Origin of the sequence: Nonomuraea sp. PA05, from assembly GCF_008086045.1 — a bacterium.
GTDB lineage: Bacteria > Actinomycetota > Actinomycetes > Streptosporangiales > Streptosporangiaceae > Nonomuraea > Nonomuraea monospora.
In genome coordinates, this window is the sequence record NZ_VSEY01000001.1 from 383344 (window position 1) to 439935 (window position 56592).

Sequence of the window (56592 nt, forward strand, 5' to 3'; positions counted from 1 at the left end):
TCCCGCAGGGGCAGGGCGTCATCGAGCTCGCCCGCCGCGGTGTCCGCCTGGTGGCCTCCACTCAGCCGGGCATGCGGTCGTCGCCGGAGTTCCTGTTCCAGCAGATCGTCAACGAGGTGTCGGCGCTCGCGCTCACCGGCGCGATCTCCCGCCACCAGGCCCAGGCCCGCGCCCTGGACAAGGTGGCCAGGAGAGGGATCACCGGGTTCACCGACACGTCCGGCCGCGTCTGGTCCGTGACCGCGTACGCGGAGGCGGCGGTGCGGGCCGCGATGGCGCAGGCCGCGACGGACGGCCACCTGGCCACTCTCGCCGAGAACGGGATCGACCTCGTCATCGTGTCCCGGCTGTCGTACACGTGCGACCGGTGCGCCCGCTGGGAGGGCAAGATCCTGTCCCAGGAGGGGCCGATCGGCTTCCGCCAGGTCGAGTCGGCCGTCTCCGACGACATGGTGGACGTGCTGGTTGAGGGCACCGTCGCGCAGGCCCGCGCCGCCGGCCTGCTCCATCCCGGCTGCGGCCACACGCTCGGTGCCTACCTGCCTGGCGCGACGCGTCCGCCCCGCCCGGCCCCGCATCGCGGCACCTACCAGGGGGCGCAGAAGATGCGCCGCCTGGAGTCGGAGCTGCGTAGCGCGAAGCGGCAGGCGGGGGTCGCGCTGGACGCCGGGCAGCGGCGCAAGGCCGACGCGCGGGCCGCCCGCCTCACCCAGCAGATCCGGGAGCATGCCAGAGCGTCCGGCATCCCGTCCCGCGCCGACCGGCAGCGCCAGGACACGCTGCCGCGCGACCTCGACCGGCTGCCGGACGAGGACCTGGCCGCGCTGCTGGGCCGATGGGGGAACGACGAGGCGGCGGTCGCCCGCATCACCGGCGTGCTGGAGCGGCGCGACACCGAACGCGACCAGCAACGCGAGGAGCGGGTGCGGGAGGCGGTCGCCGAGCTGCCGCCGGAGTTCGTGAACGCCTCCGACGATCAGGTGCTGGACCTGGTGCGGCAGTTCTCGGAGGCGGGCGACACCGTGGCGCTGGAGCGGCTGCTGGCCGAACTCGACGCCCGCGAGGAGAACCCGACGTGGTCGTGGCGGGCCGACGACACCGCAGAGGACCGCGCCGTCACCGACCTCATCGACGACGGCATCGACCCGATGGACGCCTACGCGCAGGTGTACGGCCTCGATCCCGAGGTGATGCGAAGGCAGGAGTCCCGCCAGGTCGCCGAGCAGATGCGGCGGCCGGGGGAGACCCTCGACCAGGTGGCACGACGGCTGTACGACGAATGGCTGGAGATCCAGTTCGTCGCGGCCGAACGGTACACGCGCGGCATCCTCGTCAACGCCGCCGGGCGCGCAGCCGGGATAGACGGCCGGACGCTGCTGTCCGGGCCGCAGGCACGAGCCGACCGGTACGCCTCCGACGAGCTGCGCGCGTGGTGGGAGCAGCACCCGCGCATGACGCTCGTGGAGTTCCGGGCGCAGATGCTGGGCCGCGCCTCTGACCGCAGAGCCGCCCAGCGAGCGAGGGAGCAGCGCCGATGAGCCTCACCGACCTCGACCGGCGCGCGGCCATCACGACCGCGCGGTGGGCCGCGCAGCGGTCGCGGCCGGTCACGGAATGCCCGTACGACGCCGCCGGTGACGCCCGCTCCCGGGCGCTCGCCGTGCTGTGGCTGCGCATCTACCGCAGGTACCGGCCACCGGCCTGACGCCGGAGCTGATCACCTGCCCTGTCTTGTCGGGGCCCGCCTGGCGCGGGCCCGTTCTCATGTCCGGCTCCGGGAGGGCCAGCACCGATGTCCGATCACAAGCTGCCGACGACGCCTGGCGCGATCATCGGCTACCGCAAATCCGGTCGGCCCATCCGTCTCATCGCGGGAGGCAACGGCGAAGGCGACGGCACCGGCAGCGGGGGAGCCGGAAGCGGATCCCCGAGCGGAAGCGAAGGCCAGCCACAGGAAGACGGCGCCCAGCAGGGCGGCGGCACGACCGCGGCCGGGGTCACGCAGCCGGACAGGTCCTCATGGATTAACCCGGACGAGCCGATCGACCCGGACGCCATCAAAGTGGACCAGCTCCCGTCGTGGGGGCAGAAGCTGTTCCGCGACCTGCGCAAGGAAGCGGCCGACTACCGGTCCAAGCTGGCCGACGCGACCAAGGCCGCAGACGACGCCGCCAAGGCGAAGGGCCCGTCCCCGGAGGAGATCACCGCGCAGGTGCAGGCCGACTTCGCGGCGCAGATCGGCAAGGCGCTGGGGCTGGTCACTGACGAGCAGGACACCAAGCTCACCCCCGAGCAGGTGATCGAACAGCTCACCGGTGAGCGGGACACCACCGCGAAGGAGCGCGACGAGGAGAAGGGGCGGCACCGCCGCGCCCTGGTCGAGCTGGCCGTGCACCGCGCCGGCTCGAAGATGGGCGCCGACCCTGACGCCCTCCTCGACAGCCGGTCCTTCGTGAAGAAGATCCGCGACCTGGACCCTGACGCCGAGGACTTCGTGACGGCGCTAGGCGACATCATCCAGCTCGCGCTCGATGACAACCCCAAGTACAAGGCGGGCTCCCTGGCGGGGCCGCCCCCGAGGAGCGGAGGGGAGTTCGCCGGCGGGCCTGGCGGGCGTCCCAGCGGCTCCGAGCCCACCATCGACGACTTCCGCAAGCGCCGCGCGGCGGCCAAGCAGAAGCCGTCCTAGCCCTGCTTGTTGGCGGTCCTGCCAACCGGCTCGCATGTTCAGGAGTAAGGCCCGATGCCGAACACGTTTCTCACGCCGTCGATCATCGCCCGGCAGGCGCTGGCGAACCTCTACGAAACCACGGTCATGAGCCAGCTCGTGCACCGTGACTATGAGGAGGAGTTCGTCAACCGGATCGGCGACACGATCACGATCCGCAAGCCCGCGATCTTCGAGGCGACCCAGTTCAACCGCACCACGGGCATCGTCATCCAGAACGCGACGGAGGGATCGATCCCGATCACCCTCGACAAGTTCGTTGACGTCAGCTTCGCGGTGACGTCCGAGGAGTTGACCTTGGACATCATCGACTTCAACGCCCAGCTCCTCGCCCCCGCGGTCGAGGCGATCGCGCAGCGGATCGACCGCGACATCCTGACCCTGCGCAGCGACATCGTCCAGCGCACCGGGGTCGCCGGCTCCACGGTGACCGGCGTGACCGGCACCAACGAGTGGGCCTGGGACAACCCGCGCGTCGTCATCGACGCGCGCCGGGTGCTCAACCAGAGGAACGTGCCGCCGACCGATCGGAACGTGGTGGTGGGGCCGGAGATCGAGGCGCAGTGGCTCGGCGACCCGCTGTTCCACCAGGCCGACACGAGAGGCGACACGGAGGGTCTCCGCGAGGCCAACCTCGGCAGGCGCATCTTCGGTCACGACGGCTACCAGACGCAGAACATCAAGGGCCCGACCGGCACGCCGGCGTCCGGTCAGCCGAACACGGAGATCGGCGTCGCGTTTCATAAGACGGCGTTCGCCCTCGTGACCAGGCCCTTGGTTCTGCCGCAGGGCGCGGCCAACGCTCACGTCGAGAGCTACAAGGGGTTCGCGCTCAGGGTGGTCATGGGCTACGACCAGACCAAAAAGCAGGACGTCGTGAGCATCGACACGCTCTATGACGTCAAGACGTTGGACCCGAACAGGGCCGTGTTGATCCACGGAGTTGCGGCCTGATGTGGCGCTACACCAACGCCAACACCGGCCAGGTCGTGGACGTGCCAGAGCGGGACGCGTGCCTGGACATGCTGCCGAACTGGACGGCCACCCGCGACCCCGCCGAACCCGCCGTCGCGGGCGCGGGGTCGCCTCTACCGCCGTCGCTGGTCGATGTCGTCGCGGCGGCCACACAGGGCATTCGCCCGCCGGAGGGCGCCAAGAAGGACGCGTGGATCGCCTACGCCGTGGCGCGCGGCATGGCCGAGGCCGACGCCCGCGCGCTGCGCAAGGACGCGCTCATCGAGGAGTTCGGCGAGAACTCCGACGACGACGAGGAGGGGAGCAGCGATGGCCAGGACTGACCTGCCGATCACGCCCATGCCGCGCGCCGGGCTCAGCCTGGCAGGGGCGCTGCCCACGGCGGCCATCGCGGACGGCCACATGTTCGGCCAGTCCGCCAAGCGATTCGTCCGCGTGAAGAACTCCGGCGGCACCCCGCGCACGGTGACCGCGGTCATCCCCGGCGAGCTGGAGGGCCAGCCGCTCCCCGACGTGCCGTACACGATCCCGGCCACCACCGGGGACGTGCTGATCCCGCCGCTCGGCGACGTATTCCGGCAGAGCGACGGCAAGGTGCACCTCAACTACGACGACCCGGCCGGGCTGACCATCGCCGTGTACGAGCTGCCCTGAGGAGGCCGTCGTGGTGGTGTACGCGACCGCGGCCGACTACGCGACCTACACCGGGCAGCCGGCCTCAGCCGGGATCGACGCGGTGCTGGCGCGGGCGTCGGAGCGAATCGACGAACTGCTCGTGGCGGCGCTCTACGACACCGACCCGGTCACGCAGATGCCGACCGACCCTGCAGAGGCCGAGGCGATCACGCGGGCGACGTGCGCGCAGGCCGCGTGGTCGCTCGCGGTCGGCGACCCGTACGGCGTGGCGTCGGCGTACTCAGAGGTGAAGATCGGCTCTGTCAACCTGAAGGCGACCAACGGCGGCGGCGCTGGACCGGCGCGCCATGCTCCGGACGCAGCCAGCATCCTGCGGACCGCAGGACTGCTGCCGGGCTACGTGATCGATCAAGGCGCGTGGTAGTGGTGCTGATTCCTGAGTGGATGTTCAGGCACACCGCGACCATTGAGCCGTTCGAGGGCGACGGCGCCTATGGCCCGATCTACGGCGACCCGGTCACAGAGAAGTGCCTCGTGGACGACGAGCGGCGACTGGTCCGCAACGCCGAAGGGTCGGAGGTCGTGTCCGATATGACGATCTTCCTGCGGGCCGGCGCGTACTACCCGGCGGGGAGCCGGGTCACGGTCGGCGGGCGGACAACCACGGTCATCGCCTCCAAGAACCGCGACGGCGGCGGACTCCCGACACCGGATCACACAGAGGTGGTGTGCCGATGAGCGAGCGCGTGATCGAGGTGGACGTGCGGCTGGACCTGCACGTCACCCCCGAGCAACTGGCCGGTGAGATAGGACGTGCGGCAGCCAAGGGCCTGTACCTGGCATGCGAGCACGTCTTGACGACCGCGTCCCCGCGTGTGCCATATCAGTCCGGCGACCTGGAGCGCTCTGGTGACCCCACGAGCCGGCCCGGATCGATCGCCGTAGACAACGGCAAGCTGGAGGGGATGATCGGCTACGACACCCCGTACGCGGTGGCGCAGCACGAGGAGTTGGACTGGGACCATCCGCTCAGGGGCGAACCCAAGTGGTTGGAGCTCACGCTCTACGAGGAGATGGCCACGGTCAGGCGCATCGTCGCTACACAGATTCGGCGGGCGCTGCGTTCATGACGACGCCCCTGCCTGGTCAGTTCTCCCGTGCTCTGCTGAACGGGCTGGCCGAGTTGCTCGCTGCTCGGGGTGTGGGCGTCTGGTCGCCCATCGGCAAGTACCTGGCGGACCAGCTCGCGCTCACGATCGGCGGCCTGCCCTCCACCCCGGACACGGCGATCTCACTGGCGGTGTACGGCACCGCCGGTGACGACCTGGAGGGCGGGGATTCGATCGTCCTCGTGCAATTCCGGATGCGGGCCAAGGGCGACCCGCGTGACGTTGGTGACTACGCTGATGCGGTCTTCTCGGTGCTGCACGGCCTGACCGAGACGCGGCTACCGTCCGGAGTGCTGGTGCTGCTCGCTCGGCGGACGGTGGTGGCGCCGCCGTCGCGTGACTCCTCCGGCCGGTGGGAGCGCGCCGACTCCTACGAGCTGATGGTGCACTGGCCCACCGTCCAGCGGGACGACGAATAGCCCCCGCTCTCTTCCTCCACCTTTTCGCACGAACGGAGTAACGATCATGGCTCTGGTGAGCATGCTCGCCAAGCACTGGCGCATGGACGTCAACACCGCCGGGCCGGGCGCGGCCACCCCCGCGTGGGTGATCGTGCGGGGGCTGTCCAAGTTCGAGAAGTCCACTGACGACAACGTCGAGGACGACGGCGACTTCGACGACGAGACGGGCTACGGCTCCGACGTGGTGACCGAGAGGAAGTGGAAGATCGAGGCCGAGGGGCGCAGGAAGCGGCAGAACACGCAGGTGTTCACCCCCGACGCCGGGCAGGAGTACATCCGCCAGGCGGCCCGCAAGGTCGGCCTGGGCGCGTTCATCGAGGTCCGCTGGTACCGGCGCGACGGTTCCGACGAGGCGTACCAGGGGCTGTGCCAGGTCAATGAGTTCAAGATGGGCGGCGAAAAGACCGACCTCGAACCGTTCTCCTTTACCCTGCTCGGCTCCGGCGAGGACGTCGAGATCGACAACCCGCTGGCGGCATGATGGCCCAGTTCCGGAACCTGGACGAGTTCTTCAATCCCACCCTGCCGCTGCCCATCGGCGCCAAGACGTACGTCGTTCCGCCGCCGGACGCCGAGGTGGGCCTGCTGGTGCAGCGGCTCATGCATGCCGGGATCGCCGCCGAGGCCGGACACGAGGTGGACTCCGAAGGGCTGAGCGCCCTCGCCGAGTCCGTGATCACCAACGAAAGCAAGGACACCGACCTCTACCAGCGGCTGCTCGGCCCGGTCTGGGACGAGATGTTCTCTGACGGGCTGGACTGGCCGGTCATCCAGCACGTCGGGGAGACGGTGCTCATCTGGGTCGCGGCAGGGGTGGACGCCGCCGTCAAGCACTGGGACGCCGGCGCGGGGGAAGCGGCGGCCCCGAATCGGAGGACTCGCCGGGCGGCGGCGGCGCAGGCCCGATCGACCCGATCACGGGGCTCGCGGAGTGGTACGACCCGGACGACGGGCTCGGACTGACCGGCGGGCCCGCCGTGTCCTGGGTGGACCTGCTGACGCGGTGGGAGCTGATCGAAGCCGACCTCCACTCCGAGTACGGGATCGACCTCGACCGGTCCGCCATGCTGCGCGGCCGGTCGTGGCGATGGCTCCGCACCCGGATCGCCGGGCTCCTCGTGTGTGACTCGCGCCTCGCCCGCGCGCTCGACCCTGGCGACGAGCGGCCCGGCCGCCGCCGCTAACCACTCCCTCTCTTCTCTCGTTGGCGGTACCGCCAGCGAGCCACCGCCACGACCTGCTGTCGATCGTGAAGGGCGGTGGCCGTCGTGAACGTCGGCGAACTGTTCGCCAGGCTGCGGCTCCGCGACCACCTCACCAACGCGCTCGGCCGCGCCCTCAACTTCTTCAAGTCGAAGGCGAAGGAGTTCGCCTCCCACGCCGGATCCATCGCGTCCGGCAGCGCCCAGATGGGCACGCGGCTCGCCGCCCTGTCGGTGGCCGGAGCGTCGGCCGCCGCCGGTCTGGCGTCGGCCGCGCAGGGCGGCGTCGCCCTGGTCGCCGCGCTCGCCCCGGCCATCGGGATCGTCGCGGCGCTGCCGGGGGCCATCGCGCTCTCCCGCGCCGCGATGATCACACTCCAGGTCGCGCTGTCCGGCGTGCAGGAGGCCTTCAAGGCCGCGCTCGCCGACGACCCGGCCAAGTTCGCCAAGGCGCTGGAAGGCCTGTCACCGGCGGCCCGCGCCGCCGCGATGGAGCTGCGGCTGGCCAAGCCCGCCATCGACGCCTTGCGCTCGTCGGTGCAGGATGCGTTCTTCGCGCCGCTCGCCGGCCACATCACCGCCGTGGCGTCGGCTCTGTCGGGGCCGCTCACGTCCGGCATGTCCGGGGCGGCCTCCCAGATGGGGCTGGCGGCGGTGGAGGCGGCCCGGTTCGCCGCTTCCGCGCAGACGTCGGCCGCCGTCACGTCGATCTTCGGTGCGCTGCGGTCGGCGGTCGCCGCGATCCAGCCCGCGATCGTGCCGCTGCTGGCCGGTTTCCGGGATCTGGCCGTCGTCGGCGCGGGCTTCTCGGCCGGGCTCGTTCCCGGCATCGCCGCGGCGGCGGCCCGGTTCGGCCAGTTCCTGTCGAACGCTGCCGCCTCCGGGCAGGCGCTCGCGTGGATGCAGGGCGCCGTCGCCGTGTTCCGGCAGCTCGCCAGCATCGCCGGAGACGTGATCGGGATCTTGCGCGGGGTCTTCTCCGCGATGCAGACCGGCGGCACCGGAGCGCTCGGCGTGGTCGGGCAGCTTCTCGGCCAGGTGAACGCGTTCGTCAACAGCGCGCAGGGCCAGCAGATCCTCGTCACGATCTTCCAGTCGCTGTCGCAGGTCGGAGGGGCCCTCTTCCCGATCTTCACCGCGCTGGCCGGGTCACTGGCGCTGGTGGCGCCGCACGTCGCGGCCATCGCGGTCGCCCTGGGGCCGGGGCTGGCCGCCGCCGTGGGTGCGCTCGGGCCTGCGCTGGCGGCGCTCGGTCCTGGGCTGACCGTGGTGGCGCAGATGCTCTCGGCGGCCTTCGCCAATCCGCTCCTTCAGGCGGGGCTGCTTGCGCTCGGTCAAGGGATCTCGGCTGTGCTGACGGCGGCGGCTCCGCTGCTGCCGGTGATCGGGCAGCTCGCCGGGATCTTGGGCCAGATCCTGGGCGCCGCGCTGGCCAATCTGTCGGCCGTACTCGGGCCCGTGATTTCTGCCCTTTCGTCCAGTTTGCAGCCTATTCTTCCGGTTTTGTCTCAGGCGGTCACCGAGCTGGCGGCGGCCACGGCCCCGCTCGCGGCGGCTTACGGGCAGCTCCTGGCCCAAGCCCTGAAAATGATCTTGCCGCCGTTGCTGCAGCTCGCCCAGAGCTTGCTGCCGCCGATCCTCGACCTGGTCAAGGCCATGATCCCGCTGGTGACGTCGTGGGTCGGCGAACTGTCCAAGATCCTCGGCGTCATTCAGCCGATCATCCCACCACTGGTGCAGATCGGGACGGCGCTACTGCCCGTCTGGATCAAGATCATCACCGCCGTGGTCAAGCTGCTGCAAGGCGACTTCCGGGGCGCCCTCCAATCGATCATGTCGGCCATCAAGGGCTTCGGCGACACGATCACGAACGCCGGAAAAGCCCTCATGGAAGGGCTCTGGAACGGCATCGTCGCCGCCGGAAACCAGATCAAATCCCGCATCGTCGGCTTCCTCCGCTCCATCCTCCCGCAGCCCGTCCTCGACTTCCTCGGCATCGCCAGCCCCAGCAAGCTGTTCGCCTGGATGGGCCGCCAGGTCCCCGCCGGGCTCGCGCTCGGCATCACCCGCGGCGGCGGCCTCGTCCGCGCCGCCGTCCAGCGCATGGCCGGGATCGTCGCCGGCGCGGGCATCCCCGACGTGCCCATGCCCGGCCTCGCCGTCCCCGGCGGCGGCGCGGCGGGAGGGCTCGGCGGCACGGCACGGACGGTGATCCACCAGACGAACTACTACCCGCAGGCCGAACCGACCTCGACGTCCGTCAACCGCGGGCTCCAGCTCGCGGGCGCACTGGGGGTGATCTGACCGTGCCGCAGTACCACCTGGACGGCGTGCCGCTCGACCATCCCGGCGGCTGCTGGCGGCTGAAGAAGGGCACCCAGCGGCGTCCGCTCCCTGGCGCACGTGCGGTGCGGGTCACCGTGCCCGGCCGCGCGGGGGAGCTGCCGATCACGGGCCTGGACCACGAGCTCACCTCGTTCAGCCTGGTGTTCTCGGTGACCGGCGCGACCCCGGCCGGGGCGGACGGCGGCTTCGCCCAGCTCGAAACCAACCTCGAAGCCCTCAGCGCGTTGCTAGGGGTGCGGCACCGGCTCATGAGCCTCCGCTACACCGCGGGCGGCATCGTCCGCGTCGCCGACGTGACCATCGTCGCTGCGAGCGAACCGGAGCTGTGGGTCGGCGCCGCCCGCGCCCGCCTCACGGCGGTCGTCGAGGTGCCGTCCGTCTACTGGCGCGACGAGACCACGACCACATGGGCCGGGAATGCCGACGCCGACGACCAGCCCATCACCACCCTGGCCGGCTCGACCGCGCCCATCGTGGACTCGGTCATCCGGGTCACGGGCCCCATCTCGTCGATCACCGTGACCGACGTGGCCACCCAAGGGAAGCTCGGCCTGCTCACGCCGGGCTCGAACAGTCTGGCGGCGGGGGAGCGGCTGCTGCTCGATTGCGCCGCCATGCGCGCCGCGCTCGTCACGACCGACACCTGGGACCTCGCGGCCGGGAGCGATCGGACCGGGGTTGTCTCCGTGTTCGGGCCAGGAAGCGCGTCGCGCTGGCTGCACCTCACCCCAGCCGTGGCACTCGGTGACCCGTTCTCCCGGGCGGTACTCATCTCGTGCTCCGGCTCCGGCGTCACCGCCGCGTCCCGGCTGGAGCTTCGGGCGCGGCGGTCATTTCTCTAATGGAGTGAAGATGCTCTGTAACGCGGTGGGATAAATCTAATAACTAGAAGTAGCCTCTTCCCCCGGCGATCACGTACCGTAACCGGATGTGAGCAAAAGGTAGCGCAGGGCAGGGCGACATGGTAGTCTTTCGCACACTCCTGGCGGAATGAGCCGCACAAAGTAATGCTCGACTTCCCGCACCTCGTCAAAGGTTCAGCTAACCTAGGCGACACCGGGAATTTCGCCGGGAAACACAAAGACCCCGATCCCAAGCGCCTGCAGACGTCGGATCGGGGCCTTGCGCGAGGCTCAGCTGGGTGCCACCGCGAGGTGGTAGCTAGCTGAGTCCTCCGTATTTGAGCGACCAGTCGAGAAGGATCAGCAACAGCTGCAAGAGCAACAGCAGCTTCTCCTCGTCGTTGTCATCTGGCCCCTCGTGAAGGGGGAACACGGCAGAGATCTCTCTTTCCCGGACCGGCTTGGTGCCTTGTGGGTGACCGCGGTCCGTGTCGGTCGGCCCCTAGGGAGTCGCCGACCGGCTCAGTGAGACTTGCATGCCCTCCATGTCAATGAATCGTAGTGGGCGCGGGAGTTCGCGAGGCAAATTTCAGCATCACATCCAAAAGTTTTTTTGCGCACTTGCGCCCGATTTGAGCTACTCGGTACCGATTTTTTCGAGAGATCCGAACGCGATTTCTTTTCATTTCAATGCGCTGTCGCGTCAAATATAGATAATGGGACGGGGGACCTGTGTGTATGATCTCCGCCTCGTCGCTTACACCCCCAACGGGGCACGCCTGGGCATCCTTCCGCATCCTCTGTTCATCCAGGTCGCCTGGCCTCTCAACGACGTCCCCTCGCTGAAGTTCGCGTACAGCACCCACGCGGTCGGCGCGCACCTCCTCGCTCAGCCGTGCGAGATCGGCGTGCAGTGGTCAGCGGACGGCGCGATCTGGATCGAGAACGGCGACGGCCGCTTCATCCTGGCCCGCCGCGAAGGCGACCAGCTCGACCGCTCCGGCCTCTGGCGGTTCGACTGCCCCTCCTACCTGTGGGTGCTGCGCAAGGCAGTCACGTACGCGCACGCCTCCATCGCCCCGGTCAACGGCCAGCGCGTCTACGGCTCCCCGACGCCGAACGCGACGGCCGGGTTCATCATGAACTCGCTGCTGACAGAGGCGCAGGCGCGCGGCGCCCTGGCCGGATTCGCCTGGACGTTCACCGGCAGCCTCGACACCGCGGGCCTGACCTGGAACCAGACCTTCGGCCTGGGCATCCCGCTCGGCACCGACGTGCTCGCCGTGCTGCTGACGCTGGTGGAGGCGGGCCTGATCGACATCCGCATGACCGGTCCCCGCACCCTGTCCGCGTGGCGGCCGGGCACCGCCGTCTTCCGCGACCTCACCACCATCCCCACGCCCGTCGAGCTTGCCGCCGGCCGCGACGTCCGCACAGCCCCTGACGTCGGCACCCTGGAAGACCTGGCCAGTGCCGCGTACGTCGTCGGCGACAGCAGCTTCCGCACCGAGCGCGTCAACATCGGCACGCCGCTGCCGTGGGGCCGGTGGGAGGTCGGCGTCCGCCAGGTCGGCGTGACCGAGGCGACCGCGGCCACGCTGGTGGGCGACTCCCTGCTCGTGCGCGGCGCGGTCGAGCGGGTCCAGCGCACCCGCGAGCTGTCCTTCGCCCACGGCGCACGCTGGCTACCGCTGCGGGACTACCTGCCTGGCGACCGCATCTGGGCCCCCGGCAACGCAGGGCAGCGGGTCGCGCTGCGCGTCCGGCAGATCACCCTCACCCGCACCGACCGAGGCGTGGTGTCCGGGAACCTCGTCCTCGATGACCGGCTCGCCGACCAGGAGATCCGGTTACGCCGCCGCATCGCAGGCATGTCGATCAGACCATAGCCCCAGGGTGATCAGACGAAGAACGTAGTTTCATCGACTAGAGCTACCTTTCTTATTTCGTCCTCCGTGACTCCAACTACTTCGCCCAGGTACGCGCCGCGCAGGTCCGCCTCGGTCAGGTTCGCACCGCTCAAGTTGGCGCCGATCAGGTCCGCGCCGCGCAGGTCCGCACCGCTCAGGTTCGTGACGCGTAGGGTCGCTTCGGTGAATTTCGCGCGGGTTAGGTTCGTGCCGGTCAGGTTCGCGAGAGTCAGGTTCGTGCCGATCAGGTCCGCGAGGTTCAGGTCCGCGCCGCGCAGGTCCACACTGCTCAGATCCGCACGGGTCAGGTCAGATGCGCTCAGACCCGCGTGGTGCAGGTCCGCGCCGGTCAGGACCGCATCGGTCAGGACCGCATCGGTCAGGACCGCATCGATCAGAGTCGCCTCGATCAGAGTCGCGTGGTGCAGGGCCGCGCCGGTCAGGTCCGCGCCGGTCAGGTCCGCGAGGTTCAGAGTCGCATCGCGCAGGTTCGCACCGCGTAGAGCAGCCCCAGGAGTCCGGATCTCGGCAAGATTAGGCCTACGTACAGCTCGGGTACCGTCTCGACGGCTGATGACGGTCAACGCCGCCTGGACATCAGTGGCTGGCTTGTCAGGGAGATCCTTCGCTTTGACGCTGGGTTTCGGATCGTGCTCGCGAACAAACGCGGTCAGCACGTCGTAAACGGTCCCATGATCGCGCGGGGAGTCTTGCGCGAGCCGCTCCAACGCGTACAGGCCCCCGAGACGGACGTCCAGCGTAGTGGAGCCGAGTTGTTCGACCGCCTTGGTGTACCGATCGGTAATCAGCCCCTGTTCCGCTGTCCGCTGAGCCTGCCGGGAAGCGTCTAGGGACTGCGCCGTGTACCACAGGCCCTGTGCTGTGAAGACGACACCGCCGATGACGACCAAGCCGGTGGCAGCCTGAATCAGGGTGTGGCGGGCTGCGTTGACAGCTTCGACGCGTTCGGTGGCGGTCATCTGCTGACGCTCGGTCGGCGTCAGCGGGTGGCGTTCGCCGGCCAGGCGGCGTGCGGCGGGTCCGACGAGTACGGCGATGGCGAGGACGGAGATTCCGGCTAGTGCGGTACCGGCCAGGGTCCAGCGTCCCCACTCTGGGATGGTCGCGATGGCCGCGGCGACGGAGGCTCCGGCGATTCCCAGCAGAAGCGGAGCCAGCCACAGTAAGCGCCGGAGCCGTCGTCGAGCAGGTATCTCGGCCGGAACGGAGGCTGGCAGAGGCTCGGCTTCAGCTCTGGCCATCCGACGTGCCTTCGCTGTGGTCGCTGCTGCAATGACCTGCCGGGCGGGCGGCCGCAAGTGTCTAGCTGACATGGCCTCATTGCACCCGTGCTTCGCGTGGTGGGTGCTTCGAGTGCTGCAACCGTTACCGCAGGCGGACGATCGTGACGCCCTTTCTGGAGGATTCGTGCAGGTCATCACGCGCGGACTGCCGGAGCCGTATGCGCTGCGCCTGGCCGCCTACGTGCCCAACGGCGGCAGGCTCGGGACGCTGCCGCACCACCTCGGGTTCGAGGCCGGGCTCCCACTCAACGACGTACCGTCCTTGAAGATGACGTACTCGGCGGCCGGCGCGGGCTCCGGGTGGCTGGCGCAGCCGGTGGAGCTCGCCGTGGAGGTGTCGGTCGGCGGCAGCCCCTGGCTTGAGCCGAACGACGCCCGCTTCCTGCGGATCAAGCGCGGCAGCAACGCCACCGACGCCACCGGTGCCCGCACCTACGACTGCCCCGGCTACAGCTGGATGTTGCGCAAGCTCGTCCTGTACGCCGGGCTGGTGATGGCGGACGGCAAACGCCCGTTCAGCGCGGTCAGCGCGGGGGCGATCCTGCGGACCTTCATCGACGAGGGCCAGGCGCGCGGTGCGCTGCCCGGCCTCGCGGTCAGCTTCTCCACCACGCACGACTCCGCCGGTCAGCCGTGGAACAAGACGCTGACGCTCCAGATCGAGCCCGGCACCGACCTGCTCACCCTCCTGCTCAACCTGTCCGAGCAGGGTGTGTGTGACTGGACCATGGCCGGCCGGACGCTGCGCGTCTACAACGAGGGCACCGTCCTGGCTGAGGACCTGGCCAGCGGCCCCGCCCCCGTCGATCTGCGGCTCGGCCGCGACATCGACGACGCCCCCGCCACGGCGACTCTCGAGGATCTGGCGACCGCGATCCTCGTGCGTGGCGACGCCGGGCTGACCGTCGAGCGGACCAACCCGTCCGCGCCCGCACCGTGGGGACGCTGGGAGGCGCCGCAGTCGCAGGGCGGCGTCACCGACCAGGGCACGGCCATCCTCCTCGGGGACAACGCCTTGCAGCGCGCCGGGCGCGAGCGCACCCAGCTCACCCGCGGCATCCGCGTCGGCGCGGCGCGATGGCTGCCGCTGGCGCACTACCGGCCGGGAGACGTAGTGCTCGCGCCGGGGGAGACCGGCGCGATGGAGCCGCTCCGAGTCCGGCAGATCACCGTGTCCTGCGCGGCGGACGGCGCGCTCAGCGGCAACCTCGTGCTCAACGACCGGTTCATCGAACGTGAGATCCGGCTCGCCCGTCAGGCGGCCGGGATCCTCGCCGGTGGCGTCTCATCCGGCGGCACCGGAGGGGAGCCCGCGCCGGAGCTGCCGGGCGGGCGGGTTGCCGCGCCGCCGCAGGGGCTGGTCGTGACTCCGGCCGCGTACGTGGACGAGTACGGGTTCGCGCGCGGTCAGGTGACCGCGACTTGGTCGCCGGTCACCGCCGACACCGCCGGGGTGGTCATTGACCCGGACCGGTACGAGCTGTACGCCCGCGTCAACGAGGCAGGTCAGGTGTGGCGGCTCATCGCCTCCTCGGACGACACCACGGCGACGTACTCGCCGCTGGTCGTGGACGAGACGTACGGGTTCAAGGTGCGCGCGGTCGCGCAGGGTACGCCGGGGGAGTTCTCGGCGGTGTTCGTGGTGCTCATCCCCGACGACGTGACCCCGCCGCCGGTCCCCTCGATGCCGGTCCTGTCCACCAGGTTGGGCGTGATCGAGGTGGCCTGGGACGGCCTGTCTTTCACGGGCGCGGCGATGCCGTCCGATTTCGAGCTCGTGCGCGTGCATATGGCCGCCGACGAGGCCGGCCCGTACGAGGTGGTGGATCACCTGCGCGCGGCCGGGCAGGGGCTGGTCGCCGACCAGCCGTATAATGAGCTGCGCTGGTTCCGGCTGACGGCGCTCGATCGGCGCGGCAACGAGTCCGCTCCTTCGGCCGCCGCCTCGATTGCCACGCAGCCGCTGGTCAACGGCGACCTGATCGGGAAGATTCTCGACGGGGCGAACATCATCGACGGCACCGTGAACGCGGCCGACGCGCTCATCGCCAACACCATCACCGGCGAGCTGATCCAGGCACTCGCGATTGAGACCCCGCATCTGAAGGCCAACGCGGTCACGCTCGACAAGCTGGCGGCCGGATCGGTGGACGCGGCCAAGCTCACGGCCACGGCGATCGACGGCAAGACCATCACGGGGGCGTTCATCCGCACCGCCGCCACGGGCCGGCGGCTGGAGTTCGCGCCACCCGGGAGCACCTACCCGGAGATCAGGTTCATCCCGGCAGGGGCCGGTACCAACTTCACCCGCTTGAGGACGCGGGACGACCGGTTCGCAGGCGAGGCCACGTTCGAGGTCACCTCCGGCACCAACAGCTCCGTCACCGCCGCCAGCCAGACGACCATCGCGGCCGGGTACATGCAGATGCAGGTTCGTGACGCGTCGCTCACCGGCGACAACGGCGGGTTGATGGAGGTGGCCGAGTCGTACGCCAGCTACGGCTACATGCACAACGCGTCCGACGAGCAGTACTTCTGGTTCGACTCCAGCGGCCGGACCCGCCACGTCGGCAAGTGGTGGGACTTCACGAACCTCGGCTCCACCGCGGGCATCCTCGCTGGCTCCATCGTGTTCGCCTCGGCCGGGTCCGGCGCCAACATCCGCTTCCTGTCGTACGGGACGGAGATGAACGGCAACATGGGGCCGGTCTGCGTGCTGCGGCGAGGTCTGTCCAGCCCGACCTCGCACACGCCCTCAGGGTCGTGGTACGAGACCGAGTCGCTCCAGACCGGGTTCCGGATCTCCAGTTCGTTCCCGGACGGGTTCGCCATCTACTGGTGGTCGCACCGCCACTGACCTGCCCACCCTTGCCCATCCTGCACGAGGGGACTCATCATGCCTGCCGAGCTGGTGCAGGTGTGGGACGCCGAGCTGTCCTACACGCACACTCCGCTCCGAGACACCGGGACACCGGTCGCGCCGCACACGGACGGGGCCGAACCGCTGTGGTGCGTCTACCAGTACGCCCCCGCGAACGCGGTAGAGATCCACCACGCGCTCCCGCACACGCTGCTGGAATGGCGATGCGCCCTGTACGGGCTCGACCCGGACGATGTCCCGACGCTGCTCGACATCGCCATGCACGAGCCGTACATCCCCGACCGCAACGACATGCTGACTCGTACGGACCCCGGCGCGGTGAAGGTCCTGGAAGCCACGCGCGGCCTGCCGACCTGCTGGACCCCCGGCGTCCCCGAGCACGAGCGGCGCGCGGCCTACGTGGAGCGGATCAGGCTCGTCAAAGAGCACCGGGTCCGCCTGAAGCCGGCGCCGCGGGCGCTGCGGGCCGAAGCGCTCGCCTACGTCGGCTCGGCCCGGGTCGCGCCGCCGGATCCGCTGGAGCCGATCCTGTCCCTAGTCCGGCTCGACCCTGTCCGGGTGGAGTCGCGGCGCATGGCCACCGAGTGGTTGCGTGCGGAACGCGGCGACCAGCTCCCGCAGCCGACGTTCCAGCTCAAGCCTCCGGCCACGTTCGTGGGGACGCAGCCCCGGGCGGGCGGTACCGCTTGACCAGTGACGACACGACCAGCCTCGCTCTGTCCCTGGAGACGCTGCGTCGTCTGGTCGAGGTGGGGTTCGCTCAAGTCAACGGCCAGATCGCGCTGGTACGGCAGGAGCTGGAGCAGGTCAACGACCAGCACGCCAAGCTCGCCCAGCGCGTCGAGCAGGACCGCATGACCGCTGACGTTCGCCATGCAGCGCTGGAGGCCCGCCTGGACAACATCGAACGGGAGGCCGTGACACGATCCCAGCTCGCTGACCGCACCCGGCAGATCATCGCCGTCGTGGGCGTGCTCGTCACCGTGGCCAGCGCGGTGATCGCGCTGATCGCATTGACGCGAGGCTGAACTACTTCCGTGCCTGGTTACGGTCGTGCGCAGCCTGGATGCGTCGTGCCGCGCCTGACGTGGCCAGGGCGCCGTCAGGGTGACGTGACGCGCTCCGCATCGCGCTGGCCTTCTCCTTCGCGGACGGGCCCTTGGCGCTACGTGCGCTCTTACCGCTGCTGTTGTTCGCCATAACCCGAGTATCCCTGTCCGGCCGCAACCAGAAAGGTGCCAGTGGCCTTGCTGGTGCTGCCCACCCGCGACGGCGTGCTCCTCGTGCCCGCCGTCCTTCCCATCCGCGTCAGCCACGACGAGCTGAAGATGACTGTCGCCGACTGGCTCGCCCTCAAGGAGATCACCATGCCCCAGCCCTCGCCCGAGCCGATCGATGTCCTCGACGGCCAGGATCCACTCCCGATGCCGCCGTTCGCCGACGCGAGCACGACCGTGCTCGACCCCAGCCAGGACGGGCTGCCCCAGGACCCCGGCAGCACCATCGACGACGAGGAGGAGGTGACCACGCATGACGGTTGACCGGCTGCCCATGACCTGCGACATCGTCCGCTATCGCGGCCAACATGGTCTCCAGGCTGTCCGAGCGGCAGTCGTGGTAGCCGACGTGCACACTCTCGACCCCGCCGGAGTGCGGTCGGGGACGGTCCCCGCGCTCGACAGCCCCGAGCATGTTCATCTGCTGGTGTTCACTCCTGGGGCGCGCGGCTCGTTCTGGGAGTTCAACGTGCCGCCCGGCGACGGACCCGGCGCGTGGCACTGGCCGCCGGAGCGCTCATGATAGCCAAGACGTCAGCGAAGCCCGCCGATCGGCTCCTGGCCGTCGTGCGCTCCCAGCTCGGGGAGACCGAGTCGCCGACCGGGTGGACGAAGTACGGCTCCTGGTGGGCGAAGCGGCACGACAAGTCGGCCGCCTGGGCGGTGGCCGCTTGGTGCGACATGTTCCTGGCCTGGTGTGCCGCGCAGGCCGGGCTCATCGCCGTCGTCGGGGATCACGCCTACACGCCGTCTCACGCCGCCTGGTTCAAGGACCGAGGCCAGTGGGGGCACACACCCCGGCGCGGCGCGATCGTGTTCTTCGACTGGGGCGGCACCCGCGACATCAAGGCGATCGACCACGTCGGCATCGTCGAGGCCGTCCGCGACGGTGGCCGGACCATCGTGACGATTGAGGGCAACACCGAGAACCGCGTCATGCGCCGAGTGCGCTCGCTGGCGAACGTGGCCGGGTTCGGCTACCCCGCCTACCTGCCCGAGCCGGCCACGCCGAAGCCTCCCGCCGCTCCGGCACTCACCTGGACGGAGACGATGATGAAGGAACTGCCCACGCTGCGGCGCGGCGACGGCAAGGACCCCAACGACCCGGCCCGGTGGGACGTCAAGACGGTCTTTTACCTGCTGCACGCCCGCGGCTTCGGCGTGGGCGGCGGCGTGGACGACACCGTGTTCGGCGCCGCGCTGGAGGACGCGGTTCGCTCCTTCCAGCGCCACGCCGGTCTCAAGGTGGACGGCGTGGTTGGGCCGAAGACGTGGCCCGCGCTCGTCCGCGTGTCCTAACACCGCGAGGAGTGATCATGCTCAGGTTCGTGTCCACCGTGCTCGCCGCCCTCGTCGCCGTGCTGCTCGCGGCCGGGCTCGGCGGAGCCGTCGCGCTGGCGGCGGCCGAGCCGAAGGCCCTCGGCTTCTGCGCCAAGCAGACCGGCGGCGCGCTCCGCCTGCTGGAGCCGAAGAACATCGCCAAGTCGCAGTGGGGCAAGTGCAAGTCCGGCGAGACCCGCGTGCAGCTCCCCACCACTGCGGCCAAGGGCCCCAAGGGCGACACCGGCCCGGCCGGACCGAAGGGCGACACCGGCGCCCCCGGCAAGGACGGCAAGGACGGGCGCAGCTTCGACGGCGCCCCCTTCACCATGACGTTCACCGGCAACGGCCCCTGGAAGTGCACCTGGAAGGCCGACACCGCCACGCTCGCCTGCGTCACCCCTTAACCCCTCTCGTTGGCGTGAACGCCAACAGATTGGAGACCTGCATGGTCAGCTCCACTGCGAAGAAGCTCACCATCCTGGGTCAGGAGCCCGCGGCGATCGCGTACATCCTCAACGCGCTGCTCGCGTTCCTCGTCACCATCCCGCAGCTCGGCCTCACCGAGGAGGCCGCGGGCTACGTGTCCACCATCGGGTCGGGTGTGCTCACGCTCATCGTGGCGTGGCAGACCCGGCCGTGGGTGATCTCGGCGCTGACGGGCGCCGTGTCCACGGTCCTCACCGGCGTCTCCCATTTCTGGCTGGTGCTCACCCCCGCGCAGACGGCGGCGTTCATCCTGCTGCTGTCCGCGGTGCTTGGCCTGGCCTTGCGCGGCCAGGTCAGCCCGAAGGCCGGGCCGGTTGCGCACGTGGTCGTCGTGGAGGAGAAGCTGCCATAAGTTCTTCAGTCGGCAGGTCGAAGCCCCGTCCACCTCCTATGGGAGGTGGACGGGGCTCGTTCGTGTTTCACGAGGTCAGTGTGTGGCTCGGGCTCTATTGCCAGATCGACTGGCCTTCAGGTACGACCGTCACACCGATCCGACCCCGCCTGACGTTCGTTCCACTTCACCCGCAGAAATGGATGATTCTCCACCATTGCCAGCCAGGACGGTCAAGATGCTGTGGGGCGGACGCCCGCTGGCCAAGGGGCTCAGCTGAACTTTGGAGCCTGTGCCGCTCTGCGCAAATTTTGTCACTCACTCGCCGTGCCGCGGGGTAAATCCGTGTCGTCCGGTCTCCTAGCGGACAACATGCCGCGCAGTACCTCCGTGGTGATGGTGGCCTGCTGGTTGGGCTCCAATCGCTCAATGCCATTAAGGAGACGCTCGGCCGCCAGATAGCGCGAGAACTCCAACGGCTGGTCGAAATAGGAACGCAGATGTGCCGCAGCGCTCTCCTGTGAGCGGACGAAGGTCCGACCGATGAAGGCAGCAAACGCCGCCGCTGTTGCGCCCAGCGCACCGGTGACGACGGCCCCCGTTGAGGTTTGGGCAGCGAGCGCTAAGATTGCGAAGACGACCAGAAGAAGAAACCCAACCGTCATGGCAATCTGCGCATTGCGAAACGACTGACGGGCCTGTCCGGTAGCGATCTCGTGGTAATAGTCCAGTCGTGCATGAGTGACCTTCCACAGCGCTGGCAGCGTCAACTCGTCTGCGACGATGAGCTCATTCTCAACACGCGAGAGATCGCGGCGGGCGGCCTCTTGAGCCTGGGCTGTACCAGATGCGGTCGGCTTGTGTCCTTGACGGACCCGATCGAGCGCTTTCATCCAGTCAGTGATTGCATCTTGAGAAAGATGAAGCGCCAGGAGGAGATTTCGAACGACGAACGGAGCAGGAAGATACTGGCCACTTGTAAGCGCATTTACATCCGTTCTACCGACATTTGCCGCCCTGGCGAGATCGTCCGTTGAGAGGCCACTGGAATTGCGGAGATTCCGAAACGCTTCGAAAAATTCATCGGAGTTCCGGATGCTACGAGGTTGGACACCTGCTGACGAAGATCTCTGTCGGGCGCCCTGGGCTGCCTCATGCGCTTCGCTCATACTTCTGTAATCGTGCGATCGCATCGTATCGCTACCTGTCAAGGTGGGTAGAAGTGGTAGGCGACCGATCCGTGCGTCTTGAATGTAGCCATCTGAAAGGTCCGAAAACTCAAATTCGGATGTCCGCTCACTAAGGAGAGGATCACAGTGCCATGCGCTCGTCGGTGAACCGTACACGGGCCGGATTGGCGACAATACGCAGCAGCTCGACCGCTCGGCCGCACTCATCCACGATGACCTGGTCGGCGGCCAGCACCCACGAGCCCGTGGCCAGCCTGAGCCGTGAGGGCTCATCACCAGTCGCGAGCCGGGCCCGCACCGTCCGGCGCGCGACCACTGCGGGGGCGTGGCCGGCGTGGGCCAGCGTCGCGTAGATCCCTCCCGGCACCGCACGCTCGGTCGCGATCGGCGTGCCCTCGACGACCTGCCGGGGGTAGATGGCTTCGTCCAGCCGAACCGGGACGTCGCCGGCGAACGCGGTCCGGGCCCGGGTGACGATGTCGGTGCCGGGCTCGATGCCGAGGAGCGCAGCCACGTCCTGGTTGGCGTGGCCGGGGGTGACGGAGTCGGTCACCATGCGTCCGTCGAGTCCGGCGAGCTTGCAGCACTCAGGCCAGGGGAGGGGGCCGTGGCCGGTGGGGTTGTGCAGCACCAGGTCCACGACGACGGGGCTGGGGTCTTGGACGATCATGCCGACTGCGGCGTTGCGGCGGATCAGCCCTTCCGCTTTGAGAATCTTGTACGCCTCTCGGAGGACGTTGTCGGAGCCGAGACCGTAGGAGCGCAGCAGGTCTCGACTGTGGGGAAGGGGCTGGCCTACGGGGTAGCTGCCGTTGAGGATCTTCTCGCGGAGGTCGTTGGCGACCTGCTGGTAGCGACGGACGGGCTTCTCGGCCATGCGGGCATGTTACGCGCGCAACATGCCGGATGTCTATCGGGTTCCGAGAACTACGCAGCAGAGATCAACTCGTTGAACGCCAGCGCCTGAGGCTGCTCGGCGCTCCCGCGATCTCGCGCGTCGTTCGTATGCGTCGGCTGAATGCTTAGAACTGGGTGTCCGGCTTTGCCTGAACACCAGAGTGTTGTTCGTCGTCTCTCCGTCCCACTATTCGCGCCGGACGGCATGGGGCCATCCCGGCGGAGGGAACGCACGCCGCATGGGATGTCCTCCTCGCTCTAGTCACCTTCCTCGCCGCGGCGGTCGTCTCCAACATCCAGAAGTTCTGGGGGATGTTCGTCTGCGCTGGCCTGGTCCTTCTGGCGAAATCCCAGGCCGGGCTCATCACCGACTGGTTCCGTTTGCGTGGGGCGCCGTCCGTGTGCGGCCTGGATGCGCTTGTTGTAGGCACTGTGCGGGTCGTGAAAGCCGATGGCGTCCTGGACTGGTTTCATGCTGAGCGGCCTCTTCTCGCCACGCACCACGTACCCGCACCGCTCAATGAGGAGTTGCAGAAGGACGGCGTAGTCGCCGCCCTCCTCAAGTGACCCGCGCCATCTGACGAACTGGGCGATCGTCTGGCGTAGTTCCTTGTCGCTGAGCCGGATCGCCAAGCGGCTGATCTCGTCGTTGATGGTGCCTTCTTCCTGCTCCATCTCGATCACCGATCGGCGATCTCGCCGCTGGTCGGGGGTTAGCGCCGATTGAAGGTTGTACGCTGATCGCAGCCGGTTGAAGATCATGATCAGCTCCTCGCTCGCTGCGGCTTCCGCTTCTTGCCGCCGCAGGCGGGCTTGATGCCGGGCCGCGTAGATGGTGCCGAGTATCCCGCCGACGATGGCGAGGAGGCCGCCGAGTGCCGTGCTGAGCAGCGTGATCCACCCTGATGTCATGTCTCACGATCCAACTGCATGGTCATCAGCGCCAGACCTTACTGCTTCTCAGCGGGCCAACACCGAGATCCTTAGCGCACGAGTGGAGGGTAGACCGCCCGAGACCTCTCTGGACGCTGGACTGGACTCAGGGCCGTCGCCACACCTCGGCGATCATCACGACATGTTGAACGGCTGCCACGACCGAGGCATGAAGTCTCGCATGGTGTTCCCTTCCGGTGACGTCCGCACCGGGTCGTAACCTCCACCCATGCGTAAACGCCACACCAGCCCCCCTTCGGCAAGGGGAAGGTCGAAGAGCTTGGGCAACTTAGCGAGAGGAACAGGTCCGCGGACTGTCCGGCCTTCCCAATGCCGCACGCGCTTCAGCAGGGCGCCGCGGTCGCAGAATGCCAGCCCAAAGAACGCGATCTTGAATTCTTTGGGGACTGTCATCGGCAAACGCCAAATTCCAGGATTTAAGCGGGTGAGGAACAGGTAGCCAAGGCGAAGCGCCCGCCCATTGGGTGTGGCGCCGAAGCAGAAGGCAATGAAGGACTCGCTGGCGTCCAAGGGGCGGGTCGTTCCATGCATGGTGAATCGGCGACCCTCCCACCACAGCGACGGCGGCCCAACTTCCACAGTGATCGGTACCTGCGATGCCTCTTGCCTCTCCTGGGCATCGCCCGGCAGCTTGTCCTCATGCGCTGCTTCTTCGCCGAACAGGGTGGCGTTGAGGTCGCGTTGGTCGGCCAGCGTGTTCTCCAGAAGGGTGAGCAGCGAGACAACGAGAGAAATGAAGGCGATCTCCTGCCCCTGTGGAACCAGCCGTCGAAGACCACTCAGTTTCGGCTGATCACGCAGCAACTGATCGATTGCCCCTGGCAGGTCATCGAGTTGACGCGCCAACCCTTCGATCCCGTCGGCAAGACGAAGCTTCTCTTCACGGTCAAGCTCAACACCTCCAGCGGCGGCACGGATGATTCGCAGCGTGGCCCTAATGGCTTCACTTCCACAGTGGAGCCCGCAGAACGGGCAGATCATGTCAACCGGCGGCAACGCCTGCGGCAGGTGCTCATCCGGATTTTGGGTGAAAGGGAGCGGATGTGAAGAAACATCAACTTCGGCATCAAAATGAGAGTGACAGCGCGTACAGATGATGGGCAGCTTCACGGGTCCTCCCACGTGCGGCGTGTATCGAGGGTAGGTTCTGCACTGCCTGATAGTCACCCTAAGGTCATCCTGATCAGGATCCTCTCGTGCGCGGCGGTAGGTAGAGCGCCCCGAGACCTCCCGGACTCGAAGCTCTCCTCGTTGTCGGGAACCCTCATCTGCCTCCGCGCGCACGCATGAGGACGGCTCGGCGACTCCTGTTCCAACGGCCCCGGCGATACAGCCCATCACACCGTCGAGCTTTCTCCCGCGCCTTCACTTCGGGGCCGGAGGGAGTCGCTGTCCCGCTGGAGGTCGAAGGCGGCAAACGCTCCGCGAGAACAGCCTCCTCACGGGTTACGGTCATCGCATGGAGATCATCACTGTGAAGGACTACTGGCCGGAGTACGGGACGATCGTCGTCCGCGACACCTGGGGGGAGGAAACGGTGGCGGAACCAGAGCTGCCTCTGCTCGGCGAGCACGACCTGGACGCGCAGCCCTCAGGCACGATCGCCAAGGCTGGCGCCGGGTGGTTACAGGCGTCGTCGCGGGACGGGCGTCACTGCGTGCACCTGGAGGCCCATGACGCTCCCCCGCCCCTGGATGACGGGTGGGACGACGTGGTGGAGACGCCGTACCAGGCCCGTACCGGAGCCGTCTATCTGACCAGCGTCATGAGTAGCGACCTCTACGTTGACATCCCGCTGGAACTCGGCGCTCCAGGCTTGTACCGGGTCCGCGTCGCTTGCCGCCACACGCCTCCTGAGATCCCCGGCTTCGAGGCGTCGGAGGGCGACCTGTGGCGAATGCAGTTCTGGCCGACCGCCCTGGAGCCGCCCCGCTGGCTGGCCCGCAGTCGGCCCGCCGTGCGTTCGGCCAGCACCGGCTGGCGGACGTGCCTCGGCCTGCCGGGTCAGGAGGTGCTGTCCGCCGTCCGGCTTGCGGCGGCCACCGGCGAAGCCACCGAGGACCGGATCGCCGCCGCCTACCAGCCGTGGTCCAGCGGCTCGGGCGACTGGAATTCCCCCATCGACGATCTGTCGCGCTTCGCCGCCCAGCTCGGTGTGCTCGCACCGGCCACCCGCCGGGACCTGCTCCCGCTCCTGGTGGCCGCAGGCGTGCTGATCACCGAGACGGCGGGCGGCGTGACCCGCTACCGCCTGGCCCCGGACCCGCCGCGAGCCGAGGAGGTGCTGGAACTGCCCGCCGACGAGGTCGCCATGATCCGGCAGCAGGACGCCCGCCAACGCCACACATCCTTCGCTGCCGACCTTGCCGCCCTCGCGGTGTGGAGCCCGGTCGGCGCCGTCACCGCGACTCCGGAAGAGCTCGCCGACCGGTTGCTGGCTACGGCCGAGGACATCCGCGACACCATCCGTTACGGCGTCGAATGCGCCCTGCTCAGGATCCCCGCGAACGCCACCTTCAACGCCCAACCTCGCTCACCGCAGCAACCTGACGTCGGCCGCGTCGCCACACCGGAAAAGCGCCTTGAAGGGTCGGTCTTCACGTCCCAGAGGTGGAAGGGCTAGATCGTTGATGTGAAATTCGCTGGTCGCCTGCGGACATAGGGAAGGGCGTCCAAGATCGGTTTGTGAAGACTGAGCTGGACGCCCTTCTGACCGCACTCTATGTCTATCTGGACGATCACGTGATGCCTTCGCGGGGACGGCCTCGCGGACGGGGCCGGCCGCCGGTGCTGACCTCGGCCGAGGCGGTGGAGGTGGCGGTGGCGCAGGTGCTGCTGCGATGCGATCAGGAGCGCTACTGGCTGCGGGTCGCGTCGGCCCGGATCGGTCATCTGTTCCCGCGGTTGCCGTCCCAGGCCGTCTACAACCGGCAGCTGCGAGAGCTGGGCCCGCAGATGTCGGCGGCGGCGTTGTGGCTGGCCCGCCAGGTCCCGACCTGGCACGAACCGCCGCGGCTGATGGACGGCACCCCGGTCCGGTGCGGCGCCTCGCGGGTGACGGTCAACCGCTCCAGCCTGGGCGAGATCGCCGGATACGGCATGGACAAGTCCCACCACGCCTTCTACTGGGGTGCCAAGCTGATGCTGATCACCACCGCCGACGGCGCGGTGACCGCCTTCAGCCTGGCCTGCCCCAAAGAGCTCGACGAACGCAAGCAGGCGCTGCACCTGCTGCACGTCACCCCGATCGCACCCGGGCCGTGCCCGATCGTGTGCGACAAGGGATTCGCCGGCGCCGGCTGCCCGTGAAGTGGCCGCCTGCCGCGCTGAGCAGAAATTTCGCCGGTGTGTCTTCCGACGGACCTTCCGCGCGAGCCCTACCCTGACTCACTATGAGCCAGGACCCCCACGGACTCGCGCCCAGTTGTCATCTCTCCGGGAGACGTTCCCGGGATACTTTCCGCCGAACGACGAACAGACGCGGGGCTTCCTGACGGCTGGGATGGTCGTCCTCGACTCGAACACTCTGCTCGATGCCTACAAGCTCACTGGCACGGCGCGAGCCGAGTTCTTTGCCGCTCTCCGTCTTCTCGGCGACAGGCTGTTCATCCCGCATCAGGTCGGCCTTGAGTTCATGCGGCAACGGGCCATCGTCATCAAGGCAGGCACGGCTTTTCCCGCAAGATTCAGGGAGGCCGCGAAGAAGCTGCACGGCGAAGTTCAGAGTCTCCAAGAGCATCGCCGTCTCCAAGGTGAGGACGTCAGAGGCATCAGAGATGCGATCGACGCTGCTGTTGAGGACATCCTCAGGCGTCATGCCGATCTGTACGACTTCGGTGTCTCGCTGGAGTCGAGCATCGAAAACGACGATCTGTTCAAGGAGATCGATCAGATTACGGCAGGTAAGGTCGGCCCTCCGTTCGCGAAGCCGGGGGAGATGGCGAAGATCGGAAACCAGCGGCTGAAGGATGAGGTGCCGCCTGGCTACGCTGATCGCGAGAAGAACTCTGATAAGGCTCTTGGAGACTTTTTCCTGTGGGAGCAGACGATTATCGAGGCGCGAGAGCGCAAGATTCAGGTTCTGATCGTTAGCAACGACGGCAAGGAGGACTGGATCCGTAAGGAGGACGGACGGGCGCGTGGTCCACGCCCTGAGCTGGTTGATGAGATGCTCGATCGAACTGGCCAGCCCTTCCATCTTGTGAATGTGAAGACGTTTCTGACCCATGCCAAGGCGCATCTACATGCGCAAGTCAGCGACTCCACCATCGAGGAAGCCGAATCCGTTCAGAAGCAGACCGACCAGGCGTCGACTGACAGTCTGCTGGAAGTCGTCACGCTCGAAAGCATGATCCATCTTTTGAGTGAGCCGGAGCGCGCTGCTGTCAAAGAGTTGATCCTCGAAACGGTCGGCCAGAGCAGGGCCTACCGGAACAGTGACGATGACCCTCGCGGCCCATGGATTTTCGCGGATTTGACTAGCGGGTCGGAACGAGCACAGGGTGCCGATTTTCAGTATCCCGTGACGTCTCCCTCCGGGCGGGTGTTCATGCCGTCACCACAACGAGGTTGGAAGGTTCTCCAGGAGAGATTCCTCGAGATGGATACGCAGGGACGAATCTACTGGGGAAAGAATGGTGATAGGCGTCCGGTGCTTAAGAAATTCCTACCGGATGTAGAGGCTCGCTTCTACTTCTGAGCGGGGATGGTGCTTCACGGGCGGATGAGCATGGAACTTACAGCGTAGCCTTGTGATATGAGCATCGCGCTGCGTCACCACTGCCGGCCACGCGGTGCCGCGGCGGAGGTGTTCGCTTGCCGCGCTCCCGAGGTGCTCCTCTCGGGCCCAGCCGGCACGGGCAAGTCGCGGGGCCGCGCTGGAGAAGCTGCACGCGATGATGCTGACCAACGCGGACGCCCGCGCCTGATCGTCCGCAAGACGTTCGTCTCGCTCGGTAGCACAGGCCTGGTGACGTGGCGGGAGGTCACCGCCGTGTCCATCGCCCGTCGGCCACGTCACCTGGTAGAGCATCACTGTCGACAGCAACTCACAGGTTATGAGTCCGTGGCTAGGTCGAGGGGTGTCGCGATGTGTCGCGGAATCAAGGTTCCGCTGGTTGGCGCCATGTGTCCTCGAGGGTGCGCTTGGGATTTCGCCCAGGATGGAGGTCGTGTGCGACTGTCGGTCTTCCTGCGGTCTCCCAAACTGGGATGGCAGGCGGGGGAACTGAGAGCCGCAGTCGCGCGTTGAGAAGGTACGCTATCTCGACATAGGTCGAAGACGACCCTCCCGGAGGTGCCATGGCCGCACCTATCCGCATGACCCGCACCACCAAAGACGTCCTGGAGATCCTCCAAGGCGCGGCTCTGCAGGGGCAAGCTACGTACGGGCTGGAGATTTGTAAGGCGACGGGCCTCGGTTCGGGCACCGTCTACCCGATCCTCTCGCGTCTTGAGCGCATCGGCTGGGTCCGTGCTTACTGGAGCGAAGACGAGGCGCGAGGCCCGCGCCGGCGAATGTACGAGCTCACAGGCGAGGGGCGCTCCCAGATCGCCGGATTCGCCACTCCTCCTGGGCTCCTCAACCGTCTCGGGTGGGTGCGATGACCTTCTGGCGCAAATTCAGCCACAAAGATCGTCTTGCGAATCTACTGCTGGAAGTGCAGGTGCGGGCCACGCTTGAGAGGCAAACGCTAGTTGGGATGAAGCCGCAGGTTACTGCGTGCGGGGATTATGCCGTACGCAAGTTGCTAGCAGAGCTAGAGGGCAACCGAAGCTGTTTGATAATGATGGGCAACATAGTCGTAATAAAGACTGATGATACGACCGCCGTCCAAGAGCTAACGCCTCCCGAGGTCGCTTTCGCCCAGACGATCTCCTCCATGGAGCCGACAAGGTTCCTCGCGGAGCTGGAAAGTTTCAGGGTGGGAGTCAAGCCTCAAATACTCCATTCCTCTACGGTCGATGGAAGCGACACCGCCTCACGAACACCCCCCGTAAGCGCGCGGCGGCTCGCGAAGATGGCTTCCTCAATCGCCGTCGAACCCGAACGTGACGAGGAATGGCGCAACGCCCTCCAGGACCTCGCCGCCACAGGCACCCAACGCGAAGTCATCTGCTTCGCCGCAGGCCTGCTGTACGCAGCCCTCCACTCGCGAGCCACCCATCTGGCGAGACGGGCCGGTGCCCCATGCGTCGCCTACCTGTGCTGGGTCCTGCGCTCCCAGATCCGCACGTGGGCGCCGCTCCTCGGTCTCAGCTTCTGGGGCGGTCTTGAGACCGCCGTTGACACGGGGCCGGGTGCGGGGATCGTCTTTATCCTCGTCACTGGGATCGCGTTCTTCGGGCTCGTTGAGTGGCTGCGGAAGCGGTTGGGTGTCCGAGTTGGGCGTCCCGACATTCCCTTGGAGTGATCTGTCGGCCGGTTGCCTATCCGCCCTCCGCTCCAGCCTTGTTGGTGCCGGTCGCGTTCGGCGCTGGCCCGATGCGGCAGAGTACCTCGGTGGCTATCGTGGCGCGCTGCTCAGGCACGCAGAGTCTGCATGAAGGCGGTGAAATGGGTCATGGGACTAATCTCACGCTTTTCGAAGACACACGCAGAACCGCCCGAGCTGCGCCCGCCGAGCTCGATGTGGTGGTGGATCCTCCCTGCGGCCCTACTGATCGGCGCTGCAGCCTGGGCCACTTCCGTCTGGCTGCTTCAGGACGTGGATAGGTTACCCATCGATAAGCAGATCTCGGCGCGTATCGAGGCTGCCCGTACCGCACTGGCTGCCGCGGCTGGCGTGGGTGCGGCGGTGACGCTGATGCTGGCCGTACGCCGCCAGCGGCACCAGGAACTGGCCACCGCGCACACCACCCATGACGCCGCCGAACGACGCACCACCGAGTTGTACACCAAGGCGGCCGACCAACTCGGCAGCGATCAGGCCCCAGTCCGCCTGGCCGGCCTGTACGCCCTGGAACGCCTCGGCGAGCACACTCCAGCGCTGCGGCAACGCGTCGTGGACGTCATATGCGCGTACCTGCGGATGCCGTTCGCGCCGCCTCCTGACGGGAGCGGCCGGGTCGAGCCCGCTGTGCCGCGCGCCGCCGTCGGCGGTGTCTCTGCGCCCGCAAGTCGCGATCCCCAGGAGGAGCGTCAGGTCCGACTGGCCGCTCAGCGCATCCTAGCCGACCACCTGCGCCATGAGGAGCCGCCCGTCCGCCACTGGTGGCAGCCCCGCGCCGTCCTTGACACCCGCCACTGGTCCGGTATCCGCCTCGACCTCACAGGCGCCACCCTGATGGACTTCGATCTGAGGCACTGCCGTGTCGGCGAGGCCAGCTTCGTCGGGGCGACCTTCACCGGCGACGCCAGATTCGTGAAGGCAACCATCATTGGCGATGCCGAGTTCGACCAGGCAACCTTCACCCGTTCTGCCGAGTTCGGCGGCGTGACGTTCACCGGCGACGCTAGATTCGGCAGGGTCACCTTCACCAGCGCCGCCGACTTCATCGGAGCGATCTTCACGCGCCACGCCGAGTTCGGCGGCGTGACCTTCACGGGCGACGCCGTGTTCAGCGGCGCGACCTTTTCCGGCGATGCTGAGTTCGATGAGGTGATCTTCTCCGGCTACGCCGGGTTCGGCGGCGCGGCCTTCGCTGGCGAAGCCCGGTTCCGCAGAGTGAACTTCACCGGCAATGCCCGGTTCGCCGGGGCGACCTTCACCCGTGATGCCCGGTTCGCCGGGGCGACCTTCAGCGGCTACGCCTGGTTCGGCAGGACGATCTTCACCCGCTACGTCGGTTTCGACGGGGCCACGGGATTGGAACGGGCGGAGCTGGATGGCGCGCGGGCGGCGCCAGCGCCAGATGTGCACCGGGAGTGGCCGCCGTGCTGGCGGGCGATGGACGGGACGGACGGATGGCAGACGCTCCGGTTGGCGGTCCCCGGTGCGGAGGGCGGGGCGGGGCTGAGCGGAGAGGCCGGGAGTTGACATGAGGTCTCCCATCAAGCAGCCCCGCTGCGGAAACGGCGACGGGCGCGTTATCGCGCTGGAATTATCCCGTCCTCTCCGAACCGGAACTCGGCACCGAGGCGGTGCCGACGAACAGCCCAGGACACCCCTCCGGGGGCTCATCGCACCGACCGAGCGGAGGATCGCCAGGTACGGCGCATCGTCAAGTGAGCGACCAGGGTCGGAACGGCCAATTCGCCAAACCGCACATGACCCTGGCTCTGGCACGTCGATAGTTTCGCCGATCTTGTCGGCGTCATGCACTTTCCGGCCCAGCCCGCCTATGCCGCCGTCGTGCCCGCAACGCCTTGACATCCTCATCCAGCCTGAATGCCGCGCTCCGGACCTTTGCCGTTGCCTTCTTCACGGCGTCGATCTCGTCCGGGGTGTTCCGCAACGCCAGCAGCGTTTCCTCAAGGTTCTGCATGGCCGCTGTCACGCGAGGGTCGTCGAGCATGCCTCAGGCTACGCCGCGATGGTAGGCGCATCATGGCTCTGCGAGGCGAGCGCCTCGCGCACGGGGATGATGCGGACACGCCTGCGGTTGATCACGTACCGGGTCGAGCATGTTGCCCATGGACCCGGAAGAAGTTAAGGACCGCCTGGCATCCGTGCGACTACAAGCCGCTCTTGAAGAGCACATCATGGCGACCGAGGAGGTGCCTCCGGAGGTGCGTCAGGCCGTGCAAGCGCTGTTTCCGCAGCGCCCACGTTCGGACAGCAGCCAGTGACAGCCTGAACCTCGGTGCCGCCGTCACCCGATCGCCTCCACAGACACCAGCAGAAAGGTGGCGCTCAACTCGGCAGGGATGATCACCGGCCGCCTGATCACGCGATGCGCATCGCCCAGGGGGACGCGCGGATCGCCGAGCTCGAACACGAACTCGGCATGCGCGAGCAGGACCGAGGGCGAGCCGCCCCCGGGGGATCGCCCGCCACACGGTCAGCGCCTCAACTGCAGCAGGCCGGCGAGCCCCCGAGCACCGCCCCGGCTTCGTACCCGTGCGCGACGAGCCCACCAGGCGACCCCAATAGTCACCAGGGCCACCACACCGTTCACGATCGCCGAGACGACCGCGAGTAACGAGATCTTCTAGCGGAGAGTGATCGGGCTCACCACGGCGAGCGTGGCGCGCATGATGGTCAGGCGATCATTACTCGGGGTGCGCCGAGCACCGCCGGGAGGGCGAGCGCGAGCACTAGCAGGGCGACGATGACCGCGACGAGCTTTGACCGCTGGGAGCGCTCGCCGATGTGCCAGTCGCCGACCCACCCCTTGCAGACCGCGCCGAAGGTGACCACCGCAGGGACCCCGCCGCACAGGCTGACGGCGAGTGCACCCAGCCGAGCCCGGCCCACCTCGACGTGACCGCGTTCACAGGCTCATCCCGATCCACATCGGGACGGCGACGCCGGTCACGACCTTCGGGTGCGTCGCGTTCCGCACCCTTTTGATCACTGAAGTCGCTCTTGTCGGGTGATCTTACAAAAGTTACGCTCTGTCCGTTTGATCAAGTGCTCCAGAGCCGCACGAGCCGGGATTCCTGCCGGGTGGGGTGGAGCGACGGCTGGCACCCCCCTGCGGGTGCCTCGTTGTGGTTCGGAGCGTGACGGCGTATGCGCCGGTGTTCGGCATGGAATCGTTCGGGCCGCCGCTGGTTAGGCGCGCGCATCGCGCTTTTGCTGGTGTTGCTGCCGGGCCTGGTGCAAGCCGCTGCTCTTCCTGCGGTGGCCGTTGCCCGGGATCTCACCACGGCGACCACGCAGGGCGCCTTGGATATTCCCCGGCAGCAGATGGGAGTGGGGCGGCAAGGACTGCCGTCGCTGGTCCCGGCGGAGACGACACGTGCTCCGGACAAGGCGCAGAGCGAGATCGCCTCCGGCAAGGTCCGGCTGCCGAGGCAGATGTCCGCTCCGGACGCGGCCCCACGGACGCAGAGCCGGCTGCGGGTGGAGCGCCAGCTGCCGTCCGGGACGGCGCGGGCCGAGGCCCAGGATGTGGCGGCGGCGGCCGGCCCGGCGGTCAAGGACATGTGGCCGTTGAACGGCGCGAGATCGGTGTCGGCGTCGCCGACGCTGCTGGCGCATGCTGAGGGCGGCAGCGCGCCGTACCGGTACGAATTCACCGTGTGTGAGGCGCCCGAGGAAGACGCCAAGGTGACCTACCAGTACGAATACGACCTGTGGTGCGTACGTCAGAAACCCGATGGGTCGTGGTACGTGCCGCCGTGGTCGGGACAGCTCGCGCCGGGAGTGAACAGCTGGAAAATCCCCGTGGGAGAGCTGGAGTGGGGGGCCACCTACGCGTGGAAGGTGACGGTCACCGACGCGGCCGGGGCCGAGGTGACCTCGGCGTATCGCACCTTCGTGACCGGTGTGCGGCAGCCGTTGATCGGTTCGCTGCTGGCCACCCGTGACCAGGGCGGGCAGGAGTTTCAGGCGGTGTCGGGCAACTACACCACGACGGTGGCCGACGCCTCGGTCGCCTCCGCTGGTCCGGCGTTGTCGGTGGTGCGGACATACAACAGCATGGACGCCCGCCGTGACGGCCTGTTCGGTGCCGGCTGGTCGACCCGGTTCGACATGCGTGTCGTCGCGGAGTCCGGCGCCAGCCTTCTGGTGACCTATCCCGACGGCCGCCGGCTGCGGTTCGCGCAGAAGGGGGACGGCACCTTCCAGCCTCCGCCGGGCATGCATGCCAGTCTGGCTGCGCTGCCGGGCGGGGGGTGGAAGCTGATGGACAAGACCTCCACCGTCTACCACTTCAATGCCCAGGGCCGGCTGACCCGCGTGGTGGACGCGCGGGGACGGGCCCAGGAGCTCGCCTACGGCAGCGACGGCAAGCTGGCCACGGTCACGGGCGCGGGCGGCAGGTCGCTGACGTTCGTCTGGAACGGCGCCCATGTCGGCAGCGTGTCCACCGACGCCGTCGATGGCGCGCCGTTGACGTGGACCTACACCTATGACGGGGACAAGCTCGCCACCGCCTGCAGCCCCGGCCTGGCGCCGAAGTGCACCACCTACGGCTACAGCACCGGCTCGCAATATCGAGGCCTGGTCCAAGACGACGAGCCGCTGGGTTACTGGCGGCTGGGCGATCCCTACACGGCGCCCGCTCCGACCCCGACGCCCACCAATCCGATGTGCGAGATCAATCCCATCCTCTGCGGTCCGCAGGAACCGGCGCAGATCCGCGATCTGGGGTGGGGAGCCGGGCCCGCCGGCTACAGCGGGCTGACGCTGCAGCAGCCAGGCGCGCTGGCCGGTACGACGGACACGGCGGCCGGCTTCACCGGCGAGTCCTCCATGGAGTTGCCGGACAGCGTCATGGCCCGCCTGCAAGATCAGCTGTCGCTGGAGCTGTGGTTCAAGACCACCTCTTCGGGCGTCCTGGCCTACACCGCCGCGCAGCGGCCTCCCTCGGTGCCCAGCCTGGCCCCTGCGGGGACGCCGGTGTTGTACGTCGGCACCGACGGCAAACTGCGTGGCCAGTTCCGTACCCTCACCTCCACCGGGGTGGAGATCGCCACCCCCATCACCTCACCCGCGGCGGTGAACAACGGCCAATGGCATCACGCGGTGCTGAGCGGCGCGGGCAACAGCCAGACGCTCTACCTGGACGGGGCCGCGGTCGGTTCCCTGACTGGCAAGATCGACCACAACTGGATGGCCTACACCTCCATCGGCCACGGCCTCACGAATCCCGGCTGGCCGGCCAGCAAGCCGTTGGGCTCGGGCGACTACTTCTTCACCCGGTGGGGGTTCGTCGGCCACATCGACGAGGTCTCCCTCTACGATCGCGCGCTCGGCGCCGCAGACGTGGGCACGCACTATACGGCCCGAGTCGCCGCTCCGCACCTGCTGTCGAAGATCACTCTTCCGTCGGGCCGGATCTGGGCGGACAACACCTACGACGCCGGCAAGGATCGGCTGCTGACCCACACCGACGAACACGGCGGCCTGTGGAAGATCGCCGAGCCGAGCCGGATCGACCGTGAGACCGGCTCCTCCGTCGTCACGGTGACCGACCCGGCCGGCAAGGACAGCACGTTCGAGCACGATGCCTGGCGCGGCTACCGCACCATCGCCCACACCGATCAGGCCGGATTCAAGACCACCGTGGAGTACGACGCCAGAGGCTTCCCCCTGCTGGTCAAGGATCCGAACGGTGTGGTCACCCTGACCGGCCACGATGACCGTGGCAACCTGCGGTACTCCGTGCAATGCCGGGCCGACAACGCCGAAGGGCTGCCCCTGGCTTGCTTCGGCTTCCCCTCTCCCGGCGAGCCTGCCGCGTTCAACCACCGGTGGTGGAGCTTCCACGTCAACGACGACGACCCGTTCGACCCGCGCAACGACCGGCTGACCGCTTTCCGTGACGGCCGTTCGTCCTCGGGCACCGACAACACCTACGCCACCACCTACGAGTACAACTCCTACGGCGAGCAGACCAAACAGACCACCCCGGCCACCCTCGACTTCCCCAACGGCCGCTCGGCCACGGTCACCTACACCGACGGCACCGAGCCCGCGGTCGGCGGCGGCACCACCCCGGCCGGGCTGATCAAGACACGCTCCGACGCCAAGAACAACACCACCACGTTCGGCTACAGCGCGGCCGGAGATCTCGCCGAGCAGATCGACCCGAACGGGCTGATCACCAAGCGGGAACACGATGCTCTGGGGCGTCTGATCAGCCAGACGCAAATCTCCGACGCCCAGCCCACGGGGGTGAAGACCACCTTCACCTACGACGGCACGGGACGGCTGGCCACCCAGACATCGCCAGGGGTGAAGAACGAAATCACCGACGTCACGCACACCGCCCAGACCAGCTACACCTACGACCCGGACGGCAACACGCTCACCGCGACGACCAAGGACCTGACCGGCGGCGACGCGGAACGGCAGAGCGTCTACACCTACGACGCCTACGGCCACGAGGAGACCACCACCGACGCCGAAGGCGGCGTCGTCCGCACCACCTGGAACAAGCTGGGCCTGCAAGACACCGTCACCGATCAGGTGGGCGCGGTGTTCGGCTACGCCTACACCGAGCGCGGGCAACTGGCCGCCCGGACGCTGAAGAACTGGACCGGCAGCCCGGTCAGCCCGCAACCGGCCGCAGAGATCACGCTGGAGTCGTACTCCTACGACCCTGCCGGCCGACTCGCGGCCCAAGTCGATGCGATGGGCCGCAAGACCTCCTACCAGTACTACGACCACGGCCTGCCCTACCGAGTGATCGGTGACGACGTCAAGCTCAACGGCTCGACCACACCCACCGACGTGGTGCTGCAGGAGAACACTTACGACGCGGCCGACAATCTCACCAAGCAGGTGCACGGCGGTGGTATCACCGCCACCGAGTACGTCTATGACGCCGCTGGCCGGCTCAGCTCGGCCACCCTCGATCCGGCCAAGCTGCAGCGCAAGACGGTTTTCGAGTACGACGCCAACGACCAGACGGTCAAGGAGACCTACACCGGTGCGGCGGGCGGTACGCGTGCGGAGAGCGTCAGTTACGGCTACAACGCGGCCGGGGTGCTGACCCGGCAGACGGTCGAGAACGGCGACGAGGACCTCACCACCACCTGGGCGGTGGACGATCGCGGCCTGGCCGTCTCCACCACGGACCCGCGGGGCAACGCCGCGGGCGCCACCGCCGCCGACTACACCACCACCAACAGCTACGACGCGCTCGGCCGCCTGATTGAGATCAAGGCCCCCACCGTCGCCATCGAGAAGGCCGGCAACGCGCAGCAGGGCCGCCCCACCACCCGGATCGGCTACAACAACGCGGGCTGGCAGACCCACGTCATCGACCCGGAGGGCCGCCTTGCCACCACCGGCTTCGACCGGATGGGCCGCCGCACCTCGCTGACCGCCATGCCGTACACGCCGCCCGGCGGCACCCAGGTCACCCCTACGATGGGCTACGGCTACGATGCCGCAGGCCGCCTGACCACGGTCACCGACCCGCGCGGGCAGGTCGCCACGACCGAGTACGACGCGCTGGGCAACCCGGTCCGGGTGACCGACCCGCCCGCCGCCGCAGGTCAGCCCGCCGGTCAGTGGATCTCGGAGTACAACCGGGTCGGCGAGCAGTTGACCGCGATCGATCCGACCGGCGCGCGTGTCCAGGCCACCTACGACGACCTGGGCCGCCAGATCACCCAGACGGTGATCGAACGCAAGCCCGCCAGCGCCGCGTACGTCACCACCCTGACCTACAACGACGCCGGTTACCTCACCAAGGAAGTGCTACCGGGTAACAAGACCACCGACTTCGTCGTGAACGCAGCTGGCGAGGTCGAATCGGTCACCGACCCGGCCCGGGAGATCACCAAGTACAGCTACGACGCGCTCGGCCGCCCCGCCAAGACCACCGATCCGCTCGACAACGCCATGGTCGGCGAGTACGACCTGGCGGGCCGCCTGACCAGCGTGAAAAGCCTGGACAAGAACGGAGCAACGGTCCGCACGGTCGGCCTGGGCTACGACGCCGCGGGCAACGCCACCCGCTACACCTCCGGCGAGGGCCACGTCACCCGCCGCAGCTACGACGCCACCGACCTGCTGACCGAGCTCGTCGAACCGGTCTCCGACAGCGAGCAGATCACCACGAGTTTCGGCTACGACGCCACCGGCGCCCGCACCCGCCTCACCGACGGCCGCGGCAACGCCACCTGGACCGGCTACAACACCCTCGGCCTGATCGACACCTTGACCGAGCCGGCCACCACCGCCCACCCCGCTCTGGCCGACCGCACCTGGACCCACGTCTACGACGTGGCCGGCAACGAGACCGCGTTGATCCAGCCCGGCGGCGTCCGCCACGACAAGCAGTACGACAACCTCAACCGCCTCACCAAGGTCAGCGGATCCGGGGCCGGGATCGTCGCCGACGACAAGACCTACAGCTACGACCTGGCCGACCGCCCTACCACGGTCAGCGGCAACACCCTCGAATACAACGACCGTAGCCTGCTGACCAAGCTCACCACCCCGACCGGGACCAGCACGGCCTACGCCTACGACGCGCTCGGCAACCCCACGCAGCGTATCGACGTCACCGGTACCACCACCTACACCTGGGACGCCGACAGCCGGCTCAAGACTGTCGCCGATCCGGTCAGCGGACGCACCAACACCTACGACTACGACAAGGCCGACCGGCTCACCACCATCACCTCCGCCAACCCGGCCAACACGCAGGCCTTCACCTACGACGCCCTCGACCGCGTCGAGACGCACACGCTGAAGAACAGCAGCGGCGGCCAACTGTCGAAGATCACTTACGGGTGGGACAAGGACGACAACCTCACCAGCAAGGCCACCGAAGGCCTCGCCGGAGCGGGCAGCAACACCTACGGCTACGACCACGCCGGCCGGCTCACCTCCTGGACCGGCCCCGACGGCACCACCACCGCCTACGGGTGGGACGCCGCCGGCAACCGCACCAAGGCTGGCGACAAGACCTTCACCTATGACGAACGCAACCGTCTGCTTGAAGGTGACGGCAGCAACTACACCTACACCCCGCGCGGCACCCTCGCCACCCAGACCAAGAACGGCAACACCCGCACGCTCACCTTCGACGCCTTCGATCGGCTGATCAACGACGGCGACGCCACTTACACCTACGACGCTTTCGACCGCATGCTCACCCGCCAGAAGAACGGCGGCACCCAGCGGTTCGCCTACGCAGGCCTCGACAACGACATCATCGCCATCACCGACCAGGCCGGCGCCGTGCAATCCAGCTACGGACGCGACCCCTTCGGCGGCCTGATCAGCGTCAAGGAAGGCGCCGCCCCCGCCACGGGGGCGCTCACCGACCTGCACCAGGACCTGGTCGGCACCTTCACCGGCACCGCCCTGTCCAGCACCACCACCTACAACCCTTTCGGCGAAGTCACCGCCCAAACCGGCACCGAACCGACGCTGGGCTACCAGGGCGAGTACACCGACCCGGACACCGGCAAGGTCAACATGCACGCCCGCTGGTACCAGCCCGGCACCGGCGCCTTCACCAGTCGCGACACCTGGACGCTAGAACCGAGCCCCTCTGCAAGGATGAACCGCTACAGCTACGGACAAGCCACCCCTCTGACCTACGCCGACCCCTCCGGGCACCGCCCTGATCCGGTAGAGGATCTTTGGTGCCAATACAAATTTGGTGCCTCCTGCGTCTCAGATGATGGCCCGTGGGGTGACTGCAAAGACCAATACGGCAATACGGGACCGTGTGGTGGCTCTAGCGGGAGCGGCGGTGGGCCCGATAAAGACAAGGGCAAGGATGGCCATGGAGGATCGGGCAAGGGGAAAAGCTCGCATCCTAATGCCTCGTCAACACCAAATGCAGCTCCGAAGCCTCCGCCCGTGTATAACCCCCCACCCGTTGCTCATCCGACGGGTGGAGGGCCCAAGGAAGATCCATGCGCGGTGCTATGCTATGTCCCAGTCGATCGACCTAATTGTGGCAAGAAATGCATGGTGGAGCCTCGGCCGGCTGCGGATGACGAGGAACCCCGTACCCCCATTATCCCTATCGGCGATGGAGACCTCGCTCCTCTAGAGGGATTCGACCCTAATGACGGCGCTGATTTCGTTCCGACTCGCGACCGGCCCACAACGGAGCCGGTGGCTGACACTGAACCGGCTCCTGCGCCCGATCCGGGAGACCCGCCTCCTGGGGGAGGGCCAGAGCCTGACTGTGCGCCTTTCAAGGAGAACTATCTAGATCCCCGCGATGGTCGTCCCACTGGCGGAGTGGCTCGGTTCTGCAATAGATCTGACCTGGACGGCGGATCGGATGCGTCGGTGGACCCTAAGTATTGGCCGAGCGCGAATCCGAAACTACCGAATTCGGGAGCATATACTTATAATAGATGTCACATTATAGCTAACAAAATGGGAGGGACGGGTAAGGAGGCGAAGAATCTTGTCCCATGCCTCTCCGTGGTGAACAATGGCCCAATGAAGAGCAGGGAGAGGCGTGTCATCAACGAGGTTAAAAAGGCCAACGGAAGAGGTGTTGTAGATTATCGAGTGACTGTCTTCTATAAGGGCCAGAATAAAATGCCGGATCGGTTCCGCATGGAAGCGTCATTGGACGGCGTGGGTTTCCTCGACGATTGCGTTCATAATGACATGAGTAAAACTGTGACAAGCGGGAGCACTTGTATATAAGCTCACGGCGTGGCCGAGCCGCCTTGATCATTGATGCGGGAAGCCGTGGGTCAGGACGGGTGAGGATGTCGCGAGTCCAGGGCCATCGGGCGGCCAGACGCGGGTGCACGCGTCGGTCGCCTCAGACTACGGCGTCAGTGGGGGTGATCGATGTCGGCCTCGACCACGGTGGTATCGATGCGCAGTTCGCATCCGCGCAGCAGCAGCCTGTCTTCGGCGAGCTTTCCCGCCAGCGCGGTGTTGAGCTGCTCGAACACCTCGGCCACGCCCGTCGGCCCTTACTAGAGCGTCGGTCATGTAGTTCTGATGGGATGTGTGGTAGCTCTTCCTGATCGCGTCTTTGGTCGGGATCAGGGAGAGGATCCGTGATTCATGCGTCCCAGAACGTGGCAACCGCCGGTGGAGCCGTCCCAGGCCGAGCAGACCATCCTGAAGGCGATCCGGCGGGCCAAGCTGTTCGTCTTCCTGCGCCTGCACCGGCACGAGCTGTTCGACGAGGCCTTCCAGGAGGAGCTGGCCGGCCTGTATGAGGATGCGGCCAAGGGACATCCGCCGGTGCCGCCCGCGCAACTGGCGCTGGCGGTGATCCTGCAGGCCTATGCCGGGGTGTCCGATGACGAGGTGATCGAGGCCACCGTGATGGACCGGCGCTGGCAGCTGGTGCTGGACTGCCTGGACGCCGAGCGGCCGCCGTTCGCCAAGGGCACCCTGGTCGGCTTCCGGCGGCGGCTGATCGCGGCGAACGCCGATCGGCGGCTGATCGAGCGGACCATCGAGATCGCCTCGGCGACCGGGGCGTTCGGGCCGCGGGCGTTACGCGCCGCGCTGGACTCCAGCCCGCTGTGGGGTGCCGGACGGGTGGAGGACACCTGGAATCTGATGGGACATGCCCTGCGTAAAGCCGTGGGCATGATCGCGCGCCGGCAGGGGCGGGGGCCGGCGGACAACAGTGCGCAGGAGGCGATCGGCCGGGTCGCGCAAGCGGCGGGGGCGCCGCAGCTGGCCGCCTCCAGCCTGAAGGCCGCCCTCGATGCCGACTGGGACGACCCGGCCGCCCGCGCCCAGGCCCTGTCGGTGGTGCTGGACTGCCTGAACGCGGTGGAGGCGTTCCTCGCCGCGCAACCGGCCGGGCCGGCCGTCGAGCAGGCGGCGGCCTGTGTGGCCGTCGCCGCGCAGGTCCGCGACCAGGACGTCACCTTCGATGACGGCGACAGCCCGGCCCTGAACCGGGGCGTGGCCAGGGACCGTCGCATCAGCGTCGAAGACGGCCAGATGCGCCACGGCCGCAAGTCCCGCTCAACCTTGTTCGACGGCTACAAGCGGCATGTGCTGACCGATCTGGACAGCGGCCTGGTCGCCGCGGTCGGTCTCACCCCGGCCAACATCCCGAGGCGGCCGTCACCGACGATATCGCCGCCGACCTGGCCGCCCAGCACGCCACCCTGGCCGAACTGCACATCGACCGCGCCTACCTGGCCTCCCACCTGGTCCGCCAGCGCGACCCCGGCCTGGAGATCTTCTGCAGGGCCTGGCGGGTCCGCGCACCCGGCGACCGGCTCGCCAAGACCGCGTTCACCCTGGACTTCGCCACCGGGCAGCTGACCTGCCCCACCAGGTGAGCATGCCGTTCCAGCCAGGCCGCACGGTGCACTTCCCCGCCCAGACCTGCGCCGCCTGCCCGCTACGCGAACGCTGCACCACCAGCAGCCGGGGCCGCAGCGTGAGCATCCACCCCGACGAACCCCTGCTGGCCGAACTCCGCGAACGCCAGCTCACCCCAGCAGGCCGCGCCCAGCTCCGCCAGCGCGTCGCGGTCGAACACACCCTGGCCCACATCGGCCGCTGGCAACACCGCCGCGCCCGCTACCACGGCACCCGAAAGAACCTGTTCGACCTACGACGCACCGCCGTCGTCCACAACCTCCACGTCATCGCCCGACAGCAAGACGGCTACCGCCTCACCGTCTGACAACTACATGACCGGCTCTCTAGCAGAACGGACGCAAGTTAGTCGGAAGGACGACACGGACGCTGCGGAATGAGATGACCTCGGGAAGGGTGTGCAGTCTCCCGAGGTCCTTTACTTGATTAAGTTTCACTACCGGGCTGCAGCCGCTGCTGTGCGATGTCGGAAATCGCTGGTTTTTGCTATTGGATGGTGAAGCGGTAGCCGTGATCAGGAGAGTGGGGGCAGACGAAGAGGTAAAGAGCCCCGTAGCGTCCGAGCTCAAGTGTCGTGGGTTCGTGAGCTTCCTCGTAGCTGACAGTTCCCGGCTCCAGATGACGTTCCTCTAGAGGCTGCCAGCGAAGTCGGCTCTCGCTGTCCCATTCCTTGCTGGCGAATGCCATGAGAAACTTTGTCTCTGCACCGCAGACATGGCAAGGCAGCTCGTATTTGTCGGTGAGATGCCAGGACTCCCACCCGCCGATTTTGCAGCCCGGTGCGACTGAAAGGAGGGATTGATACATGACGCCAGCTTCGTTATCCCACCTCTTCAAGGCCGCCTGGAGTTGCTGTGGGAGTGTCGCTGAGTGAGGGTATTCGGTGACCCGCTCTAGGTTTAGTAAGCAAGGACGCGGCAGATAATACTCAAGACTGAGTTCGCTGGCGGGAGCGTCTGGTGGGCTGTCCGGAGTCTCATGGTGTCGCATCGGGGGATCATCGAGGTAGCCCGTGAGGTCTGATATGCGGCGCCAGATCAGCTGGAGAAACGGCACATGGTTATCTTCCAGGAGATGTTCATTGGGGCACCACAGTACTTGCAACAGATCAGTGCCGTTGGGGAAAGTGATCTCGGGTATGTTGCGCGCGTAGAGTTGCGCGACTCCCACCATCGGCACCGGGCTTTCAGGAATGCGATGCTTCCAATCGTCATCAGGTAGTGCGATCGTCCGGTCGCACGTTGGCCATGGCTCATCAGCGGGCCAGATCAGTGGCCCTCCGATGTGGCTATCGTGAATGTTCGGTTCGCCAGGACGTGGGTGAAGACGAACGGCTGTTCTTGCGTATGCCTTCATGGTGGGGAACAGCTCAGCGATGTTATAGGGAGGGCTGGAAGAGGTGCGTGTCATAGAACGCAAGACTAGCTGACCAGTGGTGCTCTTGGGATGCCAAGTACGTGACTCTCAGTGACCCCTTTTCATCCTCAGGACGCCTGAGCAACGCGGTGGTTCTGCAGGACGGCGATGGCCTTGCAGAGGTGGCCAGCCTTGGACGGGCTGCAGCGTAGCTTGCGGAGGATCTTCCAGCTCTTCAGCTGCGCGTTCGCGCGTTCGCCGGGGCCGCGAAGGCGGGCGTGGGCGCGGTTGGCCTGCTTCTGGGATTCGGGTTTCTTCTTGCCCTTGTACGGGGTGCGGACGGGGCCTCCGGCACCTTGATACGCCTTGTCGGCCAGGGTGATGATGCCCGCACGTTCGAGCGCGCGCAGGATGCCCCAGATGCGGGCAGCGCTCAGGTCGTGCGCCTTGCCCGGCAGCGCCCCCGAGGTCCACAGGATCGTCCCGTCCGGTGATGCGAGTACCTGCACGTTCATCCCGTGCACGCGGTGTTTGCCGGAGAAGTAGGGCCGGTCGGCGGCGATGCGGTCGATGTGGATCAGGGTGCCGTCCAGCACCAGGTAGTGCAGCCCGTCCCGTTTGGCCTTGCGCAGCGCCTGGCCGAGCTTGGGCGAGCGGGCCGACAGCAGCATCACCGTCTCCTCCACATACCGCCACGCGGTCGCCGTCGATACCCCGAACCCAGCCCCGAGCTCGGTGAATGTCTCGCCCTTGCGCAGGTGGACCAGCACCAGCAATGCCTGCCGGCCGGGGTTCAGCCGCCGCCAGAGCGACCCGATCGCCTTCCGATGGCGTCGGATCATCCCGGCGACGTACTTCAGCGTCTGAGGCGACAAATCGACGGCAGCACGGTAGAACAGCACCTGAAGCTCCTGGTTGCGACGGTGTGGATTGTGGTGATCAATCCGTCTACCAGGAGCTTCTTCATGTCACCGGCCGAACACCGGCATCGCGATCATGCCGTGACCAGGGCAGCCGCCACGGAGCCTGTAGGGTCGGGAGCTGGCGCGGTGGCGTCTCCTGGCGGTAGGGCTCGGAGCCTGTCTTCCGCCGGTTTCCCGGTCGGCTGTGCTCTCCCCGATGACCATGGCCAGGTTCGTGGCTCCGTTTCCAGCTCCCGCCCGTCGAACCGTGCATGCGGTTCTCCCGCACACGGCTCACCGACGTCGTTCACCGCCGGCATTCGGTCTTTCCCGCCAGGGCTTACCAGCCCTGGGTGCGACGACGATTCCATACAAGCTGATCAGTCCCAGATCGGCCGGTTGGGAGCGGGTCAGCACCCACCAACCGAACGCCATGCTGCGGCGGTGACGCCGTCGTATGAAGTGCGCCAGCCGCATCTGGGCGTATCGTCTGATCTTGCTGAGGCGCTGGGCTGAGTGTCCGTAACGGAAATACCCGGCCCAGCCGCGCAGGAAGTCGTTCAGGTCCTGCACGATCGCCTCCGGCCACAACAGCATCCGACGCCGGGCGGTGATCTCCCGGATCCGGTCCCGGGCGCGCTGCATGGCCTTGTCCGCGGGCCAGCGGGCGAGGAACACAAAAGGTCGTTTCCCGTTGAGGCCTCTGGATCTGACGAGCCGATGATGAAAGCCCAGAAAGTCCAGGCCTTCCCCGCCGACCTCCAGATGGACGATGCGCGTCTTGGCCGCCTTGGGCTCCAACCCCAGCTCGGCCAGCAGCTGGGTCAAGCGGGCCAGCGCCCGCATGGCCTGACTGCGTGACCAGCACATCGCGATCAGATCGTCGGCATACCGGACCAGCGTCCCGTCTGCTTGGTCCCATGCCCGGTCCAGCCGGTGCAGATAGACGTTGCAGAGGACGGGGCTGACCACCCCGCCCTGCGGGCTGCCGGTGACCTCACGTCGCACCTGCCCCTCCTGCATCACCCCGGCGCGCAGGATCTGTCGCAGGAGCTTCAGCAGGGACTGGTCGCAGATGCGTTCCTCGATCGCTCGCATCAACTCCTGATGCGGAATCGCCGAGAAACAATCGGCGATATCCGTCTCGACCACCCACCGGCGCCCTTTCGCCTGCTCATCCACAAGCACTTGCAGGGCGTCGTGCGCCGACCGCCTCGGGCGGAACCCGAACGAGCAGCCGAGCATGTCCGCCTCAAAGACCGGTTCGAACACGATCTTTACGGCGGCCTGCACGACCCGATCCCGAACCGCCGGGATCGACAACGGCCGATACTCGTCCCTGACTCCCGGCTTGGGAATCAGCACCCGGCGAGCGGGCAATGGACGGTATCGCCCCTCCCGGAGTTCAGCAGCCAGTTCATCGAGCAGCCGGGCGACCCCGTACTCCTCGACCTGGCTCAGGGTGGTCTTGTCGATGCCGGGTGCGCCGTTGTTCGCTCGCACCATGACCCACGCGCGCGCCAGGACGTCTCTGCGATAGACCTTGTCCATCAGCGCGTGGAACCTGCGTCCGGGATCGGCCTTGGCCGCCCGGTAGAGCGCATGCTGCAAGGCACGGACCGGATCACGCGGACGCGATCCCGAAGCGGTGGGACTAGCCGGAACGGCACTCACCGGGCCTCCTCCATACAGACACTGCGCATCGACGAAGTAGTGGCCCTTCCCTCACCGCCGGTTGTGTTGTCCGGTCGGCTCAAGCAGTACTACGGCCACCTCCGACGCCCACCCGGCTCACCACCCACTTCCCGAGATCATCGGTTATAGGGCGCGTTACTCCAATGACATGATTCCGCAGGTCACCGGGCCGGGGAGGGCCTCCCCAGTTCCCGCCGTCACTATCGATGCGTTCCGCGCCCCATACGCCGGGGAGTCCTTGACGGCTGCACATCCAGGATCTTCACCGCGTCCATGGCCTTCGCCCCGATTTCGAGAGGCTCGGCACTCCCTCGTCCCGCCCGAAGGGCGGGCTGAGTAACGACGCCGCAGGCTTCGCTTCATGCTACGGACCGCACCATCGCTCCCCCATCAGGGCCTTTGACGCTGGGCTTCGACCCCGCCCGTTTCCAGACGAAACCGCCAGCCTGCTACCGGGCCTCCTGGCAGCTACCCGGACCGGACTTTCACCGGCAAGCGACGACGAGCTTACGAACAACAAGATCCACCGCTACGTCACGGCTTCACCTCCTGCTCTGCTGGGCGCACGAAAAAGGTTCAGTCCGTCTATTCACCAGCATTGCGCTGCTAGTGACGGCCAGGTCGCCGATAGGACGCGGCCATCTCATGTGCCCATGCCTGGACTCCGCTGTTGTCGGACTCGAAACCCATGGACAGCGCGGCCTGCCGAGTCGCTTCGGCGGCGCGCTCGTCGCCGTTGTCGGCCTCCACACAACCCACCAGCAGCGCGAGCCACCCGGCGAGGCTCAGCTGCGGTGCTGCGCGAGGGTGAGCCGATGGTCAAGCAGCGTGGTCAGTCGCGCGAACCACCGGCGGCCCTCAACGAGAAGCTGTCCGGCGGCCACGTGCGGGTAGTCGCAGCAGAGCTGATCCACGGTGATGTGGAGGCCGTCGATCGTGGCGTCATCAACAGTCGAGGCCCGCAACCGGGTGACGATCTTCAGCGTGTCGAGCTCGGCCGCCGACGCGTCCCGTCCGTGGTCACGTGCGCTGAGGGGGAACATCGCGGAGGTCACCGTCCCGAGCGTGGCCCGGGATCATCGGTGCACGGGTGGACTTTGAAACGATCTGAACCGCACTCTCTGGTGGGTCCGTCCTGTAGTGGTTACTTGTGACGAGCGAAATCATGCAGCGGTGACTTCCGAGCGGGCCAAGTAGGCGGCAGCCCGTCGTACGTGACCATCACGCGAGTCGGGTCGATGACCATGCGCAGCCACTCCATCCGGCGGCCCTGCTGGTCTCGGGTGAGCCGATCCAGGGTGAGGACGGGGAAGCCGGTCATGAGCGTGAGCTCGGCCGCTTCTTCGGCGGCGGCTGGCCGGGCGGACAGGTGCTCGTCCGCGCTCGCAGGGGTGATGCCGGCGGCGCGCATGGCGTCGTAGACGCCGCTGATGGTCTTGCCCTGGCTGGCGAGCGGTGTGCCCTCGACGAGATGGGCGGGATAGTAGGCGGTGTGTACCTGGCAGGTGCTGCCGTCGAGGGTGGCGTGCCGGGAATGGCGGAGTACCGTGTCACCTTCGGTGAGGCCGAGTGCGTTGGCGACGTCGGCGTCGGCGGGTTCGTGGGCGACTTCGACGGTCACCATGGAGCCGGTCGCGCCGGCCTGCTGGCACGCGTTTTTCCACGCGCCGAGCTGTCCTTCGGGTTCGATGATGGCTGGGTAGCGCAGAAGGGGAACGCGGACGGGCCGCCAGTCGAGGACGAAGGTGCCTTGGCCACGTACTCCGGTGACGAGGCGTTCGCCTTGGAGCTGGTTGAGGGCGGCGGTCATGGTGGCGCGGGCCACGCCGTACTCGTCGCAGAGTTCGGTCTGGGTGGGCAGCGCCGTGCCAGGTGGCCATTCGCCTTGCTTGACGCGCCGTCGTAGGTCGGCGGCGATCTGTCCGTACTGGGTGGGCACGGTGGTGGTCTCTCCCGCGCATGGGCGTCTCGTAGCCTCACAAGTCTAGTCTTGCGATTGCCCCTTTGACGCGGGGGAGAGGCTCGCCACGTGGCGCCCAGCCTCAACCATCGTGTGTGTCGATGACGATTACCGTGATGTTGTCAGGGCCGCCCTGGTCGAGGGCCTGTTCGATGAGCCGATCGGCGGCTGCGGCTGGATCCGCGATATCCAGCAGGGTGCTGCGGATGTGTTCCGGCGGCACGACTCCGCTGAGGCCGTCGGAACACAGCAGAAACCGATCACCAGGGCGCAGCTCGCGCGAGGTCAGGTCGGGGGATCGTCCATCGGCGCGGCCATCGAGAAATCGAGCGATCTTCTCGGGCAGATGCGGAACATCGGCCGCGTCTGCGACGAGGTTCCCGTACGTGTGATCTTCGCTGATCTGGATCAGCTCGCCATCTCGCAGCAGGTAGGCCCGCGAGTCCCCGATGTTGGCGACGACGACCGTGGTCCCCGACCAGAGCAGGGCAACTAGCGTGGTGCCCATGGTCGCCAGTTTCGGTTCGGCCTCGATCCGGTGACGCAAGGTCTGGTTGGCGGAGTGGATCGCTTGCCCGAGCAGTGTGGACAGCTCCGCAGGAGGGTGTGAACGATCGTAGGGCTTGAGCATGTCGATCACGGTGCTGCTGGCTACGTCCCCGGCAGCATGCCCGCCCAGGCCGTCAGCAACGGCGAACAGGTTCTGGCCGGCGTAGACGGCGTCCTCGTTGCGACGGCGCACGAGCCCGACGTGGGTTCGCGCGGACGCTTCAACGGTGCGAGGGCTCATGGGCGTTCACCTGTCGGTCTCGACTTCGTCGGGCGGGCCTTGCATATCGGGCCAGGGGGATTGTGTGGACGCGTCGCGGTGCAGGACGTGCACCGTTTCTACCCGGTCGCTCGCGACGATGTACTCGGTCACCTCGATAGGTTGTCCGTCACCTCCGGAGGTACCGACGCGGACGATCTCCAGGACAGGCAGGCTCACAGGGATCTCCAGCAGACTGGCCTCGTCAGGGGTTGGTGTGCGCGCCCGGTGAAACTCGGTCCAACTAATGGGCCAGTGGCCAGCCCTCTCCAGCAGGTACAACCAGTGACCTGGGCCGGGGTCTTCGGAGGCGACCTCAGGGACGTCGGTCACGCCCCGCGGGTGTATCCACGAAGTGTTGATCTGGAAGGGCGGCTCGGATTCGGGGCCGGTGACGCGGAAGCGCCGCATCACGGGCGTGCCGGGTTCGACGCCAAGCAGCTTCGCGATTCTCGGGTCGGTCAGGGGTTCATATCCGGCCAAGGGCGTGGAGTGGTGCTTCCACTTCTCCTGGCTGGAGGCCGAGGGGAAGGAGTAGCCGGCGCTGTCGGTGGCCTTGTTGCGCTTCACAAGATTGCCACGTGGTCTACGCAGTCGCATCATGCCGTGGCGGACAAGGGTGCCCCCATCTTGCACGGACCAGAGGTAGCCCTCCCGTTCCAGGACGTCGATCGCGCGCGCGACGGTGTCACGGCCGGCGCGGTACTCCGCAGCGAGATCGTCCAGGGGAAGCGGAGTTCCGGGCGTCCACTCGCCTGCATCAACCCTTGCCCGGAGGGCATCGGTAATTTCCAGATAGCGTGGCTTGGGAGCCTCGACCAATTCGACGAAGGCCACTGTGGCGTCGTCGGACTTCTTGAAGCGGGGCCAGCGTTGTCCTGCTGGGTCGGTCTCCTCCACGCGCCGTACGTGCTGGATCAGACTGCGGGGCCCGTGCTCTTGCAGGTGATCGAGGCAGGCCGTCCAGTCCATTTCCTCGAACGTGTCCACTGCGCGGGATGCCCCGTCGGTGAAGATCGCAACTCGTCGAACCTGATCCATGGGTACTTCGCCGGCGATCGCGTTGAACGCGGCCTCGCGCTCGGCCGCAGCGACCCAATAGCCGCCGGGCACGTTGCGTGCTTTCAGTTGCTCGACGGACATTCGCGCCACTGCCGCTTGGTGTTCGGGGGTGCCGATGGCTTCCTGACGTGTGGCGGCCAGGGCTTCCGGAGCGGCGTGCTCAACCCGCGTGTCGGAGACGATTTGCATCTCCGTGGTCATGTCGAGCACGATGACGGTGTCCGCCAGTACGAGGTAGTCGAACATACCGTCAGCACGCTTGCGCAACATCGCCACCGCCGCAGCGGGAACGCCAGGCCCGCTCAAATCACAATCATCTCGATGCAGCTCCGCCACCTGGTCGATCGCCAGCGCCAGGGCAGTGGGCATGTCAATGTCCTCGCTCAGCAGCATGAGCAGGCGCCCACCGAGATTTCGGGTGAACCACGCGACACTGTGGCGACAGCCTTGAGCGGCAACGCGCGGTGCCGTGACTCCATCGAGCACGATCACGGCGTCGGGGCTTGCTGCTACCCAGTCCTCGTTAGCTCGTTCGGTCGTGCCGCCAAGCGTTTCGAACGCGATGTTCACGTTTCATCCCTCGTACCGAGCACCAGCTCTGGAGGCAATCACTGACGGGACACCAACTGCCCTCGTCCGCGCTTGGAGGTGAGGTCGCGCAGTTCGTCTAGGTACGCCCGCACGAGCGGATGATCAGCATGCTCTGAGCCGACCGCACGCACCAATTCCTTGGACGACATGATCAGATGCGGGACAGACCTCCGCTGGGCCTTGAGAGACTGATGACCAAAGCTGACCGCCTGCTCCACGTCGCCGCGCCGGGCGGCAATCACCCCAAGCGTCAACCGCGCCTCCGAGATCCGCATCGGCGCCAACTCCTCACCGTCCGCACTCATGTGCGCCCGGATCACCTCGCTCGCGTATACCTCGGCACGCTCGTTCTCTCCGAGGATGCGGTAGGCGTCCATGCTGTAGAAGTCGTACTTCAACGGGTCGATGGTGAAGTGATTGTCGAGGTTCTCCGGCACCGGCAGGCTCTCCAGAGCCTTACGGCCCTGGTCGAGTGCAACCTCGACCTGGCGTCGATCGCCGATGCGGGCCCAGGCCTTCGCCTTCTGCGCGTGTAGTTGCACCGCTACACCGAGCCCGTCGGCCACGGCCAGGCCCCGGTCGGACGCTGCGATCACGCTGCGGTAGTCACCACGGGTGAGCGCGAACCAGGCGGCCATCTCATGCGCCCATGCCTGGACTCCGCTGTTGTCGGACTCGAGACCCATGGACAGCGCGGCCTGCCGGGTCGCTTCGGCGGCGCGTTCGTCGCCGTTGTCGGCCTCCACACAACCCACCAGCAGGGCGAGCCACCCGGCGAGGCTCAGCACGTCGCGGTGCTGCGCGAGGGTGAGCCGATGGTCGAGCAGTGTGGTTAGTCGCGCGAGCCACCGGCGGCCCTCAACGAGAAGCTGTCCGGCGGCCAGGTGCGGGTAGTCGCAGCAGAGCTGATCCACGGTGATGTGGAGGCCGTCGATCGTGGCGTCATCAACAGTCGAGGCCCGCAACCGGGTGACGATCTCCAGCGTGTCGAGCTCGGCCGCCGACGCGTCCCGTCCGTGGTCACGCGCGCTGAGGGGGAACATCGCGTGGGTGACTGTGCCGAAGGTCTTGGCGATGAGTGGCGCGTAGTGGTCCGGGTGGACTTCTCCGGCCTCCCAGCGCTGCCATGACCTCTTGAGCGAGGGGAAGTCAGGTAGTTGCTCTGCGGAGTTGGCCGCCAAGGCGTGGACAGCGTCGTCCTGGGTCCATCCTCGCGCGAGGCGCTCGTTGCGGATGCGCCGTGCCCATGCGGGACGGTCGTCCATGTGCTACCTCCTGTGGCGGGGAGTCCAGACGTGTTCGTACCCAATGTGCAACACAAAGGAAGATCATGGAGGGCGACAAGTAGACGACATCTGCGGATGTCGTCTAGCCATCGGGGTCTTGTCTGGTGGACGGTCAGCACATGCATCGCATGCGCACCGACCTTCCGATCGTCGGGTTAGTCCTCCAAGCGCATCCGGTAGCGCAGCTTGGTCAGGTGCGTCGGGATGACGAACACTGTCACCTTTACAGGCTGGCCGTCGTCGTCCTCCCCGACATGCAGGATTTCGTACACCCGCTGGTCTTCGGTTACTTCGAGGAAATTCATTTCCTCTGGCTCGGGCGGCCGGACATCGACGGTCTCCTCAATGCTGGCCTGGGCGCGCCCAAGGTCGGCCAAGCGGCTGCTGATCCCGCCGACGCCGGTGTCCTCGTCCTCGATTTGCGTACCTTCGGCGATGGCGAGCGGGATGTAGCTGACAGCGATCTGGTACGGGATGCTGCGGCCGTCGGGCGCGGGCACGATCTTCATGTAGCGCGCCCGCATCACCGTGGATACCTCAGCGGAGCTGACTCCCAGGATGTCGGCGACGTTCTGCGGCGGGCGGACGCGATCGATGATGTTGCGGGTGTCCATCTTGTAGTCGCGGTCGGCCAGCTCGGCGGCGAAGGCACCTCGCGCGCCGCCGCGTTCCCGATGGGATCGACTGTGTCGTGCGGAGGCATCGCGGATGAGCGGGGGTATGTCGCGAACGATGGTGCCGACTCCGCGATGGACACGAACCCAGCCCTCCGCGCGGAGGATGGCCAGTGCGCGGTTAACGGTGACGCGGGTGACGCCGTACTCCTCGGCCAGGTCCACCTCGGTCGGCAGCTTCTTGCCCAGCGGATACACGCTGTTCTTGATCTTGTTGCGAATGTCTCGCGCCAGCTCGCGGTAGATGCTCGCGCCGCGTTCCGACGACGTCATGCCAGCCCCTTCATCAAGAACATGAACAACACCCTAGCGGTAGGTACTACATTCTCAAGACCTAGCTTGACGTAGTACCTATGGAAGCGTAGGAAGTACCTATAGCACATGGTGAGCAGTGGCGCGGGAACGCCGCGGCTCCGGAACAGGAAGGCTTCCAGCGCACCAGCGCCGGAAGTCTCCGCACAACAGCAAACGGCCCCCGGTGCGGGAACACCGGAGGCCGCCGTATCAGGCTCTCCTCGCGAAAGGTCATCGCCTGATGTTGTCCATCATCGCACCAAGCCCGCCCAGCGTGAACCACAGGCCGCCTGAACGGCCTCAGCTGCCGTTGGAGATGCGCCTCCGCCACCAGCGGCACGCGCTCCAGCACCTGCTCAACAACCCTGACCGGCTCTGCGTCTCGGACCCGTCCCGCTGGGACGACAACCTGGACCAGGGCCAGACCCGCGCCCTCTGCAAGGGCTGTCCCCTCACGGTCGAGTGCGGGACGGTGGCCGTCATCGACGAGGCACTCGTCCTCGCCGACTCCGAGCGCCACACGATCAACGCCCGCAACTGGGTCGTGTCCGGCACCCGCGGCGGCGTGACCGCCCGGGTCAGGCGGCCGACCGTGCGAGCGTTGGCGGACCGGATCATCATCGAGCGCATGGCCCGCGCCGAGAAGGCCTGCGCCAACGCCGAACGCAAGAGCCAAACTGCGAAGGCCGCGAAGGCGGGGACGGCCTCATGATCCTCGCGGCTGACCATGGCCTGCACATCGACAGCCACGATGTGCTCGATGCCCTTCCCGGCAAGCCCGGCAGCGTCTGCCACCTCATGCGGTCCGTGGGCGGCGACAAGAGCACTCACCACGAGCGGTTCGTCACGCTCGGCGGTCTCGACGGCCCCACCGTCACCTGGACCGCGATCTGTGCCGACCACTGCCCAAGCCTCGACGGCAACGGCGTCTGGACCTGCACCGGCTGCCCCGTCACGGACAAGCCCGGCTCGCTGGCCGACGCCGAGTCCCATGTCCCCTCTTGCACGGGAGGTGCGTGATGAACGAACTCCTGTCTGTGCTCGGCCTACTGATGACCGTGGGGGGCCCGACCGTTCTGGTCGTCGCCTCGTACCGGCGGGCCAAGCCGTACAAGGAGGTCGGGCACTGCCTCGACACCGGCATGGTCAAGGTCCGGTGGCGAGACGACCCCAAGCGCACCTACATCTACACGCCCGACCGCCTCTCCGACATTCTGCAGGGGAGGGCGCTCCGATGATCGCGAAGCGAGCCCTCGCAGTCGTAGGCATCGCGACCCTGCCCCTGGCCACCTCAGCATGCAAGCCGCCTGCGGCCGGCGAGACGGCAACGCCCTCCAGCGCGATCTGCAAAGTTGGCGGAACCGCCAACGAAATCGGCAAGATAGGCCTCAACAAAAAGCAGACCCGCAACGCGGTCATCGTCATCCGCGTCGCCGTCGAGCGGGACCTGCCCCGGCGCGCTGCCGTCATCGGCATCGCGACGACGCTCCAGGAGTCGTACCTCGACAACGGCGTCGTCGGGGACGACGGGACCGCTTTCGGGATCTTCCAGCAGCGGCCCGTATCCGGCTGGGGCACCGTCGAGACCGCCACCACCCCGGAGGTAGCGGCGGGCAAGTTCTACGACCAACTCGTCAAGGTCAAGCGGTGGAAGAAGAGGCCGCTCACCGAGGCGGCCCAGGCCGTCCAGCGCTCCGCATACCCAAACGCCTACGCCAAGCACGAAGACGAGGCCGAGCAGATCGTCGCCAAGCTCACCCCGCGCGCCTGTAAGGAGGCTGGCCGATGAGCCTGTTCAACCTGGGGCACCGCAGGAGCGACCCAACTCAGGACGTGCGGAACTCGCTCGGCGACCACGCGGGTCCCGGCGGAGTGCCGTGCTCGAAGTACCGCATGCCTGGATCCGAGGACATCCTGCACGTGATCTACCTCGGCGACGACGCGTACAGCGCCATCGGCGAGTGCCCCGTTCCCGACACGGCCGCCACCTCGGCGACCTCCGTATCCCCCTGACCCACACGACACCACGACCAGGACGACACAAGGAGAGATGACCCCGTGACCACCCAGCCCAGCACCCAAGGCCACACACGATGGCCGCTCTGGGGCTTGCTCGTGTTCTGCGGGGCCATCTCCCTGACCCTGAGCGTCATGCACGCGATGGAGAAGGCCGCTGCAGGGGACGAGCTGGCTCTGGTGAAGGGCTTCCTCATCGGTATCGCCCCCGTCATCGCCGCAGCCTTCCTCGCTCACCTGCTCACCGACCCCTTCGCCCACAACCTGCTGAAGGCCGGCGTCGGGCTGGTGTTCGTGGGCGGCATGGCGCTCAGCGTGAACGCCCAGCAAGAGGTGGTTCTGCCGTTCGTCAGCGGCAACCACTTCCTGGCGATCCTCTTCCCGATCGTGCTCGACCTGTCCACCGTGATGGCTCTCCTGGCCTTGTCCGGGGTCGGCTACACCTACAACCGGGCCCTCCAGATGGAGGAGCTCCGGGCGGAACTCCAGCCGATCCTGGAGAGGGAACTCCAGGGAAAGTTCGCGGTGGAACAGGCCGCCCGCGAGGAGAAGTTGCGGGCGGAACTCGGGCGGAACAAGGACGCGGAAATCGCGGAACTTCGGAGGGAACTCGCGGAGGAACACGGGACGGAACTCGCAGAGGTCCGGAGGGGACTCACGGAGGAACAGGGCAGGGAACTCGCGAAGCTCCAGCAGGCGCACAGCGAGGAACTGTCCGAGCAGGAACAGGCCCTCCGCGGTGAGTTCGCGACCCGCTGGAACCAGGCTGAGGCCCAGATTCGGAAGGCCGCCGAGTCCGAAACCGAGGCCCGCGTCCAGCAGGCGGTGATCGCGGCCGAGGCGCGCGTCCGACTGGAGCTGACCAAGAACGGCACCGCCAGTAAAGGTCGGCAGAGAGCGATCGGGCGAGGCGCCAAGACCGAAAGCAAGCCGCAGGTGAGCATGCGCGACCGCGCCGAAGCCCTCCTCCGCAACACCCCCGACATGACGGCGCGCGACCTCGCCACCGCCCTCGACTGCACGCCGAAATACGCCCGCGACCTGATCAAGGATCTGGTGCCCGGTCGCGGAAACGGTCCGGACGAATCAGGCGACGAGGGGGTGCGCCTGCATGCGGTCCCGTAGCGGGAGTTCCGGCCCTTCTTTCCTCCGGGCCGAGGCTCCAGTTTCCCCGCTTGTTCCGCTCCGAGTTCCGCCCCGGTTCCGCCCCGGTTCCGCTCGGAGTTCCCTCCTCAGTTCCGCACCAGTTCCCTCTCGACTTCCCTCTTCGTTCCCTCCCGAGTTCCCCTCTCCAGTTCCCCGCACCGGTCCCAAGGAGTCCCCCACATGGCCGCCACCGACCTCCTCGCCCGCTACACGCCGCTGCCCGTCGAGGACATGGCCACCGGCGACATCCTCGCCGGCGAACTCGTCTACGGCCCCGGCACCGACCCCGACCGTGTGATCGTCCTCCTGCCGGGCCGCGCGCCGCTCCTCGTTGCGCACGCGGACCTGGCCGGCTGCCTGACCCGCACGGTGCGGGCCGAGCTGGACGGCGGTCTGCGGCTGACCATGTTCCCGCAGGCGGGAGGCGTCTCCGTGGTGTGGGAGCTGTCCCAGCTCAGCCCGGACGGGGAGCGGGAGACCGTGCTGCTGGTGAGGGTCGGCACGGGTTGGCTGCTGCCGTACCTGTCGGCCGCCGCCAACGTCGCGCCCGAGGGCGTCGAATTGCCCGTCGCGGATTGGGACGCGGAGGCCGCTCGGTTCTTCGGGGGACACCAGTGAATGTGACTCTTCGTGACATGGCTTGGGAGCCTCACAGCTCCGGGAAGCCCTCCATCAGCGCATTCAGAGGGCTCCCTACACGCAGTACCGCGCCCTCGCGCCCCCGCGCCAGCGGACAGGCGCGCGAGGGCATCGTATCCGCAACTACGCACGGTCACAACTCGGAAGGCGGAAATGGCGCGACCAACTCGGGCGCAGATCCGGCAGGAAGTCCGAGACGAGGAGTACAAGCGGCTCAAGAACAAGGCCACGACCGGCCGCGAACTGCTCTACGCGGCCCTGGACTTCCTGCTTGCCGAGCTGACCGACCTGGCCAAGCTCCAGTCCGCCCGCGAGGACAAGGTCTGCCGCGAGCTCGTCGAAGACATCGAGAAGGTCGCCTACGACACCCGGAAGGAGGCAGATGATGAGCGGA

Annotated in this window: 58 protein-coding genes and 2 pseudogenes (2 of these 60 cut by a window edge); 41 read left to right on the forward strand and 19 right to left on the reverse strand. The window is 67.3% G+C overall.

Going from position 1 to position 56592, the window contains the following annotated elements; genetic code table 11:
• From FXF51_RS02025 to FXF51_RS02095, 16 genes are all read left to right on the forward strand, one after another.
• Positions 1-1538 carry the 3' portion of a phage minor capsid protein gene (locus FXF51_RS02025; protein WP_148432473.1) on the forward strand. It extends 340 nt beyond the left edge of the window, so the window shows 1538 of its 1878 coding nt (coding positions 341-1878); its start codon lies beyond the left edge, outside the window; it ends in the stop codon at positions 1536-1538.
• On the forward strand, positions 1535-1705 hold the full coding sequence (locus tag FXF51_RS60415; RefSeq protein WP_187414114.1) for a hypothetical protein: 171 nt from the start codon (positions 1535-1537) through the stop codon (positions 1703-1705). The genes FXF51_RS02025 and FXF51_RS60415 overlap by 4 nt, the downstream gene beginning before the upstream one ends.
• Positions 1706-1792: 87 nt before the next feature.
• Positions 1793-2689: a hypothetical protein gene (locus FXF51_RS02030; protein ID WP_148432474.1), complete on the forward strand. Its 897-nt coding sequence runs from the start codon at positions 1793-1795 to the stop codon at positions 2687-2689.
• A gap of 54 nt (positions 2690-2743) precedes the next feature.
• Positions 2744-3682: a P22 phage major capsid protein family protein gene (locus FXF51_RS02035; protein WP_148432475.1), complete on the forward strand. Its 939-nt coding sequence runs from the start codon at positions 2744-2746 to the stop codon at positions 3680-3682.
• The gene (locus FXF51_RS02040) at positions 3682-4026 is read left to right on the forward strand and encodes a hypothetical protein (RefSeq protein WP_148432476.1); all 345 of its coding nucleotides are present in this window, start codon (positions 3682-3684) and stop codon (positions 4024-4026) included. The genes FXF51_RS02035 and FXF51_RS02040 overlap by 1 nt, the downstream gene beginning before the upstream one ends.
• Positions 4013-4357, forward strand: a complete 345-nt coding sequence (locus FXF51_RS02045; RefSeq protein WP_148432477.1) for a hypothetical protein — start codon at positions 4013-4015, stop codon at positions 4355-4357. Before FXF51_RS02040 ends, FXF51_RS02045 begins: the two co-directional genes overlap by 14 nt.
• Positions 4358-4367: 10 nt before the next feature.
• Entirely contained in the window at positions 4368-4763 is a 396-nt protein-coding gene (locus tag FXF51_RS02050) for a hypothetical protein (RefSeq protein ID WP_148432478.1), read from the forward strand.
• Positions 4763-5077: a hypothetical protein gene (locus FXF51_RS02055; RefSeq protein ID WP_148432479.1), complete on the forward strand. Its 315-nt coding sequence runs from the start codon at positions 4763-4765 to the stop codon at positions 5075-5077. Before FXF51_RS02050 ends, FXF51_RS02055 begins: the two co-directional genes overlap by 1 nt.
• A complete protein-coding gene (locus FXF51_RS02060; protein WP_222871076.1) occupies positions 5074-5469 on the forward strand; it encodes a minor capsid protein in 396 nt (131 codons plus the stop codon). Before FXF51_RS02055 ends, FXF51_RS02060 begins: the two co-directional genes overlap by 4 nt.
• Positions 5466-5927, forward strand: a complete 462-nt coding sequence (locus FXF51_RS02065; RefSeq protein ID WP_148432480.1) for a minor capsid protein — start codon at positions 5466-5468, stop codon at positions 5925-5927. Before FXF51_RS02060 ends, FXF51_RS02065 begins: the two co-directional genes overlap by 4 nt.
• Positions 5928-5973: 46 nt before the next feature.
• Positions 5974-6450 carry a phage tail tube protein gene (locus FXF51_RS02070; RefSeq protein WP_148432481.1) on the forward strand — a complete coding sequence of 159 codons (477 nt, stop codon included), beginning with the start codon at positions 5974-5976 and terminating at the stop codon, positions 6448-6450.
• Positions 6447-6932 carry a hypothetical protein gene (locus tag FXF51_RS02075; RefSeq protein ID WP_148432482.1) on the forward strand — a complete coding sequence of 162 codons (486 nt, stop codon included), beginning with the start codon at positions 6447-6449 and terminating at the stop codon, positions 6930-6932. Before FXF51_RS02070 ends, FXF51_RS02075 begins: the two co-directional genes overlap by 4 nt.
• A gap of 23 nt (positions 6933-6955) precedes the next feature.
• Positions 6956-7153, forward strand: a complete 198-nt coding sequence (locus FXF51_RS02080; RefSeq protein WP_222871077.1) for a hypothetical protein — start codon at positions 6956-6958, stop codon at positions 7151-7153.
• A gap of 75 nt (positions 7154-7228) precedes the next feature.
• Positions 7229-9475: a hypothetical protein gene (locus FXF51_RS02085; RefSeq protein WP_148432484.1), complete on the forward strand. Its 2247-nt coding sequence runs from the start codon at positions 7229-7231 to the stop codon at positions 9473-9475.
• 2 nt (positions 9476-9477) lie between these two features.
• Entirely contained in the window at positions 9478-10359 is an 882-nt protein-coding gene (locus FXF51_RS02090) for a hypothetical protein (protein ID WP_148432485.1), read from the forward strand.
• A 734-nt stretch (positions 10360-11093) separates the two neighbouring features.
• The gene (locus tag FXF51_RS02095; protein ID WP_148432486.1) at positions 11094-12248 is read left to right on the forward strand and encodes a hypothetical protein; all 1155 of its coding nucleotides are present in this window, start codon (positions 11094-11096) and stop codon (positions 12246-12248) included.
• A gap of 11 nt (positions 12249-12259) precedes the next feature.
• On the opposite strand, the gene FXF51_RS02100 is transcribed toward FXF51_RS02095, so the two are convergent.
• Positions 12260-13531 (reverse strand): pentapeptide repeat-containing protein, encoded by a 1272-nt coding sequence (locus tag FXF51_RS02100; protein WP_187414115.1) that lies wholly within the window; start codon positions 13529-13531, stop codon positions 12260-12262.
• Between the two features lie 166 nt (positions 13532-13697).
• Here FXF51_RS02100 and FXF51_RS02105 point away from each other — a divergent pair, with 166 nt between their 5' ends.
• The 8 genes from FXF51_RS02105 (at position 13698) to FXF51_RS02140 (ending at position 19892) form a co-directional block, all read left to right on the forward strand.
• Entirely contained in the window at positions 13698-16430 is a 2733-nt protein-coding gene (locus FXF51_RS02105) for a fibronectin type III domain-containing protein (RefSeq protein WP_148432488.1), read from the forward strand.
• A gap of 39 nt (positions 16431-16469) precedes the next feature.
• Positions 16470-17144 (forward strand): hypothetical protein, encoded by a 675-nt coding sequence (locus tag FXF51_RS02110; protein WP_148432489.1) that lies wholly within the window; start codon positions 16470-16472, stop codon positions 17142-17144.
• Positions 17141-17482, forward strand: a complete 342-nt coding sequence (locus FXF51_RS02115) for a hypothetical protein (protein WP_148432490.1) — start codon at positions 17141-17143, stop codon at positions 17480-17482. Before FXF51_RS02110 ends, FXF51_RS02115 begins: the two co-directional genes overlap by 4 nt.
• 213 nt (positions 17483-17695) lie before the next feature.
• Positions 17696-17995, forward strand: coding sequence for a hypothetical protein (locus FXF51_RS02120; RefSeq protein WP_148432491.1), 300 nt, complete (start codon positions 17696-17698; stop codon positions 17993-17995).
• Complete coding sequence (locus tag FXF51_RS02125) at positions 17985-18254, forward strand: hypothetical protein (RefSeq protein ID WP_187414116.1); 270 nt, start codon at positions 17985-17987, stop codon at positions 18252-18254. Before FXF51_RS02120 ends, FXF51_RS02125 begins: the two co-directional genes overlap by 11 nt.
• Positions 18251-19030, forward strand: a complete 780-nt coding sequence (locus tag FXF51_RS60420) for a peptidoglycan-binding protein (RefSeq protein ID WP_187414117.1) — start codon at positions 18251-18253, stop codon at positions 19028-19030. Before FXF51_RS02125 ends, FXF51_RS60420 begins: the two co-directional genes overlap by 4 nt.
• Before the next feature lie 17 nt (positions 19031-19047).
• A complete protein-coding gene (locus FXF51_RS61735; RefSeq protein WP_222871078.1) occupies positions 19048-19458 on the forward strand; it encodes a hypothetical protein in 411 nt (136 codons plus the stop codon).
• A 41-nt stretch (positions 19459-19499) separates the two neighbouring features.
• Entirely contained in the window at positions 19500-19892 is a 393-nt protein-coding gene (locus FXF51_RS02140; RefSeq protein ID WP_148432492.1) for a hypothetical protein, read from the forward strand.
• A gap of 293 nt (positions 19893-20185) precedes the next feature.
• On the opposite strand, the gene FXF51_RS02145 is transcribed toward FXF51_RS02140, so the two are convergent.
• From FXF51_RS02145 to FXF51_RS02160, 5 genes and pseudogenes are all read right to left on the reverse strand, one after another.
• Positions 20186-20764, reverse strand: coding sequence for a TRADD-N-associated membrane domain-containing protein (locus FXF51_RS02145; RefSeq protein ID WP_148432493.1), 579 nt, complete (start codon positions 20762-20764; stop codon positions 20186-20188).
• Positions 20765-20788: 24 nt separating this feature from the next.
• Positions 20789-21268: pseudogene (locus tag FXF51_RS63640) on the reverse strand (helix-turn-helix domain-containing protein); the annotation flags it as partial.
• Positions 21183-21938: a GntR family transcriptional regulator gene (locus FXF51_RS02150; protein ID WP_148432494.1), complete on the reverse strand. Its 756-nt coding sequence runs from the start codon at positions 21936-21938 to the stop codon at positions 21183-21185. The pseudogene FXF51_RS63640 and the gene FXF51_RS02150, both read right to left, overlap by 86 nt.
• A 278-nt stretch (positions 21939-22216) precedes the next feature.
• On the reverse strand, positions 22217-22870 hold the full coding sequence (locus FXF51_RS02155) for a hypothetical protein (protein ID WP_148432495.1): 654 nt from the start codon (positions 22868-22870) through the stop codon (positions 22217-22219).
• A 156-nt stretch (positions 22871-23026) separates the two neighbouring features.
• Positions 23027-24022: a hypothetical protein gene (locus FXF51_RS02160; RefSeq protein ID WP_148432496.1), complete on the reverse strand. Its 996-nt coding sequence runs from the start codon at positions 24020-24022 to the stop codon at positions 23027-23029.
• Between the two features lie 349 nt (positions 24023-24371).
• On the opposite strand from FXF51_RS02160, the gene FXF51_RS02165 reads away from it, so the two are divergent.
• The 6 genes from FXF51_RS02165 (at position 24372) to FXF51_RS02190 (ending at position 30891) form a co-directional block, all read left to right on the forward strand.
• Complete coding sequence (locus FXF51_RS02165; RefSeq protein WP_148432497.1) at positions 24372-25535, forward strand: DUF6042 family protein; 1164 nt, start codon at positions 24372-24374, stop codon at positions 25533-25535.
• Positions 25536-25597: 62 nt separating this feature from the next.
• The gene (locus FXF51_RS02170) at positions 25598-26221 is read left to right on the forward strand and encodes a hypothetical protein (RefSeq protein ID WP_262379240.1); all 624 of its coding nucleotides are present in this window, start codon (positions 25598-25600) and stop codon (positions 26219-26221) included.
• Positions 26222-26414: 193 nt separating this feature from the next.
• Positions 26415-27611 (forward strand): PIN-like domain-containing protein, encoded by a 1197-nt coding sequence (locus tag FXF51_RS02175; RefSeq protein ID WP_148432498.1) that lies wholly within the window; start codon positions 26415-26417, stop codon positions 27609-27611.
• Positions 27612-28231: 620 nt separating this feature from the next.
• Entirely contained in the window at positions 28232-28519 is a 288-nt protein-coding gene (locus FXF51_RS02180) for a PadR family transcriptional regulator (RefSeq protein WP_148432499.1), read from the forward strand.
• A complete protein-coding gene (locus FXF51_RS02185) occupies positions 28516-29325 on the forward strand; it encodes a hypothetical protein (protein WP_148432500.1) in 810 nt (269 codons plus the stop codon). Before FXF51_RS02180 ends, FXF51_RS02185 begins: the two co-directional genes overlap by 4 nt.
• Before the next feature lie 129 nt (positions 29326-29454).
• On the forward strand, positions 29455-30891 hold the full coding sequence (locus tag FXF51_RS02190; RefSeq protein WP_148432501.1) for a pentapeptide repeat-containing protein: 1437 nt from the start codon (positions 29455-29457) through the stop codon (positions 30889-30891).
• A 277-nt stretch (positions 30892-31168) separates the two neighbouring features.
• On the opposite strand, the gene FXF51_RS02195 is transcribed toward FXF51_RS02190, so the two are convergent.
• Complete coding sequence (locus FXF51_RS02195) at positions 31169-31369, reverse strand: hypothetical protein (protein WP_148432502.1); 201 nt, start codon at positions 31367-31369, stop codon at positions 31169-31171.
• Positions 31370-31487: 118 nt separating this feature from the next.
• On the opposite strand from FXF51_RS02195, the gene FXF51_RS60425 reads away from it, so the two are divergent.
• Positions 31488-31643, forward strand: coding sequence for a hypothetical protein (locus FXF51_RS60425; protein ID WP_187414118.1), 156 nt, complete (start codon positions 31488-31490; stop codon positions 31641-31643).
• A gap of 23 nt (positions 31644-31666) precedes the next feature.
• On the opposite strand, the gene FXF51_RS62360 is transcribed toward FXF51_RS60425, so the two are convergent.
• Positions 31667-31792: a hypothetical protein gene (locus FXF51_RS62360; protein WP_262379241.1), complete on the reverse strand. Its 126-nt coding sequence runs from the start codon at positions 31790-31792 to the stop codon at positions 31667-31669.
• Positions 31793-32055: 263 nt separating this feature from the next.
• Positions 32056-32271, reverse strand: coding sequence for a hypothetical protein (locus FXF51_RS02200; protein WP_148432503.1), 216 nt, complete (start codon positions 32269-32271; stop codon positions 32056-32058).
• Positions 32272-32598: 327 nt separating this feature from the next.
• Here FXF51_RS02200 and FXF51_RS02205 point away from each other — a divergent pair, with 327 nt between their 5' ends.
• The gene (locus tag FXF51_RS02205; protein ID WP_262379255.1) at positions 32599-40107 is read left to right on the forward strand and encodes an RHS repeat-associated core domain-containing protein; all 7509 of its coding nucleotides are present in this window, start codon (positions 32599-32601) and stop codon (positions 40105-40107) included.
• 134 nt (positions 40108-40241) lie between these two features.
• On the opposite strand, the gene FXF51_RS62365 is transcribed toward FXF51_RS02205, so the two are convergent.
• Positions 40242-40373: a hypothetical protein gene (locus FXF51_RS62365; protein WP_262379256.1), complete on the reverse strand. Its 132-nt coding sequence runs from the start codon at positions 40371-40373 to the stop codon at positions 40242-40244.
• Between the two features lie 106 nt (positions 40374-40479).
• Between FXF51_RS62365 and FXF51_RS02210 the strand changes: the two are divergent.
• A pseudogene (locus FXF51_RS02210) lies at positions 40480-42076 on the forward strand (IS1182 family transposase).
• Between the two features lie 179 nt (positions 42077-42255).
• On the opposite strand, the gene FXF51_RS02215 reads toward FXF51_RS02210, so the two are convergent.
• The 9 genes from FXF51_RS02215 to FXF51_RS02255 all read right to left on the reverse strand — a co-directional run bounded on the left by FXF51_RS02215 (position 42256) and on the right by FXF51_RS02255 (position 52376).
• Positions 42256-43179 (reverse strand): hypothetical protein, encoded by a 924-nt coding sequence (locus tag FXF51_RS02215; protein ID WP_148432505.1) that lies wholly within the window; start codon positions 43177-43179, stop codon positions 42256-42258.
• A gap of 74 nt (positions 43180-43253) precedes the next feature.
• The gene (locus FXF51_RS02220) at positions 43254-44027 is read right to left on the reverse strand and encodes a transposase family protein (RefSeq protein WP_148432506.1); all 774 of its coding nucleotides are present in this window, start codon (positions 44025-44027) and stop codon (positions 43254-43256) included.
• A gap of 294 nt (positions 44028-44321) precedes the next feature.
• A complete protein-coding gene (gene ltrA, locus FXF51_RS02225; protein WP_222871079.1) occupies positions 44322-45638 on the reverse strand; it encodes a group II intron reverse transcriptase/maturase in 1317 nt (438 codons plus the stop codon).
• An 869-nt stretch (positions 45639-46507) separates the two neighbouring features.
• Positions 46508-46777: a hypothetical protein gene (locus FXF51_RS02230; protein ID WP_148432508.1), complete on the reverse strand. Its 270-nt coding sequence runs from the start codon at positions 46775-46777 to the stop codon at positions 46508-46510.
• A gap of 89 nt (positions 46778-46866) precedes the next feature.
• The gene (locus FXF51_RS02235; RefSeq protein ID WP_148432509.1) at positions 46867-47661 is read right to left on the reverse strand and encodes a GntR family transcriptional regulator; all 795 of its coding nucleotides are present in this window, start codon (positions 47659-47661) and stop codon (positions 46867-46869) included.
• Between the two features lie 103 nt (positions 47662-47764).
• Positions 47765-48472, reverse strand: a complete 708-nt coding sequence (locus tag FXF51_RS02240) for a PP2C family protein-serine/threonine phosphatase (protein ID WP_148432510.1) — start codon at positions 48470-48472, stop codon at positions 47765-47767.
• Positions 48473-48478: 6 nt separating this feature from the next.
• Positions 48479-50122 carry a GntR family transcriptional regulator gene (locus tag FXF51_RS60430; protein ID WP_187414119.1) on the reverse strand — a complete coding sequence of 548 codons (1644 nt, stop codon included), beginning with the start codon at positions 50120-50122 and terminating at the stop codon, positions 48479-48481.
• A gap of 38 nt (positions 50123-50160) precedes the next feature.
• Entirely contained in the window at positions 50161-51408 is a 1248-nt protein-coding gene (locus FXF51_RS02250; protein WP_222871080.1) for an XRE family transcriptional regulator, read from the reverse strand.
• Between the two features lie 176 nt (positions 51409-51584).
• The gene (locus FXF51_RS02255) at positions 51585-52376 is read right to left on the reverse strand and encodes a GntR family transcriptional regulator (RefSeq protein WP_148432511.1); all 792 of its coding nucleotides are present in this window, start codon (positions 52374-52376) and stop codon (positions 51585-51587) included.
• Positions 52377-52713: 337 nt separating this feature from the next.
• Between FXF51_RS02255 and FXF51_RS02260 the strand changes: the two genes are divergently transcribed.
• From FXF51_RS02260 to FXF51_RS02295, 8 genes are all read left to right on the forward strand, one after another.
• Positions 52714-53109, forward strand: coding sequence for a hypothetical protein (locus FXF51_RS02260; protein ID WP_148432512.1), 396 nt, complete (start codon positions 52714-52716; stop codon positions 53107-53109).
• Positions 53106-53417, forward strand: a complete 312-nt coding sequence (locus FXF51_RS02265; RefSeq protein ID WP_148432513.1) for a hypothetical protein — start codon at positions 53106-53108, stop codon at positions 53415-53417. The genes FXF51_RS02260 and FXF51_RS02265 overlap by 4 nt, the downstream gene beginning before the upstream one ends.
• Positions 53417-53635, forward strand: coding sequence for a hypothetical protein (locus FXF51_RS02270; protein ID WP_148432514.1), 219 nt, complete (start codon positions 53417-53419; stop codon positions 53633-53635). Before FXF51_RS02265 ends, FXF51_RS02270 begins: the two co-directional genes overlap by 1 nt.
• Positions 53632-54186, forward strand: a complete 555-nt coding sequence (locus tag FXF51_RS02275; RefSeq protein WP_148432515.1) for a hypothetical protein — start codon at positions 53632-53634, stop codon at positions 54184-54186. The genes FXF51_RS02270 and FXF51_RS02275 overlap by 4 nt, the downstream gene beginning before the upstream one ends.
• Positions 54183-54410 (forward strand): hypothetical protein, encoded by a 228-nt coding sequence (locus tag FXF51_RS02280; protein ID WP_148432516.1) that lies wholly within the window; start codon positions 54183-54185, stop codon positions 54408-54410. The genes FXF51_RS02275 and FXF51_RS02280 overlap by 4 nt, the downstream gene beginning before the upstream one ends.
• Positions 54411-54455: 45 nt before the next feature.
• Positions 54456-55538, forward strand: a complete 1083-nt coding sequence (locus FXF51_RS02285) for a hypothetical protein (protein WP_148432517.1) — start codon at positions 54456-54458, stop codon at positions 55536-55538.
• 201 nt (positions 55539-55739) lie between these two features.
• Positions 55740-56177, forward strand: coding sequence for a hypothetical protein (locus FXF51_RS02290; RefSeq protein WP_148432518.1), 438 nt, complete (start codon positions 55740-55742; stop codon positions 56175-56177).
• A gap of 174 nt (positions 56178-56351) precedes the next feature.
• Positions 56352-56592: the 5' portion of a hypothetical protein gene (locus tag FXF51_RS02295; protein ID WP_148432519.1), read on the forward strand. 47 nt of this gene lie beyond the right edge of the window; only the first 241 of its 288 coding nucleotides appear in the window; its start codon is at positions 56352-56354; its stop codon lies beyond the right edge, outside the window.

Bases quoted from the DNA above. Each gene is read 5' to 3' on its own strand.
- FXF51_RS60415 (WP_187414114.1), top strand. From the start codon at position 1,535: ATGAGCCTCACCGACCTCGACCGGCGCGCGGCCATCACGACCGCGCGG.
- FXF51_RS02030 (WP_148432474.1), top strand. From the start codon at position 1,793: ATGTCCGATCACAAGCTGCCGACGACGCCTGGCGCGATCATCGGCTAC.
- FXF51_RS02035 (WP_148432475.1), top strand. From the start codon at position 2,744: ATGCCGAACACGTTTCTCACGCCGTCGATCATCGCCCGGCAGGCGCTG.
- FXF51_RS02040 (WP_148432476.1), top strand. From the start codon at position 3,682: ATGTGGCGCTACACCAACGCCAACACCGGCCAGGTCGTGGACGTGCCA.
- FXF51_RS02045 (WP_148432477.1), top strand. From the start codon at position 4,013: ATGGCCAGGACTGACCTGCCGATCACGCCCATGCCGCGCGCCGGGCTC.
- FXF51_RS02060 (WP_222871076.1), top strand. From the start codon at position 5,074: ATGAGCGAGCGCGTGATCGAGGTGGACGTGCGGCTGGACCTGCACGTC.
- FXF51_RS02065 (WP_148432480.1), top strand. From the start codon at position 5,466: ATGACGACGCCCCTGCCTGGTCAGTTCTCCCGTGCTCTGCTGAACGGG.
- FXF51_RS02070 (WP_148432481.1), top strand. From the start codon at position 5,974: ATGGCTCTGGTGAGCATGCTCGCCAAGCACTGGCGCATGGACGTCAAC.
- FXF51_RS02075 (WP_148432482.1), top strand. From the start codon at position 6,447: ATGATGGCCCAGTTCCGGAACCTGGACGAGTTCTTCAATCCCACCCTG.
- FXF51_RS02100 (WP_187414115.1), bottom strand. From the start codon at position 13,531: ATGGCCAGAGCTGAAGCCGAGCCTCTGCCAGCCTCCGTTCCGGCCGAG.
- FXF51_RS02110 (WP_148432489.1), top strand. From the start codon at position 16,470: ATGCCTGCCGAGCTGGTGCAGGTGTGGGACGCCGAGCTGTCCTACACG.
- FXF51_RS02125 (WP_187414116.1), top strand. From the start codon at position 17,985: ATGACGGTTGACCGGCTGCCCATGACCTGCGACATCGTCCGCTATCGC.
- FXF51_RS60420 (WP_187414117.1), top strand. From the start codon at position 18,251: ATGATAGCCAAGACGTCAGCGAAGCCCGCCGATCGGCTCCTGGCCGTC.
- FXF51_RS61735 (WP_222871078.1), top strand. From the start codon at position 19,048: ATGCTCAGGTTCGTGTCCACCGTGCTCGCCGCCCTCGTCGCCGTGCTG.
- FXF51_RS02140 (WP_148432492.1), top strand. From the start codon at position 19,500: ATGGTCAGCTCCACTGCGAAGAAGCTCACCATCCTGGGTCAGGAGCCC.
- FXF51_RS02145 (WP_148432493.1), bottom strand. From the start codon at position 20,764: ATGAAAGCGCTCGATCGGGTCCGTCAAGGACACAAGCCGACCGCATCT.
- FXF51_RS02150 (WP_148432494.1), bottom strand. From the start codon at position 21,938: ATGGCCGAGAAGCCCGTCCGTCGCTACCAGCAGGTCGCCAACGACCTC.
- FXF51_RS02155 (WP_148432495.1), bottom strand. From the start codon at position 22,870: ATGACATCAGGGTGGATCACGCTGCTCAGCACGGCACTCGGCGGCCTC.
- FXF51_RS02165 (WP_148432497.1), top strand. From the start codon at position 24,372: ATGGAGATCATCACTGTGAAGGACTACTGGCCGGAGTACGGGACGATC.
- FXF51_RS02175 (WP_148432498.1), top strand. From the start codon at position 26,415: ATGGTCGTCCTCGACTCGAACACTCTGCTCGATGCCTACAAGCTCACT.
- FXF51_RS02180 (WP_148432499.1), top strand. From the start codon at position 28,232: ATGACCCGCACCACCAAAGACGTCCTGGAGATCCTCCAAGGCGCGGCT.
- FXF51_RS02185 (WP_148432500.1), top strand. From the start codon at position 28,516: ATGACCTTCTGGCGCAAATTCAGCCACAAAGATCGTCTTGCGAATCTA.
- FXF51_RS02190 (WP_148432501.1), top strand. From the start codon at position 29,455: ATGAAGGCGGTGAAATGGGTCATGGGACTAATCTCACGCTTTTCGAAG.
- FXF51_RS02195 (WP_148432502.1), bottom strand. From the start codon at position 31,369: ATGCTCGACGACCCTCGCGTGACAGCGGCCATGCAGAACCTTGAGGAA.
- FXF51_RS60425 (WP_187414118.1), top strand. From the start codon at position 31,488: ATGGACCCGGAAGAAGTTAAGGACCGCCTGGCATCCGTGCGACTACAA.
- FXF51_RS02215 (WP_148432505.1), bottom strand. From the start codon at position 43,179: ATGACACGCACCTCTTCCAGCCCTCCCTATAACATCGCTGAGCTGTTC.
- FXF51_RS02240 (WP_148432510.1), bottom strand. From the start codon at position 48,472: ATGAGCCCTCGCACCGTTGAAGCGTCCGCGCGAACCCACGTCGGGCTC.
- FXF51_RS02250 (WP_222871080.1), bottom strand. From the start codon at position 51,408: ATGGACGACCGTCCCGCATGGGCACGGCGCATCCGCAACGAGCGCCTC.
- FXF51_RS02255 (WP_148432511.1), bottom strand. From the start codon at position 52,376: ATGACGTCGTCGGAACGCGGCGCGAGCATCTACCGCGAGCTGGCGCGA.
- FXF51_RS02260 (WP_148432512.1), top strand. From the start codon at position 52,714: ATGCGCCTCCGCCACCAGCGGCACGCGCTCCAGCACCTGCTCAACAAC.
- FXF51_RS02265 (WP_148432513.1), top strand. From the start codon at position 53,106: ATGATCCTCGCGGCTGACCATGGCCTGCACATCGACAGCCACGATGTG.
- FXF51_RS02270 (WP_148432514.1), top strand. From the start codon at position 53,417: ATGAACGAACTCCTGTCTGTGCTCGGCCTACTGATGACCGTGGGGGGC.
- FXF51_RS02275 (WP_148432515.1), top strand. From the start codon at position 53,632: ATGATCGCGAAGCGAGCCCTCGCAGTCGTAGGCATCGCGACCCTGCCC.
- FXF51_RS02280 (WP_148432516.1), top strand. From the start codon at position 54,183: ATGAGCCTGTTCAACCTGGGGCACCGCAGGAGCGACCCAACTCAGGAC.
- FXF51_RS02290 (WP_148432518.1), top strand. From the start codon at position 55,740: ATGGCCGCCACCGACCTCCTCGCCCGCTACACGCCGCTGCCCGTCGAG.